This window comes from Rossellomorea sp. QJM3NY_18 (assembly GCF_056173145.1).
Genome location: NZ_CM149659.1, coordinates 3,870,466 through 3,917,500, shown reverse-complemented (window position 1 = coordinate 3,917,500; position 47,035 = coordinate 3,870,466). Strand labels below are relative to the sequence as shown.

The 47,035-nt window shown below is 45.8% G+C and carries 33 protein-coding genes, 3 rRNA genes and 1 riboswitch (2 of these 37 running past the window's edge); of the genes, 27 read left to right on the top strand and 9 right to left on the bottom strand.

All coding sequences use genetic code 11. The features are described from left to right. The 11 genes from AC0VXY_RS20180 to AC0VXY_RS20130 form a co-directional block, all read left to right on the top strand. Positions 1–93 (top strand): 16S ribosomal RNA (locus AC0VXY_RS20180); it begins 1,459 nt to the left of the window's first position. Between the two features lie 194 nt (positions 94–287). Then, positions 288–3,223 (top strand): 23S ribosomal RNA (locus tag AC0VXY_RS20175). A 231-nt stretch (positions 3,224–3,454) separates the two neighbouring features. After that, positions 3,455–3,571, top strand: a 5S ribosomal RNA gene (rrf, locus tag AC0VXY_RS20170). Together the 16S, 23S and 5S rRNA genes form the textbook arrangement of a ribosomal RNA operon. Positions 3,572–3,967: 396 nt before the next feature. Further along, positions 3,968–4,804 (top strand): tyrosine-type recombinase/integrase, encoded by an 837-nt coding sequence (locus AC0VXY_RS20165; protein ID WP_475526332.1) that lies wholly within the window; start codon positions 3,968–3,970, stop codon positions 4,802–4,804. Between the two features lie 123 nt (positions 4,805–4,927). Continuing rightward, entirely contained in the window at positions 4,928–5,254 is a 327-nt protein-coding gene (locus AC0VXY_RS20160; RefSeq protein WP_475526331.1) for a hypothetical protein, read from the top strand. 117 nt (positions 5,255–5,371) lie between these two features. Beyond that, the gene (locus tag AC0VXY_RS20155; protein WP_475526330.1) at positions 5,372–7,180 is read left to right on the top strand and encodes a hypothetical protein; all 1,809 of its coding nucleotides are present in this window, start codon (positions 5,372–5,374) and stop codon (positions 7,178–7,180) included. Between the two features lie 371 nt (positions 7,181–7,551). After that, positions 7,552–9,312 carry a cell wall-binding repeat-containing protein gene (locus AC0VXY_RS20150; protein ID WP_475526329.1) on the top strand — a complete coding sequence of 587 codons (1,761 nt, stop codon included), beginning with the start codon at positions 7,552–7,554 and terminating at the stop codon, positions 9,310–9,312. Between the two features lie 315 nt (positions 9,313–9,627). Next, on the top strand, positions 9,628–10,578 hold the full coding sequence (locus tag AC0VXY_RS20145; RefSeq protein WP_475526328.1) for a hydroxyacid dehydrogenase: 951 nt from the start codon (positions 9,628–9,630) through the stop codon (positions 10,576–10,578). Between the two features lie 120 nt (positions 10,579–10,698). After that, on the top strand, positions 10,699–11,034 hold the full coding sequence (locus AC0VXY_RS20140) for a UxaA family hydrolase (RefSeq protein ID WP_261749499.1): 336 nt from the start codon (positions 10,699–10,701) through the stop codon (positions 11,032–11,034). 2 nt (positions 11,035–11,036) lie between these two features. After that, the gene (locus AC0VXY_RS20135; RefSeq protein ID WP_261749500.1) at positions 11,037–12,194 is read left to right on the top strand and encodes a UxaA family hydrolase; all 1,158 of its coding nucleotides are present in this window, start codon (positions 11,037–11,039) and stop codon (positions 12,192–12,194) included. 78 nt (positions 12,195–12,272) lie between these two features. Further along, entirely contained in the window at positions 12,273–13,349 is a 1,077-nt protein-coding gene (locus AC0VXY_RS20130; protein WP_475526327.1) for an Ldh family oxidoreductase, read from the top strand. A gap of 48 nt (positions 13,350–13,397) precedes the next feature. Here the strand turns inward: AC0VXY_RS20130 and AC0VXY_RS20125 are convergent, their stop codons facing one another. After that, positions 13,398–14,096, bottom strand: a complete 699-nt coding sequence (locus tag AC0VXY_RS20125) for a FadR/GntR family transcriptional regulator (protein ID WP_475526326.1) — start codon at positions 14,094–14,096, stop codon at positions 13,398–13,400. A gap of 172 nt (positions 14,097–14,268) precedes the next feature. After that, positions 14,269–15,333 carry a YeiH family protein gene (locus tag AC0VXY_RS20120; RefSeq protein WP_475526325.1) on the bottom strand — a complete coding sequence of 355 codons (1,065 nt, stop codon included), beginning with the start codon at positions 15,331–15,333 and terminating at the stop codon, positions 14,269–14,271. Between the two features lie 404 nt (positions 15,334–15,737). On the opposite strand from AC0VXY_RS20120, the gene AC0VXY_RS20115 reads away from it, so the two are divergent. The 10 genes from AC0VXY_RS20115 to AC0VXY_RS20070 all read left to right on the top strand — a co-directional run bounded on the left by AC0VXY_RS20115 (position 15,738) and on the right by AC0VXY_RS20070 (position 30,171). Next, a complete protein-coding gene (locus tag AC0VXY_RS20115) occupies positions 15,738–16,736 on the top strand; it encodes a TRAP transporter substrate-binding protein (protein WP_475526324.1) in 999 nt (332 codons plus the stop codon). A gap of 14 nt (positions 16,737–16,750) precedes the next feature. Beyond that, positions 16,751–17,329, top strand: a complete 579-nt coding sequence (locus AC0VXY_RS20110; RefSeq protein ID WP_475526323.1) for a TRAP transporter small permease — start codon at positions 16,751–16,753, stop codon at positions 17,327–17,329. A gap of 18 nt (positions 17,330–17,347) precedes the next feature. Continuing rightward, positions 17,348–18,628: a TRAP transporter large permease gene (locus tag AC0VXY_RS20105; protein WP_475526322.1), complete on the top strand. Its 1,281-nt coding sequence runs from the start codon at positions 17,348–17,350 to the stop codon at positions 18,626–18,628. Between the two features lie 186 nt (positions 18,629–18,814). Further along, entirely contained in the window at positions 18,815–21,877 is a 3,063-nt protein-coding gene (locus tag AC0VXY_RS20100; protein ID WP_475526321.1) for a cell wall-binding repeat-containing protein, read from the top strand. Positions 21,878–22,142: 265 nt separating this feature from the next. Then, positions 22,143–22,688, top strand: coding sequence for a competence protein ComK (locus tag AC0VXY_RS20095; RefSeq protein WP_475526320.1), 546 nt, complete (start codon positions 22,143–22,145; stop codon positions 22,686–22,688). A 493-nt stretch (positions 22,689–23,181) separates the two neighbouring features. Then, positions 23,182–24,084 carry an N-acetylmuramic acid 6-phosphate etherase gene (gene murQ, locus AC0VXY_RS20090; RefSeq protein WP_475526319.1) on the top strand — a complete coding sequence of 301 codons (903 nt, stop codon included), beginning with the start codon at positions 23,182–23,184 and terminating at the stop codon, positions 24,082–24,084. Between the two features lie 94 nt (positions 24,085–24,178). Then, positions 24,179–25,537, top strand: a complete 1,359-nt coding sequence (locus AC0VXY_RS20085) for a PTS transporter subunit EIIC (RefSeq protein ID WP_475526318.1) — start codon at positions 24,179–24,181, stop codon at positions 25,535–25,537. Beyond that, a complete protein-coding gene (locus AC0VXY_RS20080; protein ID WP_475526317.1) occupies positions 25,534–26,604 on the top strand; it encodes a MupG family TIM beta-alpha barrel fold protein in 1,071 nt (356 codons plus the stop codon). Before AC0VXY_RS20085 ends, AC0VXY_RS20080 begins: the two co-directional genes overlap by 4 nt. 489 nt (positions 26,605–27,093) lie before the next feature. Further along, positions 27,094–27,179: riboswitch (cyclic di-GMP riboswitch) on the top strand. A 226-nt stretch (positions 27,180–27,405) separates the two neighbouring features. Continuing rightward, on the top strand, positions 27,406–28,872 hold the full coding sequence (locus tag AC0VXY_RS20075) for a cell wall-binding repeat-containing protein (RefSeq protein ID WP_475526316.1): 1,467 nt from the start codon (positions 27,406–27,408) through the stop codon (positions 28,870–28,872). A 177-nt stretch (positions 28,873–29,049) separates the two neighbouring features. Beyond that, the gene (locus AC0VXY_RS20070; protein WP_475526315.1) at positions 29,050–30,171 is read left to right on the top strand and encodes a histidine kinase N-terminal domain-containing protein; all 1,122 of its coding nucleotides are present in this window, start codon (positions 29,050–29,052) and stop codon (positions 30,169–30,171) included. A 96-nt stretch (positions 30,172–30,267) separates the two neighbouring features. Here the strand turns inward: AC0VXY_RS20070 and AC0VXY_RS20065 are convergent, their stop codons facing one another. The 5 genes from AC0VXY_RS20065 to AC0VXY_RS20045 form a co-directional block, all read right to left on the bottom strand. Further along, the gene (locus AC0VXY_RS20065; protein WP_475526314.1) at positions 30,268–32,643 is read right to left on the bottom strand and encodes a putative bifunctional diguanylate cyclase/phosphodiesterase; all 2,376 of its coding nucleotides are present in this window, start codon (positions 32,641–32,643) and stop codon (positions 30,268–30,270) included. Positions 32,644–32,831: 188 nt separating this feature from the next. Continuing rightward, positions 32,832–33,422 (bottom strand): SCO family protein, encoded by a 591-nt coding sequence (locus tag AC0VXY_RS20060; protein ID WP_435989172.1) that lies wholly within the window; start codon positions 33,420–33,422, stop codon positions 32,832–32,834. 62 nt (positions 33,423–33,484) lie between these two features. Then, on the bottom strand, positions 33,485–34,480 hold the full coding sequence (locus AC0VXY_RS20055) for an aliphatic sulfonate ABC transporter substrate-binding protein (protein ID WP_475526313.1): 996 nt from the start codon (positions 34,478–34,480) through the stop codon (positions 33,485–33,487). 39 nt (positions 34,481–34,519) lie between these two features. Continuing rightward, the gene (locus AC0VXY_RS20050; protein WP_061810393.1) at positions 34,520–35,275 is read right to left on the bottom strand and encodes an ABC transporter permease; all 756 of its coding nucleotides are present in this window, start codon (positions 35,273–35,275) and stop codon (positions 34,520–34,522) included. Next, a complete protein-coding gene (locus tag AC0VXY_RS20045) occupies positions 35,259–36,047 on the bottom strand; it encodes an ABC transporter ATP-binding protein (protein ID WP_475526312.1) in 789 nt (262 codons plus the stop codon). Before AC0VXY_RS20045 ends, AC0VXY_RS20050 begins: the two co-directional genes overlap by 17 nt. Before the next feature lie 343 nt (positions 36,048–36,390). On the opposite strand from AC0VXY_RS20045, the gene AC0VXY_RS20040 reads away from it, so the two are divergent. The 4 genes from AC0VXY_RS20040 (at position 36,391) to AC0VXY_RS20025 (ending at position 39,621) form a co-directional block, all read left to right on the top strand. Continuing rightward, positions 36,391–37,392: a hypothetical protein gene (locus AC0VXY_RS20040; RefSeq protein WP_475526311.1), complete on the top strand. Its 1,002-nt coding sequence runs from the start codon at positions 36,391–36,393 to the stop codon at positions 37,390–37,392. Positions 37,393–37,630: 238 nt separating this feature from the next. Beyond that, positions 37,631–39,010 carry a Glu/Leu/Phe/Val family dehydrogenase gene (locus AC0VXY_RS20035; RefSeq protein WP_475526310.1) on the top strand — a complete coding sequence of 460 codons (1,380 nt, stop codon included), beginning with the start codon at positions 37,631–37,633 and terminating at the stop codon, positions 39,008–39,010. A 133-nt stretch (positions 39,011–39,143) separates the two neighbouring features. Then, positions 39,144–39,362, top strand: coding sequence for a DUF1659 domain-containing protein (locus tag AC0VXY_RS20030; protein WP_060672475.1), 219 nt, complete (start codon positions 39,144–39,146; stop codon positions 39,360–39,362). A gap of 40 nt (positions 39,363–39,402) precedes the next feature. Continuing rightward, positions 39,403–39,621 (top strand): DUF2922 domain-containing protein, encoded by a 219-nt coding sequence (locus AC0VXY_RS20025; RefSeq protein WP_098438972.1) that lies wholly within the window; start codon positions 39,403–39,405, stop codon positions 39,619–39,621. A 61-nt stretch (positions 39,622–39,682) separates the two neighbouring features. On the opposite strand, the gene AC0VXY_RS20020 is transcribed toward AC0VXY_RS20025, so the two are convergent. Both AC0VXY_RS20020 and bglX read right to left on the bottom strand, forming a co-directional pair. Further along, positions 39,683–43,015 carry a GH36-type glycosyl hydrolase domain-containing protein gene (locus AC0VXY_RS20020; RefSeq protein WP_475526309.1) on the bottom strand — a complete coding sequence of 1,111 codons (3,333 nt, stop codon included), beginning with the start codon at positions 43,013–43,015 and terminating at the stop codon, positions 39,683–39,685. A gap of 19 nt (positions 43,016–43,034) precedes the next feature. Beyond that, complete coding sequence (gene bglX, locus AC0VXY_RS20015) at positions 43,035–45,194, bottom strand: beta-glucosidase BglX (RefSeq protein ID WP_475527909.1); 2,160 nt, start codon at positions 45,192–45,194, stop codon at positions 43,035–43,037. Positions 45,195–45,580: 386 nt separating this feature from the next. On the opposite strand from bglX, the gene AC0VXY_RS20010 reads away from it, so the two are divergent. Together AC0VXY_RS20010 and AC0VXY_RS20005 are read left to right on the top strand one after the other, a co-directional pair. Further along, positions 45,581–46,816, top strand: a complete 1,236-nt coding sequence (locus tag AC0VXY_RS20010) for a sugar ABC transporter substrate-binding protein (protein WP_435989179.1) — start codon at positions 45,581–45,583, stop codon at positions 46,814–46,816. A gap of 111 nt (positions 46,817–46,927) precedes the next feature. Continuing rightward, on the top strand, positions 46,928–47,035 hold the 5' end (the start) of the coding sequence (locus tag AC0VXY_RS20005; protein ID WP_435989180.1) for a carbohydrate ABC transporter permease. It continues 795 nt past the right edge of the window; the window shows 108 of its 903 coding nt (coding positions 1–108); the start codon lies at positions 46,928–46,930; its stop codon lies beyond the right edge, outside the window.

Below are 47,035 nucleotides of genomic sequence, written 5' to 3'. Positions count from 1 at the left end.
TTTTGGAGCCAGCCGCCTAAGGTGGGACAGATGATTGGGGTGAAGTCGTAACAAGGTAGCCGTATCGGAAGGTGCGGCTGGATCACCTCCTTTCTAAGGAAGATTTACAAAACAAGTTGACACGTCGAAGTTTTGTTCAGTTTTGATGGTTCAACCATCAAAACTTTTTGTCTCTTACGAGATAAAAAAGGATTTGTTCTTTGAAAACTAGATAAAGATAAATTGATAGTCAAGAAATTACCGAGTATCGCCATTTTAGGTTTTAAACCTGATGTAACAACCAATTCGGTTAAGTTATGAAGGGCGCACGGTGGATGCCTTGGCACTAGGAGCCGACGAAGGACGGGACTAACACCGATATGCTTTGGGGAGCTGTAAGTGAGCTTTGATCCAGAGATTTCCGAATGGGGGAACCCATTGTTCGTAATGGAACAATATCCTTACTTGAATACATAGAGTATGGAAGGCAGACCCAGGGAACTGAAACATCTAAGTACCTGGAGGAAGAGAAAGCAATTGCGATTCCCTGAGTAGCGGCGAGCGAAACGGGATATAGCCCAAACCAAGAGGCTTGCCTCTTGGGGTTGTAGGACACTCTATACGGAGTTACAAAGGAATGAAGTAGACGAAGAAGTCTGGAAAGGCTCGTCAAAGAAGGTAACAACCCTGTAGTTGAAACTTCATTCCCTCTTGAGTGGATCCTGAGTACGGCGGGACACGTGAAATCCCGTCGGAAGCTGGGAGGACCATCTCCCAAGGCTAAATACTCCCTAGTGACCGATAGTGAACCAGTACCGTGAGGGAAAGGTGAAAAGCACCCCGGAAGGGGAGTGAAATAGAACCTGAAACCGTGTGCCTACAAGTAGTCAGAGCCCGTTAACGGGTGATGGCGTGCCTTTTGTAGAATGAACCGGCGAGTTACGATCCCATGCAAGGTTAAGTTGATAAGACGGAGCCGCAGCGAAAGCGAGTCTGAATAGGGCGAATTTAGTATGTGGTCGTAGACCCGAAACCAGGTGATCTACCCATGTCCAGGATGAAGTTCAGGTAACACTGAATGGAGGTCCGAACCCACGCACGTTGAAAAGTGCGGGGATGAGGTGTGGGTAGCGGAGAAATTCCAATCGAACTTGGAGATAGCTGGTTCTCTCCGAAATAGCTTTAGGGCTAGCCTCATGTGTAAGAGTCTTGGAGGTAGAGCACTGTTTGGACTAGGGGCCCTCATCGGGTTACCGAATTCAGACAAACTCCGAATGCCAAAGACTTATCCATGGGAGTCAGACTGCGAGTGATAAGATCCGTAGTCGAAAGGGAAACAGCCCAGACCACCAGCTAAGGTCCCAAAGTATACGTTAAGTGGAAAAGGATGTGGAGTTGCTTAGACAACCAGGATGTTGGCTTAGAAGCAGCCACCATTTAAAGAGTGCGTAATAGCTCACTGGTCGAGTGACTCTGCGCCGAAAATGTACCGGGGCTAAACGTATCACCGAAGCTGTGGATTGACACCTCTAGGTGTCAGTGGTAGGAGAGCGTTCTAAGGACTGCGAAGCTAGACCGTAAGGACTGGTGGAGTGCTTAGAAGTGAGAATGCCGGTATGAGTAGCGAAAGATGGGTGAGAATCCCATCCACCGAATGCCTAAGGTTTCCTGAGGAAGGCTCGTCCGCTCAGGGTTAGTCGGGACCTAAGTCGAGGCCGATAGGCGTAGACGATGGACAACAGGTTGATATTCCTGTACCACCTCTTTTCCGTTTGAGCAATGGGGGGACGCAGGAGGATAGGGTAAGCGCACTGCTGGATATGTGCGTCTAAGCAGTTAGGCTGATGATGAGGCAAATCCCATCATCGTGAAGGCTGAGCTGTGACAGCGAGCGAATTATAGTAGCGAAGTTCCTGATTCCACACTGCCAAGAAAAGCCTCTAGCGAGGAAAAAGGTGCCCGTACCGCAAACCGACACAGGTAGGCGAGGAGAGAATCCTAAGGTGAGCGAGAGAACTCTCGTTAAGGAACTCGGCAAAATGACCCCGTAACTTCGGGAGAAGGGGTGCTCTGGTAGGGTGCAAGCCCGAGAGAGCCGCAGTGAATAGGCCCAGGCGACTGTTTAGCAAAAACACAGGTCTCTGCGAAGCCGTAAGGCGAAGTATAGGGGCTGACGCCTGCCCGGTGCTGGAAGGTTAAGAGGAGTGCTTAGCGCAAGCGAAGGTGCGAATCGAAGCCCCAGTAAACGGCGGCCGTAACTATAACGGTCCTAAGGTAGCGAAATTCCTTGTCGGGTAAGTTCCGACCCGCACGAAAGGCGTAACGATCTGGGCACTGTCTCAACGAGAGACTCGGTGAAATTATAGTACCTGTGAAGATGCAGGTTACCCGCGACAGGACGGAAAGACCCCGTGGAGCTTTACTGTAGCCTGATATTGAATTTTGGTACAGCTTGTACAGGATAGGTAGGAGCCTTGGAAACCGGAGCGCTAGCTTCGGTGGAGGCATCGGTGGGATACTACCCTGGCTGTATTGAAATTCTAACCCGCGCCCCTTATCGGGGTGGGAGACAGTGTCAGGTGGGCAGTTTGACTGGGGCGGTCGCCTCCTAAAGAGTAACGGAGGCGCCCAAAGGTTCCCTCAGAATGGTTGGAAATCATTCGCAGAGTGTAAAGGCACAAGGGAGCTTGACTGCGAGACCTACAAGTCGAGCAGGGACGAAAGTCGGGCTTAGTGATCCGGTGGTTCCGCATGGAAGGGCCATCGCTCAACGGATAAAAGCTACCCCGGGGATAACAGGCTTATCTCCCCCAAGAGTCCACATCGACGGGGAGGTTTGGCACCTCGATGTCGGCTCATCGCATCCTGGGGCTGTAGTCGGTCCCAAGGGTTGGGCTGTTCGCCCATTAAAGCGGTACGCGAGCTGGGTTCAGAACGTCGTGAGACAGTTCGGTCCCTATCCGTCGTGGGCGCAGGAAATTTGAGAGGAGCTGTCCTTAGTACGAGAGGACCGGGATGGACGCACCGCTGGTGTACCAGTTGTCTTGCCAAAGGCATCGCTGGGTAGCTATGTGCGGAAGGGATAAGTGCTGAAAGCATCTAAGCATGAAGCCCCCCTCGAGATGAGATTTCCCATCACGTAAGTGAGTAAGATCCCTAGAAGATGACTAGGTAGATAGGTCAGAGATGGAAGCATGGCGACATGTGGAGTTGACTGATACTAATCGATCGAGGACTTAACCACATTATAAAGCGGAGGCGGCTTTAACAGAGACGACAAGCATTTCTGGGCAATCAGAAGAGGGTGCTTTTTACCCTCAGCTGATTGAACTGAAATGACCTCGAGTCTCTAGCCGCCAGAGCTGGATTACTATCTACTTGTAATAGTAGATACAACAATGGGTCGATATTCGGCTTTCTTGACATCAATTCTTTATCTAGTTTTGAAGGAACAATTCCTTCAATTGAATAGTCGTCTGGTGATAATGGCGAAGAGGTCACACCCGTTCCCATGCCGAACACGGAAGTTAAGCTCTTCAGCGCCGATGGTAGTTGGGGGATCTCCCCCTGTGAGAGTAGGACGTCGCCAGGCAAATAGGAAAAAGAGTAGCTCTTAGGAGTTACTCTTTTTGATTTGTCTTTTTTAGGAACAAAATGACTGCCTGTTGACGAAGAAGGGAACGAGGTGAGTAATGAGTACACTGCTGATGACGATGTAAAGAAAATTCGACATCTTGGCATGATTATTTGAAATGTCGCATGATAAATCACAACCCCGCATGAAAGACTCATATCCCGCACGATCATCATCAATCTGGCATGATTCCCCTCAAAACTCGCATGATCCCCTCCAAATTCTGCATGATTCTTAAATTTAACGAATAATCCCCTCCCCATTCCATCCTCTTACATTCGGAGAAGTTGACTTCTTCTTCTATAAGCTCTACGATAATAGTATATAGAGGTTTGATTCGAAAGGGTGGTACTCTTGCAGGGATCTGGCACTACGATTGATCAGTTTTTAACATGGCTTGAACATGAAGGAAAATCATCAAATACCATCTCGACTTACCATCAGGAGCTTAGGAAATATGAGAAGTGGCTTCAAGAGAATCACAGAGAACTAATGGATATTACTCATCGTGATGTTCAGGAGTATATTCTATTTTTAGAAGAGAAGGGGAAGAGTCCGATCACGACGGATAAAATTTTGGGAGTGATCCGTACTTTTTCTAAATTCCTAAAGAAACCTGATATTACGTTTGATATAAAAATCAAGCAAGGAACCAAAAAGGATGAAATAGAATCGCTCTCTAAAGAAGAGTGTGAGGCACTTTTAACAGAAGTACGAGAAAGTACAAATGAAAGAAATGTAGCGATTGTGTATATGCTGCTTCATACGGGTATACGGGTATCGGAGCTTTGTGCTCTTGATATAGCTGATATTGATTTGGAAACAAAGCAGGTAAGCATTTCGGATACTCATGGGGCTCATCGGATTATTCCTCTTTCGGAAGAGGTGGTGCAATCCCTTTCTGACTACATGGAGGCTGTCCAGCCACAGTCCGCGTTGTTCGTTTCAAAAACGAATGAGCGGTTAACCGAGAGATCGGTCCAGTATATGCTTAAAAAATATCACACCAATGCCCAAAAGCTGCGTCATACGTTTTGTCAGCATCTTATCGATCAAGGGGTCAGTCTGGAAATCGTATCTAAGCTCGCGGGTCACAGGGACATTAATGTGACGAAAAGATATGCGAAGTCACGGGTCTCTGAAACGGAATTTGAACATGCGATTAGACGGACTTTTTCAAAGGATTGTTGATGACTGATGAAGGATTTTTATAATAAAGCATTAGCTACCATTATCTCGCCTCTGTTTTTTGCCCTGTTTATGGGGTGGGCTTTGCATACGCCGATGGATGAAAGAGAATATGAGTGTTGTTATATGAATGTTAGTGAAGGGTTTGTCATGACAATCATGCCTGCCATATCCATTTATATTGTGTTTGGCCTATTAGGTGCCTATCTCGTTGATAAGGCGACGGATGCTCTCAAAATCAAGCGTTACCTGTATTTGTTCCAGTTATTGATGTACACGTTACTGGCCATTCTTCCCGGCATGTTTCTTGCACTTGCAACAGAGGGAATTGGATGGACATTGATTTTTACACTTTTTAGCGTTCCTGCTTCGCTTATTTACTATCATATCTTCCTCTTCCTTCACCACTTCGAAAAATGGAGAAATTCACGAAGAAACCTGCGGGAAGCATAAATGAGTTGGGAATTTCCGAAATCCGGAGATTCCTTTTTTATTGATCTGTAATTTGTCCCAACGATTAATGATATAATTGGTATTCTACTACTTGTTTTTAACCTATTGGGAGGACTTATGTTCACGTCTATACTATTATTATTCTCGGCACTTCTTTCCCTCGCTGGATGGGGAGTGTTTTCTCTCTATAAGATGAAAATTCATCCTGCCTTTATTCCTTTATTTCTATTTTCAGTTGTCACGACGGTACTGTTCTGTGCCGGGTTGATTCATCATATGCCATTGGCAGCGAATGTCATTTATTATTCAGGTTTAGTATTATGTTTGATTTATTTCATATTATTCTTTTTTAAGAAGATCCAGTTGCAGCGTTTGCTGCATCCTTCGCTTATATTTTTTTCCTTGGCTGTTCTGTTTGTCATGCTTTATATGAAAGGGTCACTTTTTTTAAACTATGATGATTTCAGTCATTGGGGGCTGGTGCTGAAGGAGATTGTAAGGCTTGATGGCCTGCCGGACGCCAGTACGCTGGTGACGTTTCAGAACTATCCGCCTGGAAGCGCCGTGTTCATATACTATTTCCTCCATCAATTGGGATTTCATGAAAGTGTAGCCCTGATGTCACAGGGATTCATGACGATGGCTGGCTTCACCGTTCTCTTCACATGGAGCTCAGGGAAAAAGCCATGGACAATCATCCTTCCATGGGTGATTGCCTTTACTTTCTTATTGGTGAATGCGAAAATCTTCTACAGTTTACTGGTGGATATTATTCTGGGGTCAGTGGCTTTGGCAATTCCTATCATCGCATATTATTACCGTAAAGATTGGAAGAGACTGTTGCTCGTGAATCTTCCGATTGTGATTTTATTAATTTTATTGAAAGATAGTGGAAAGATCTTTCTGCTATTTAACGGGATTGCTATGTTAGGGATCCTGATTGCCTCTCACCGGGAGGGAATTGTAAAGAGGATCGATATGGTCATGCCTTATGCTTCGCTCTTTCTACTGATGGTGATTCCTTTAGTGGTGAATGTGCTTTGGCACTCGTATACGTTGCAAGCGTATAGTGAGAGTTACGGAAATAATAAGTTTGCCATTACGGAAGAGAAGCTTCAGGATATCGAGAAGTCGGAGCACTTTATGGCAGGCTTCGAAGGAATGATGTTGGACGCGGCGTTGAATCCTTTGTCGTCGCCTCACGTCATGCTATTATTGGTGGTCAATCTGATTGCCATCCTGTTAATGGTACGAATGAAGCGCAAAACTCCTAATGAACTGGTGGCTTCGTTTGTTCTGTTTAATCTCTTTTATGTGCTGTATATGTGTTCCCTTTATTATATGTATGTCTTTCTGATGCCTGAGAATGAAGCATCAAGGCTTGCAGGCTTCAACCGCTATCAGTCGACCATCACCGTGTATGCAGGGGGCATGCTCATGACGATGGTTGCTTATGTATGGTCCAATTATGTGGAATCTTTTAAAAAGGTAACGGGCTTTCTCCTGGCAGTTTGTTTCTTCCTCCCCTACATGGGACATTTGGAAGTACTGGTGACGAGGCCTGAAGCACATGTAGAGCTTAGGGGTGCCGTGAAAGAGTACTCTTCTGTGATTAAAACCTCCGGGGTATCGAAACCGATGATTACCTATTATAGTCCCGGAAGTGCCGGGGATGGAGGGTATTTCAGCTATTTGATCCGGTATGAACACTTGTCGAAGAACTATTCTTTCATCAAGGGTGCCGAAACGGAAAGTCAACTCTCTTATTTGAAGGAAGTATTGATGAAATCGGATTTTCTGATGGTGCTCGAAGGTGACGAATATTTACAAGCTGGATTAGCCCCGTATACAGAAAATGAGATTTCCGAAGGTGTGTACCGTGTTAAGCATAAGAATGGGATGTTTGAATTGGTGCCGGAGCGTTAGTGACATGGAGTCTATCTATTGAATATGGATAGGCTCTTTTTTTAGAGGTTTTACTCATGTTGGAGTAATCCGGAATGAAACCAGTTATTTATACCTAATGAAAAAAGGGCATTCTATAAAAATGTTGAAAACAGCGGGAGCGAGTCACGTACTTAATTTTTATTCATAATAGTGTAATTTCCGGATCAGGTGTTCTTTCAGCTTTTCATCAAGACAATCTTTGGATCAGGGTGTAGTAGTAGGTGGCGAGAAACTTCTGGATCATCTTCATTACGATCTTCACTCCCCTTATACTTGATTTATTTATTTTCACCTATCAAGGGTCTCGAATATATAGGGATTGTTGTTTATTTTTATTACAAAATTTGCAGATGGAACGGTGGGATATGACATTTCTCCTCCAAAAGGATTGGTTTGCAGGTTTTGTCGATGGAAAGCAGGAGGAATATCCTACTGTTTCCGCCAATACCTATAATTGGATTGCCAAAATAGAGAGGAGAACCATTTTAAAAAAAAATCTGAAACGTTCTTTGAAAGTGTTAACCGGAGCAATGACGATGGCGTTAATGGTGGCACCGACGACTCTTGCTGAAGTGAAAGATGAGAAGGCGTATGTAGATTATCTGGCTTTGGGAGATTCGTTAGCGGCGGGGGTATTGTATGACAATTCCCTCGGTAAGGGATATCCCGATTTCCTTACAGATGAATTCAAGGAAGATGGGTTTCAGGTGGATTTTAACAAGAGCTTTGCGGTTCCGGGTTATACGTCTAAACAAGTCTTGGCGGACATACAGGATCCCACTAAAGGGTTGCAAAAAGAAATCATGGAAGCCGATACCATTACACTGGACGCCGGTGCCAATGACTTATTGCAGTTGATTGAACAGAAGGATGGCAGGATTTCCATAGATCCTGTGAAAGTGCAGGCCGCCCTGAAGGAAGTCGGGGTGAATATCGCCACCTCTTTAGGAATCATCCGTCAATTAAATCCTGACGTACCCGTGTATGTGATGGGATACTATAACGCATTCCCTTACTTGCCACAAGAAACCCAGGCACAATTAAAGCCTGCTTTAGATGGATTGAATCAAGCGATCCAGGCAGCGAGTGTGCAGGGTGGCGGAGTATTTATACCGGTTGAAGAAGCGATGGCCGATAACTTCCAGGTGAAACTGCCGAACCCGCAAAATGTCCACCCGAGTGAAGCGGGATATGAAGCCATGGCCGGGGAATTCTGGAAGGTCATGGAGCCCTTCAATGATACAGTGGGGAAATCCACGGCTCGTTTATTCGGTCAGGATCGTTACGGAACCGCGGCTGAAATCTCAGAAGAAAGCTGGGAGTCTGCCGGAACCGTCATCATTGCAAGAGGGAATGAGTACCCTGATGCCTTGGTCGGAACACCTCTTGCCTATCAATTGGAAGCACCGATTCTGTTGACGAATGGAGCGGGGTTATCCGATGAGACCGTAGAAGAAATTGGTCGTCTCGAAGCAGAGCAGGCCGTGATTCTTGGCGGAGAGGGAGCCGTGCCGGAGAAGATCGAGGCGGAGCTTGAAGATCTCGGACTCAACGTGGATCGAATCGGGGGAGATGACCGGTTCGAAACGGCCGCGTTCGTCGCGAATGAATTGGGATATTCAGATACGGCAGTGGTGGCTTATGGATATGACTTCCCTGATGCCCTGGCCGTTGCTCCATATGCAGCCCAGCACGGGTATCCTATTTTATTAACGGAGACCATGTCGGTTCCAGAAGCGACAGGATTCGCCCTTCAGGATGTCGAGAACACCTATGTGATCGGGGGAGGTGGCGTCATCAGTGAAGATTTAACCTTTAACAACGGAGAACGTTTGGCCGGTGACACGCGGTATGATACAGCCGCCTCCATCTATAAGGAGTTCCAGGGTCCTACCGACTATGCAGTAGTGGCCACAGGCCAGGATTTTGCTGATGCACTTACGGGGTCAGTCTTTGCCGCAATCAATGAAGTTCCTTTACTGCTGGTTAAAAAGGATGACTTGCCTCAGCAGACAAAAGGTTTGGTGATGGAAAACGGCTTGACGCACTTCATGGTATTAGGTGGAGAAGGTGCAGTTGAGAGTGGTGTGGTTGAAAAATTAGTGAAGTAGATTTAAACGTTAGAGTTCTGGACTATTTTTAAATGGTCCGGGGCTTTTTTATATTAAACGATCGTTTAACAGGCTGATCCATTGCTGTGAAAGGGTTGAATCCAACTAATCAAACGTTTGTTTAAGGAGAGAGATGACAGGGATGGCCACTCTTCAAGAAGGGGTTTTCATAGATATGTAGAACCTAATAGAAGAACTCTAAAACATAAAGAATATTCAAAAAATATTGACCGGACTACCAGGAAGTGATTAAATGAAAGTAGTTATTGGTTGGGTGACTGAACCATAAAGAAATGACTTAGAGGAGGAATTTAAATGAAAGCATTGATCACGGAGTTAATTTGGAGTGAAGGCGTTGAAGAGCTGAAGGATCAAGGATTTGAGGTTCACTATGATGAAAACCTGTGGACCGACAGAGAGAGGCTGCTTCAGGTCCTCCCTGAATACGATGCGGTGATTGTCAGGAACCAGACAATTGTAGACCAAGAATTGATGGAAGCGGGTACCCGCCTTAAGGCCATCGGGAGGCTCGGGGTCGGGTTGGATAATATTGATGTGAAACGGGCGAAAGAGAAGGGAATTCCGGTGGTGTTTGCCCGCCATGCCAATGCAACTTCCGTGGCAGAGTATGTACTCACGGCGATTCTGAGTGCATCTAGACCCCTTCATTTGGCAAGTGCCGATGTTCGGAATGGAGGGTGGAATCGAAAGAAATACACGGGTGGTGAGCTTTATCAGAAAACACTTGGATTGATCGGGCTCGGGGAAATATCCCATCGTGTGGCAAAGCGGGCCAATGCATTTGGCATGACAATCATCGGATATGACCCGTTCATTACAGAATATGATCATGTGGTTGCAGAAACGGGTGTACACGTAAAAGAAACCCTGGAGGAATTGTTGCTGGAATCCGATTTCATTTCCCTCCATGTCCCTCTGACTCCATCAACCGAGCATCTCCTTTCGACACCTGAATTAAATAGGATGAAACCTTCTTCTTATGTCATCAATACTTCAAGAGGGGGCATCATCGATGAACGGGCACTGGCTGCAGCCTTACAGAACCAACAGATTGCAGGAGCTTATCTGGATGTATTAGAACAGGAACCGATCCTGGACTCCCATCCTCTGCTTCTTTGTGAGAACGTCACCATTACACCTCACGTAGCCGGACTGACAGAAGATTCCCAGGTCCGTACTTCCTTTCTGGTGGCCAAGGAAATCGGGAAAGTACTAAAAGGAGAGCGTTCTCTCTGCACTGTGTAATTTGTCGAAAATAAATTCTGAAAATTTAAATAATCTCATTGACTAACAGATGGATAGATGGTTTAATAAAGATAGATTAAGTGGTTGGGTCACTCAACCAATTTAAAAGGAGGCAACATAATGAGTCACAATAGTCAGGTTACGGAAAGAAATGCTCAAGATTCAAAAGCGGTGAGCACTCATAAGTTTCTTATCCATCACAATGGTGATCACGTAGGAGTCGCCACATCACCGATTGCAGCAGGGGAAAAGGTGGTTGGGATTTTCATGGACGACAATTCAGAAGTGGAAGTCACCTCAAAAGGGGATGTTCCATTGGGCCACAAGATTTCATTGGTCTCTTTAGACAAGGATGAGCCAGTGCTGAAATATGGCGTTCAAATCGGTGTAACGACGGAAAAATGGGAAGTAGGAGACTACGTCCACACTCATAACATTAAAACGGCGAGGTGGTAAGGATGGAACAAACATTATACGGTTATCGCAGAGAAAATGGAAAAGTTGGAATTCGTAATCACGTCATTATTTTACCGGTGGATGATATTTCGAATGCGGCTTGTGAAGCAGTGGCCAGACAAGTTCAAGGTACATTGGCTTTGCCTCACGCATATGGACGACTTCAGTATGGACCTGATCTTGACCTGCATTTCAGAACCATGATCGGAACGGGCTCCAATCCTAATGTGGCGGCTGTGGTGGTCATTGGGATCGAAGAGAACTGGTCGAAGAAGATTGCTGACGGGATTGCTGAGACCGGGAAGCCAGTTTCGTACTTCTCTATTGAAGGAAACGGGGATTTAGAAACGATCCGTGCTGCTTCATGGAAAGCGAAGGAGTATGCTCAGTGGGCTTCGGAGCTTCAGAAAGAGCCTGTGGAACTGAAGGATTTAACTGTCAGTATCAAATGCGGTGAGTCTGATACGACGACAGGTCTTGGATCGTGCCCTACGGTGGCCCAGGCGGTTGACCGTCTGGTTGAAGCCGGTGCCACTGTATTCTTCGGGGAAACATCGGAATTGACAGGCGGGGAGCATCTCATCCGTGACCGTATGGCGACACCTGAATTACATGAGAAGTTCATGGCGGTCTACAATGACTATGTAGGTGAAATCGATTCAAAGGGAGTCGATTTATTAGGGTCCCAGCCTACCCAAGGTAATATTGCCGGAGGACTTTCTACCATTGAAGAGAAAGCACTTGGTAACATTGCCAAGACCGGTACGAAAGAGGTCATCGGCGTGTTGGATCCTGCCGAAGCACCGGCCAATGGCAACGGGCTGTATTTCATGGATACGTCCTCTGCAGCGGCAGAATGCATCACCCTGATGGCTGCCGGCGGAGCGGTCCTCCACCTTTTCCCGACAGGCCAGGGAAATATCATCGGTAACCCGATCGAGCCGGTTGTGAAAATCACGGCGAATCCGATTACGGCGGGTACGATGAGCGAACATATCGATGTGGATGTCCAAGGACTCCTCTCCCGTCAAATTTCCTTGGAGCAGGCCGGAGATCAGTTAATGGAAATGATCTGCCGTACGGTGAACGGACGACTCACTTGTGCAGAAGCGTTAGGTCATAAAGAGTTTGTTATGACGAAATTATATCGCAGTGCCTGATTCCTTACTCCCTGCACATTTTATGTGTGGGGAGTCCATGTTTATGGAGAGGACATTACGAATGAGAAGGAGCAGAAAATGACTACGTATGCCGAATCTGATTTACGACAATTTTGTAAAACGCTGTTAGAGGAAATGGGGATGATGGAGGACCATGCCGCAATCGTCTCAGAATCCCTTTTAAGAGCCAATTTAGAAGGGGTGGACAGTCATGGGATCAGCAGGCTGCCCATCTATGCAAAGCGCTTCAGCGATCAAAGGATCAATCTGACCCCATCCATTGTGATGGAGGAAAAAAGCCCGTCTGTCCTTATGGTGAACGGCGATAATGGGCTCGGTCATGTCATCAGCTATAAGGCGATCAAAAAAGGGATCGAGATGGCCAAACAGAGCGGTGTGACAGCCGTCGCGATTCGTAATAGCAATCACTTCGGGACAGCCTCTTACTTCTGCCAGCTGGCTTGTGAAGAGAACCTTGCCTGTATCGGTTTCACCAATTCGCCCCCTGGTATAGCCCCGTGGGGAGGGAAGGAAGCATTCTTCGGCACAAACCCTATGGCGTTCGGTTTTCCCACCGGGGATGATCAGCCTGTCATTATCGATTTATCCACAAGCATTGTCGCGAGGGGCAAAATCATTCTGGCGGAGAAACAGGGACAGACGATCCCGGATGGATGGGCATTCGATGAAAAAGGGGAGCCGACGAATGATCCGAAGGCGGCCCTGAATGGTTCTGTCCTGCCTTTAGGAGGAGCAAAGGGGTCGGCCCTGGCACTGGCGGTCGAAATCCTGACAGGCCTCATGACGGGGGCTGCGTTCGGACCTCACGTGAAGAGTATTTATGAGGATGAGGAACAGGGAAATGCGAATGTAGGGCACTTTTTCATCCTGATGGATATTGAGAAATTCATGAATGTGAATGTATTCTTTGAGTCTATCAAAAGCTTATTGGTCGAAATGAAGGACGTTCCGAAAGCACCGGGGAACGATGAAATCCGTTATCCCGGAGAAAGAAGGAAAAGGGAGCGGGATAAACGTCAGCAGGAGGGAGTCCAGTTATCCAAGAGTGTATTGGAGGAGCTGGAGTCATTGGGGAACCGGTTCGGAGTGGAATTCCCTTTGCCGCTCTCTTCTCAACAAGCCATCAACCGATAACCAAGAAAGCCAGCTTCCAGGGTGCGGAAGCTGGCTTTTTTGGTGACGTTAAATGGAATCGATATTTTCTTTAATGGAATGCTCTACGCTCTCTATATGCTCTTTCATATATTTCTGAGCCAGATTGATATTGTTCTGTTTCATGGCTTCCAGTATCCTCGCATGCTCCTGGACCGACTGGATGGCCCTGCCGGGGATCTGGATCGATTTGGTGCGTGATTCCGATAGTAGATCAATAAGGAAATTCATGATGCGGATGAGAACAATATTATTTGAATTGTTCGCTAATGTTAAATGGAATTTATGGTCAAGCTCCGCAAGCCTTTCATAATTCACTTCTCCGGCGCCGAGGGTCCCATTGGCTTCTTCCAGGATCTGTTCCAATTCACGGAATTGCTCCTCGTTGGAGTTCTCGATGGACCATTTCACCGTCCACTCCTCCAGTATCTTACGAACGCTGAAGAAATCATCGATCTGGTCGGAGGACACAAAGAAAGCTTCCGTCATTTTTTGAATCTGATGTTCAGGTGTTGCTACGAATACGCCAGTCCCGTGCTTCGCCGTGATATAGCCGTATGCTTCCAGGATCTTATATGCTTCCCTCACCGTATTCCGACTGACGGAAAGCTCGATTCCCATTTCCCGTTCCCCGGGGATTTTGTCTCCGACTTTGAATTCTCCATCTTGTATTTTCTTCTTTATGCTATCTGCCACTTGTTCAGATATGCCTTTTCGATTTAATTGCATATAATCGCCCCTATCCATTTGTGAAATGGTAGCTTCATCAGGTTGATCCAACCTTCTAAGATTTAAATATGATTGATTCCCGCCTGAATAGATACATGTCATGACAGGTATCTTTCTGTATATTCAGTGTACCATGTCGAGTGGCTCAACCTCTAGTGAAACATTCGGAGCCCTATAACTTAGTAAGGAGAAGGCCCAATAGTATCAAAGCAAAGGATCCAGCTACACCTGTGACCAGCACTTTGGAACTTAGTTTCTTGAATTCAGAGAAATTGACACTGAGGCCAAGACCGGCCATGGCCATGGATAATAGTAGAATACTTAATGCAATGAGCATTTTAGTCAATGCATCAGGAAGAAATCCCACGGTATTGATTAAGCACATGAATAGAAATCCGAAAATGAACCAGGGAACCGGTAAGTCTTTGAATGTCCGCTTTGGGGCAGGGCCATTACCGCTTTTTTTGGAAAATATGGAGCCCAGCACAATGGCAACAGGTATAAGAAGCGCGACTCTCCCCAGTTTAACAAGAATGGCTGTATCACTGCTGATGTCTCCTCCTGGGGCAGCCGCCGCGATCACGTGGGCCAGCTCATGCAGGGTGGAACCTGTCAACACACCGTATTCATACGGGGTGAAGCCGAGGACGGGATATAAAAACGTATAGAATATCGTCACGATCGTTCCCATGATGGCAATGAAGGCCACCGAAATAGCAGTCAGTTCTTTTTTGGCCCCTATAAGGGGTGCAACGGCGACTATGGCTGCAGCTCCGCAAACAGCCGTTCCGACCGCAATCAACGTTGAGAGATGGCGGTCAATGGATAGAAGTTTTCCAAGATACAACATGAAGACCAGTGTGAACACAATGACTGCAACATCAATGATCACAATCGAGAAGCCGGCGGAAAGGATCTGTTCAAAGTTTAATCGCAATCCCATGAGGATGATCCCGGCCCTCAGTAATATTTTGCTGCTGAAGGTGATCCCCGGGGCAGCATCAGCCGGAACGTTCATCAATCCTTTCCAGCTCATCCCGAGCAGTATGGAAATAATCATCACACCCATGACGGAGAAGATGGGGAAATCCGCTACAATTCCCGCGAGTAAAGCAAGTACTAAAGTTAAGATGACTCCTTTCATCCAACCCTTTTTCAGTCGAAGTGATTTACGCATCTTTCTGGATTCCAAGGAAATAGACGTTTCCTCCGTCTTTGCAGCTCCATTCGGACTCATTTTAAAACCCCCTTTAAATTCATAAAACTCACGAATGGTACAGTGACCCAACCAATATAATTCAATTAAACCACTTTTAACTTGTTCATTCAATGATTATTTTTTCTGTAAATTGTAAAAAAGTATTGATTTTTTAGAAAATTGAAAATAAAATAAGTGTTAGTGGTTGGGTGACCGTACCTGAAGTGAATAATGCTGATGTGTTCCCAAAGTCCCATTGTTTTGATTTAAGAAGAACTTGGCATGGATGGTTAAGAATACATAGCGTGGGTCACCCGTTGGAATAGAATGAGTCATGATGATGGCTATGGCATGACTTTCATTAGAGTGTTGCATCTAGAGTGTAATCATTTAAACTACAGAAATTTGTAAGGGCTTACATTTCGTTAGTAGGAGGGTGTTACATGAAAAAGTACGTGTTATTACTAACCATCATCATGATGATCCTGGTGAGTGGATGTTCGAACAAGGCAAAGGGAAATGAACGTTCGGCAGAATATGTGCTGAGGCTTGGTCATTTGCAGACAGAAACACATCCTTATCACAAAGGTGCGTTGAAATTCAAAGAACTGGTTGAAGAAAGATCAAATGGCAGGATTCAAATCGATATCTTCCCGAGCAGTCAGCTGGGGAACGGACGTGATCAAATCGAAGGCGCCCAGATTGGATCGATTCATTTCCACATAGGTTCTGTGGCTCCTGTCACCAACTTTGCACCGAAGTTCAATCTTCTTAATCTTCCATACCTCTTCGAAAGCAGGGAACATGCTTTCAAAGTGCTGGATGGCGAGATCGGAAAGGATATTGCCTCTGACCTGGAGAATAGGGGACTCATTAATCTCGGGTACATGGAAAACGGCTTGAGACATATGACGAATAACAAGAAGCCGATCAAGACCAGTGCCGATGCTGCGAATCTGAAGCTCCGCGTCCAAGAATCACCACCCTATATTTCTTTCATCAAAGCACTTGATTCCACTCCCGTCCCGATCCCGTTCGGGGAATTGTATACTGCTCTAGAGCAACATGTGGTGGACGGACAGGAAAATCCGCTGGCACAGATTTACCTCAATAAATTCAACGAAGTCCAAAAATACTTATCCTTGACTGCCCACAACTACGATGCAGCTGTATTCATCATGAGTAAAACAACCCATGACACCCTCCCGGAAGGTCTACAAGAAGTGGTCGATGAAGCTGCAAAAGAAGCCATCCAATATGAACGACAGGTAGCACTTGAAGACGAAGAGAAACTTCTCGAGGATTTAAAGAATACCGATATCCAAATCGAGGAGAATCCTGATCGAGAGTCATTCAGAAAAGCAGTTGAACCTGTTTATAAGGAGTTTGAAGCATCCATCGGAAAAGAGTTAATTGAGAAGATTGAAAGTCTACGGGAATAAAAGGGGGTTACACGATGAAACAGTTTGTCTTTCATTTGAGTAATAGAATGGATCGGTTCAGTCGATGGGTTATGATAGGATTCTTTATGATTGCATTTATCGCCACCGTTTATCAGGTGTTTTCCCGATTTGTTCTTCAAAGCACATTCTTAAATGAAGCTTTGCCTATGGTTGACTTTTCCGTCTTTAACTTGACGTGGGCGGAAGAACTCATTCGTTATTTATTTGTATGGATTGTATTCCTGGGAATCGGTATCGTGTACAAAGCAAGAGGTCATGCTCAAGTAGAAATCCTGCATCATTATTTATCTGAAAAATCAAAAAAGTATCTTCATTATTCTATGGAAGTCATAAACTCGATCCTGTTTCTTTTTCTCATTTTTTTTGGCGGAAGAATTCTGCAATATACGAAACTGCAGATCTCCCCGGCGATGGGGATCAACATGACCTTCATTTACGTTACCGTTCTGGTCAGCGCCGTAATCTGTCTGATCCACTCTATAAACAATATATATGATGTGAAAGAAGGGAACGTTGTCGTGAAAGACGCCATGAAGGTAGAAGAAGTCCAGCAGCAAACAAATATAAGTTAATGAAAAGGGGGAGATAGTATGACCGTTGCCTTAGTCGCTCTTGGTGTGTTGTTTCTATTAATGCTGATCGGAGTCCCGATCGCCATTTCTCTCATCTGGGCTTCCGTAGCCGGATTCCTTGCGAGTATTTATTATGTTCCACTGGAAGTCATTCCTCAAAGGTTGATCACATCGACGGATTCATTTCCACTGTTGGCCATTCCCTTCTTTATGCTGACGGGTGAATTCATGATGTCCGGAAGCATGGGACGGAGGATTGCGGCCTTTGCCTTTGCGACGGTCGGCTGGATTCGTGCAGGCTTGGCCCAGGTATCCACGTTGACGAGTATGTTTTTTGCGGGAATCTCAGGTTCAGGGGCTGCTGATACGGCTGCAGTCGGAAAGATGATGATCCCCATGATGGAGCAGAAAGGGTATGACAAAGGCTTTGCGGCTGCTACGGTGGCAAGTGCAGGTACGATTGCGGTTGTCATTCCCCCTTCCATTCCCATGATCGTATATGGAGTGACCGCGGGGGTATCGATCGGGGATCTGTTCACCGCAGGGATTGTCCCGGGAATCCTCATCGGTCTTTCCATCATGATGTTGAATTATTGGATCACAAGAAAGAATAACTATTCCGAAGAAGCAGGGAAGTTTGAGTTCACTACATTCAGGCGTACATTGGTTGAAGGGGCACTGGCCCTGGTCCTGCCGCTGATCATCATTTTTGGGATCCGTGGAGGGATCTTTACTCCGACCGAAGCCGGGGCTGCAGCTGCAGCATATGCATTCATTATTAATAAATTCGTATATAAAGATATGGATTGGAAGGACATACCCGAATCATTCCTGAGAGCGGGCAAGATGACAGCGATGGTCGTTTTCATCATCGCTGCCGCGAACTTATTCGGGTGGCTATTGACGGCAGAACAGATTCCCCAGCAACTGACCCTGCTTGTGACCAGCATCTCAGATAATAAGTTACTCATCTTACTTATGTTCAATATCATTTTCTTCATCGCAGGTTGCTTCCTGAACGCTTCTGCCGCGATTACGATTTTGACACCTTTGCTTCTGCCAATAGCCATGGGAGTAGGGATCGACCCCGTATTCTTCGGAGTCGTCATGGTTGTGAATCTTTCCATCGGGTTGATCACACCTCCAGTCGGACTGGACCTCTTTATCGTAAAAGGAATCGCAGATGTTTCCTACGATAAACTAATCCGGGCCGTCACACCATTCATTGTCGTCATGGTATTCGATCTTTTACTCATCACCTACTTCCCGGCACTGTCCATGTTCCTGACCAGGATATAGGGACGGACCTCTATAATGGAAAGAGCCAGTCACTGTTCAATGAACCGTGGCTGGCTCTTTATTTTTTTGATAAGGTTTACGACCTATCAATAACTATATTTTCCTTTATATATAAAAAATTTCCAATTTACACTTTCTGTGGTTTAATAGATTTTGTAGTTTATTTTTTAATAAGTGGAGGTTCTAATGAAAAGGAAGATTTGTAGTTTAGTAGCTTTGGTTTTCTTTTTTTCGCTTATCCTCAGCCAGTTTTCCGTGATGGAAGTGGGGGCGGAAGAGTCCGGTGTACCGAATGAGGAAGGGACGTTGACGATCGGGAACCCTGTCGATGGGGAATTCGATGCATCCGAGGCCGTTCATTGGTATAAGGTCGATCCTTCTGAAAGAGAGATCGCCGACTACACTCATTTACGGGTAAAGCTTCAGTCTGAAAGTGAAGTGAACGTTACGATTTATTCAAGTTTGGAAAATGCCATCGACAATCGTGCTTTTGACCGTTATATGAGTTACTCCTATGAAAACGAACCAGCGATCATCGACTTCCCGATCTCATGGATGGGTCCTTATTACATTAAGATTGAATCGTATGGTATGGAAGAAGAGTATGCAGAGTTCGAAGAAGAAATGGAAGATATGGTGACTCCGTACACAATCAGTTATGATGGCGTGACGCTGCCTCCATCTGACGAAGCCATCGCTGAGGAGTGTCCTGCGGAGTTGAGTACGAAAGAAAGAGAAAATGGAAAGAGTATTTTAAGAGATTTACGTACCGTTCGTGAAACGGTTTTAGCGAAAACGGAGAATGGCCAAGATCTATCGGCTCTTTATTATAAAGCCGCTCCTTTCATCAGTTCGAAAATGATCTTCAGCAAAACGCTGCGTGATAATGTTTACCGTGATCTTGTTCAATTAAAGGACTTGTTTGCCGATGTAGCAACGAATGGAAGCGACAGTTCCTATAAAGTCTCGAAGGAAGACGAGAAAGCGATAAATAATCTTTACAACCATGCACTTGACTCGACTCCAGAGTTCCTCCAGGAGAAAATCGAAAGCACAGGTGAAAACGTCGGGATTTCGAACCTGACGAATAAGACCGTTTCTTCGATTCTGGCGAAAGCGGGACTTTCCCCTACTAAGACAGCAGATGAAGAAACGCGCTTGATTGTGAAACTGAAAGATAAAAAGGCTGCAGCAACGATCCAGGGGAAAACGAAATCAATGGATGTGGAATCGGTTTCTCCATTAAAGTCGAAGGATGCGTTCTTCTCAAATATGTATGTAGTAGAAGGAACGGCATCTGCCACTTCATTAAAAGCTGCTTCAAAAGAGATTTCAGAGCTTGATGAAGTAGAGTTCGTTGAACCGGTCCAGCAGTATAAGGCTTTATCAACAGATGTTCAATATCCTTACCAGTGGTCCCTTGATAATAAAGGGGAAAACGGTGGGACACCAGATGCCGATATTCAATACGAAGAGCTTCAAGAGCTTCTTAAGGATAAAAAGCTTAAGGATACGGTCATTGCAGTAGTCGATACTGGAGTGGATCATACCCTTGCCGATTTAAGCAATGTTGTCCTGGAAAATGACGGCTATAATTTTGTAGGACGCAATTCGGATGCGATGGATGACCACGGTCATGGCACACATGTATCGGGCATTATCGCAGCAGAGGCGAATGATCACTATTCCATGGCAGGAATCAACTCTCATGCGAAGATTCTTCCTGTCAAAGTACTTGATGCTTCAGGAAGCGGTGATACAGAGCAAATCGCTTATGGAATCAAATATGCCGTCGATCACGGAGCACAGGTCATTAATTTAAGTCTTGGCGGTTCCTACAGCCGTGTCATCGAGTATGCGCTGAAATATGCCCATGACCATGGGGTGACCGTCGTAGCAGCAACCGGTAATGACGGGATGGAAGGGATTTCTTACCCCGGCTCATCAAAATATGTCGTGTCTGTCGGGGCGACGAATAATATGGACCTTGTCTCGGACTACTCAAACTTTGGAAATGGAATCGACCTTGTGGCACCGGGGACGAATATCCCCAGCCTTGTTCCCGATGGAAATGTGACGTATATGAGTGGAACGTCCATGGCGACGCCTCATGTGGCGGCAGTAGCCGGTTTGCTGCTATCCCATGATGACGGGTTGACCCCTGCTCAATTAGAAAGGGTATTAACAAGGACAGCCTTTGATATTTCATTCAGTGAAGAAGATAACCCTGGTGATGGCTACTATTACGAAGATGAATATCCATACCCTGCAGAAATGGTCCTTCCGGGATATAATACTGTATCCGGCTGGGGAAGACTGGATGCTTTAGGTGCCGTGACAGGGATCGCTCAAGCGAATATTGGCACGGAACGGATCTGCGGAAGCGATCGTTATGAAACGGCCGTGAAGATTTCAGGTGAAGGCTGGGACCAATCCGATGTAGCGGTCATTGCGACGGGACGTAATTATCCGGATGCATTAAGCGCCACACCGCTTGCTTATCACCACGATGCACCATTACTCTTAACCAATACATCAACCCTTCCTAAGTCGGTGAAGGACGAACTGAAGCGCCTGAAAGTGAAGAAGGTGATACTGGTTGGAGGGAAATCGGTCATTACGGAAAATGTCGAGAAAGAAGTGAAAGATTTAGGTATCAAGACGGTTTCTCGCATCAGTGGAGCCGACCGTTACGAAACGTCCGTGAAAATCGCTGAACAATTAGGCTTCACGGATCGGGCAGTCGTGGCAACCGGCCAAAGCTTCGCGGACGCCCTTTCCATTGCCCCGATCGCGGCTACATTGGAAATGCCGATATTATTAACCACGAAGAACGGAACACCTGATTCTGTTCAGAGTTATATTGAAGAAAGCATGTTTGAGCAGTTCTATGTCATCGGAGGTGAATCGGCCATTCCGGAAATGGTAGCTGAAGAGTTCAAGAACTATGAACGACTAAGTGGAAGTGACCGTTATGAAACGAATAGCAGCATTATCAGCTATTTCGCCGGGCAATTGAACATGACAACACCTTTCATCGCAACCGGCAAGAACTATCCGGACGCCCTTGCCGGTTCAGCCCTGGCAGCAGTAGAAGGAAATCCCGTTGTACTGACTCATCCAAAAGAGCCACAGTTTACAACGATGGATACCCTTGCTATGTTCGCTCCCGTTACGGATCAGTATTTTATCCTCGGTGGAGAAGGAGCCATCTCTGATTTGGTGGTTGAATCACTTTTAGCGCAATAAAATTAGTAATCCTCCATTTGATATCTTCATGTATCAATTGGAGGGTTTTTTTGCCTGCGTGAGCATTCTTTCGACACTATCTCCCAGGAAATATTCCATTTCCACAAATTATGAGATTTTTCTCAAAAAAACCCAAATAGAAATGGAAATATTTCGGTAATAGTATATAATAGTAATAAAGTCTCATATCTAAGAAGATTCTGATAATAGAGGCTTATGAGAAAAAGGGAAAAGGAAGGTGTTCGATTTGAAAGGTTTAAAAGAGATGGTTACTCGAAGGACTGTGGCAATTTGTCCAGCGTATGATGGGGTTCATCAGTCGGTCGTCCATGACTTTGATAGGAGAAAGACTTACAGTGAAAAATCCTCCATGGAAATTCTGGATGAATCCTGTATGACTTACAGGTCCACGTACGATGGAAGGATCAAAGCCGTCCGGCATGCATTCGACTACCTTAGAAAAACACCTCTTATGATCTGCCCGCAGCAATACATCTATGCGATACCCACCATGGCCCCAACCGATTATGATTGTATGTGGCTCTTCTGCCAGCATATCGAGTCAACCTCCACCAGAGAAGGAAAAACCTATGTGCACTTCACGAATGGAGAGCAGCTTGAAATCAACTGTTCGGAAAGTGTGATCATCAAACAAAGGGAGAGGGCAGCCGTCACCATGACTCATTTCTCCACCATCCCGTCCATCTCATCCTTGAACCGCAACGAAACCGGACTCCACCTCCCCGGATTCCACTCACACCTCCAGAACCTGGACGAACTCGGCGCCGATCTCAGAGGGACGGACCTCTAAAAGGTAACAAACAATCGAATATTAAAAAAACAGGAGTAGGAAACGTGTTCCAACTCCTATTTGTCGTTGTTTCAAAAAAATGAGTGTGTTAAATAATTGAATCTAGTAATGAGCCGTTAACCAGAATGGATTGGATAAACTCTGAAACTTGTAGGTGTTTTTACTATTTTATATGCTCATGAAGTTGATTGGAGCGGAAGGTGCTCGACTCCGACGGGGAATAGCGGGAAAGTTGAGACCCCGCAGGGCATAGCCCGAGGAGGCTCAACTCACGCCCCGCGGAAAGCGAGCACCTGCAGCGGAAGTCAACCAGCACTTTCCCTTTCAATTAATAACTATTAAAATAGAAAGCTTCCCCACTATTCCCATCAAAAACAACGGTCTATTTTAAAATTTAATTTCATATAATATAAAATTTAATTGAAATATTATTTTAAAAGCGAGTATAATAGAATTAATGTAAACGCATACAGATTTCTGGGAGGAATGACTTGTGAAAGAAGATAATGTTTTTGAATTATCAACAGAGAAGGTGAATCAGAATACGCTCGGGATTGATACAGCGAGTACCGGCGATATTCTTCACATGATGAATGAGGAAGATCAGAAGGTGGCCGAGGCTGTCAAAGTGGTCATCCCACAAATAGAAGGAGTGGTCGATAAGGTCGTGACGTCCATTTCTCAAGGCGGAAGACTGATTTATATGGGAGCCGGTACAAGCGGAAGGCTCGGTGTCCTGGATGCGGTGGAATGCCCGCCGACGTTCAGCGTGGATAGTGACGTCGTCGTCGGTTTGATTGCCGGCGGTGAGAAGGCGTTCGTGAAAGCGGTGGAAGGCGCTGAGGATGATGAGGGATTGGGTGTGGCAAATCTGCAGGAAATCGGTCTGACTCCTGTGGACACGGTTGTCGGAATCGCAGCTAGCGGTCGTACCCCTTATGTCATCGGAGGCTTGAGATATGCAAGGGAAATAGGGGCAACCACGGTGGCTCTTTCCTGTAATACGGGTTCCAAGATTTCTGCAGAAGCTGAGCATTCGATCGAAGTCGACGCAGGTCCCGAAGCACTGACAGGGTCCACCCGGTTAAAAGCGGGTACGGCTCAGAAAATGGTGCTGAATATGATTTCCACAGCAAGCATGATCAAGCTTGGGAAAGCCTACGGAAACCTGATGGTGGATGTGAATATCAGTAACTATAAGCTTGAGCAACGGGCGATCGGCATCATCGAGAGCATCACGGGGGCTGATAAAGAAACGGCCGCAGCGACGCTTGAGAAGGCGAATAATGAAGTGAAACCTTCGATTGTGATGATTACCCTCGGCTGCGGGTACGAAGAAGCGAAGAGCCGCCTGGAAGATGCCAACGGATATGTCCGGCTGGCCATTGAAAAATAGTCTTATCGTATAGGGGTACCTGTCCCCATCCGTTCATAGAAATAGAATGGGAGGGACAATCAATCGATAAATGGAACGAAAGGGGAAGGTGAAAGTGACGAATAAAGAATTGGCAGGAGTCATTTTGGAACGGTTTGGCGGTGCTGATAATATTGCAAGCTATGAACATTGCATGACGAGATTGAGAGTGAAGGTGTATAACGAGGACCTTGTTCAGAAAGCCGAGATCAAGAAGATAGAAGGAGTATTTGGGTTCGTGGAGGATGAAACGTATCAGGTCATCCTGGGGCCGGGTAAGGTCAATAAGGTGACGGAAGAATTCGGGAAGCTCGCTGCCTCCACAAAAGGAAATCTTGACCTGAAGGCACGGGCAGCAGAGCAAAAGGCTGATCTGAAGAAAAAGAACGCGACGCCATTCAAGCTGCTTCTAAGACGCGTGGCAAATATCTTCATTCCCCTCATCCCTGCGCTCATCGCGTCAGGATTGATCACCGGGTTCACGAAGTTCTTCGTTCAGGCAGGCTTGCTGAACGGGGAATCCCAACTTGTCATGATGCTTTCGATTATCGGAAGCGGGTTATTCGGTTACCTCGGCATCCTGGTCGGGATGAATGCAGCAAAGGAATTCGGCGGATCGGCGGCACTTGGTGGCTTGGCGGGGATATTGATCATCAATCCCGCGATTGGTGATGTAACACTGTTCGGAGAAAATCTGCTACCTGGCCGGGGTGGATTGATTGGTGTGCTGATTGCAGCCATCTTCATCGCATTTGTTGAGAAGAACGTTCGAAAGGTCATTCCTCAGGCGGTCGATATCATTGTGACGCCGACGATAGCGTTACTCGTTACAGGTTTATTGACGTACACGGTATTTATGCCGGTTGGCGGTTTTATTTCTGACATTATTACAAATGGTCTCCTTTCTCTTATTGACATGGGTGGCCTTGTTGCGGGATTCGTCCTTGGCGCTACCTTCCTGCCACTCGTTGTGACAGGCTTGCATCAAGGATTGACGCCAGTCCATTTAGAACTGATCAATACAATCGGGGATGACCCGCTATTACCGATCCTTGCCATGGGCGGAGCCGGGCAGGTTGGAGCGGCATTTGCCATCTTCATGAAAACGAAAAAGAAGAAGCTGAAGCGGGCAATCGGCGGGGCGCTTCCTGCCGGGATGCTTGGAATCGGTGAGCCATTGATTTTCGGTGTCACCCTTCCATTAGGAAGACCGTTCCTGACGGCTTGTTTAGGAGCAGGCTTCGGTGGAGCATTCCAGGCGTACTTCGATGTAGCGACGTTCGCCATCGGGGTATCCGGTCTGCCTTTGATCTTCTTAGTCAACGCCGGAGAGATCCTCTACTATACTCTTGGACTATTGATTGCCTATGCGGCAGGATTTGCTTTGACGTACCTGTTTGGGTTCAAGGATGAAATGGCGAGTGAGTTTGAATGATCGGAATTTCCGTCTATCTGTCTGATGAAGATGCTGAGGCGAGGATTCTTCGTGCCTCGGCGTCAGGTGTCAAACTCGCTTTTACCTCCCTTCATATTCCGGAAGAATCAGGCATAAGCACTGAGAGGGTGAGAGGTCTCCTGTCCCTTTTTAAAAGGGAAGGATTCCAGGTGTTTGCCGATGTGTCAAAGAAGACGCCTGCCATGCTTGGGCTTCATCATTTTGAAGAGCTGAAGGAACTGGGCGTCACGTCACTGAGACTGGACGATGGATTCACGACGGATGAAATGCTCGAGTTATCCCGTCATTTTCGGATCGCCATCAATGCCAGTACCGTTGGAGAAAAAGAACTGCAGCGGTGGATCGATTGCGGGCTGGAAACAGGAAACAGGATTGCCTGGCATAATTTCTATCCGAAACCGGAAACAGGGTTGGATGAGGAGTATTTTCTGGAGCAGCAACATTTGTATGATACGCTCAGTATTCCCATCTATGCGTTTATACCGGGGGATGAAAAGAAGCGTGGCCCTCTCCATCTGGGACTTCCCACTTTGGAAGACCACCGAGGTCAAAGTCCTTATGTCAGTGCCGTACAATTGAAACGGTGGGGCGTGTCGGGTGTATTCGTTGGCGACCCGGGCTGTTCTGTGGAACTGCTGGGGAAACTTGTACGCTTTGATCAGGAGGATGTCATCGAGCTCTCGTACAGAGGAAGTGATGGAATCCAAGGGGAGTACCAGCTCAGACCGGATCCGGGCCGGGATGTGTTTCGGTTGTTGGACACAAGGACGGAAAGCGAGATTCCTCCACAACTTACCGAGGAGCGGCCACGGGGTACGATTACACAGGATAATGATCTGTATGGGCGGTATAAGGGTGAAATGCAGATTGTTCGATGTGACTTAGAGAGTAACCCTAAAGTGAATGTTGTGGGTAGAATTTGTACAGAGTACCTGGATGTTATAGAGTTATTTGAGTCAGGTCAAAGGATAGAGATTAAAAGGAACTTCATTTATTGGAGGCCACTGAAAAAGTCCAGCATTTTAGAGATGAAAAATGATGTTTAAAAAACGAGGCTCCAGATTCGCTTCTAAGCGACGATAGACTGGTAGGGAGACATATTTGACCCCCTAAAAAACAGCATTTTTATAAAGTGACTACTTTTTCAGTGGCTTCATTTATTGAAGTTCTTTTTTATTTGAAATAGCGAGAGTACAATCAATCAATTATGGTCATATGCGGCTTCTTCTGTTCGTTATAATAAAAACAATCACCGTCATTGAGAAATTTGTCGATAAGTATTTTCTTTTAAATGATAGATTATTCTGATATTGGTTTTATAATGTAAATATAAGTATATTGATTTATGAAATTTAATTAGTATAAGGGGGGAGTTCCTTGTGCCGAGTTATTACATGAAAGAGATTTGGACACCATTAAAAATATTTGGGATAAAGATTTTTAGATCAGAAGAAAACAGCATCTTTATAAAAGTTTTCCGAAAACCAAGGAAACGTATTTTCTAAACCCGATATTATAAATACTTTTAAAAAAGCGTACGATAAAGGCAAACCCATTGAAAAATGGTGGCGCAGAGCTATAGGGGTTTCCGTCGTTGAGACGATGCCAGCCAGCTACCGTATACGCCGTTTTCCATTCTATCACCACACTGGAATTCTCATATTCCATTTGCATATCTTACCTTCTCCTTCACCATCTCTAGCACTATTTCAAAGCTTGAACCTCACAGCTTTCATTATTTAACCAAAATCATTGATTTGCTTCACTCGTTGGAACCCTCTCACAAAAATTTTCATTTCTGCGTGGCAAAAAGGCCCTACATAATAAATTGAATAGGAGTTGAGGTAATGACGAAAATCTGCACCTGCTTATGTGTGTTTCTACTTATCTTCAGTTTCAGTATCACTCCAATACTTGCTGCTGGTACCTTTGATCGATCATCCATCAAAAAAGAAATTTTCTCTGTTTCAAAAAAACAATCATTCAAGGTACTCGGTGATTCAATCTCTCATGAACTGAAGGAAAAGATGAGAGGTTCTAAGAAAGTAGATGATATGAAATTGATGGGGGATATATATGAGCAGGAACCCAATGATTCCCCTCATCAGGCTGACGCTATACAACTTGACGATATCCTATTTGGAAGCTTTTGGTGGGAAGAAGATTTGGATTTTTATAGCTTAAGTATGGATGAAACTCAAGATACGTATATTTACGGAACCACATTGACGCCACTCAATGACCTTGGATATTTGCTATTCAGTCCGAATGGCGAGCCGATTTATCCGGATGAATTGCTCCAAGAGGGAAGTGAAAAACTACTGATCTATTATTCTTTACCGCCAGGTTCGTATTATCTGGTAGCCACAGATCTAAACATGTTTGGTGAAGACGGAGTATATGGACTCACCGCTTTTACTGGAGAAGAAGCCACAGATAATGTGTATCGGATATACGGGAACGACCGGTACGATACTGCCATTGAAATCTCAAAGGCAGGATGGCCGGACGGTTCAGATACGGTTGTATTAACAAGAGACACCACATTTCCTGACGCCTTGGCAGGTGCCCCCTTTGCTTATCAAGAAGATGCACCGATACTATTAAATCCAAAAGGCAGCTTAAATAATAAGGTGAAAGCACGAATAAAAGAATTAGGGGCAAAGAAAGTGGTCATTTTAGGAGGGGAGGGTGCAATATCCGAGGAAGTTGCCAAGGACCTGAGGAAAAACGGCTTGGATGTACAGCGGATCGGAGGGAAGACAAGATATGAAACGGCAGCTAACATTGCCAAGCAACTGGGTGATTATAAACAAGCAGTCATCGCCTATGGCGGTAACTTCCCGGATGCATTATCCATCGCCCCATATGCTGCATCCAATGGGATTCCGATCCTTTTGAGCCCTAAACAAGAATTAGCGAGTGAAACGAAGGGAGCCCTGAAGTCTGTTACGGATACGATTATTGTGGGTGGGAAAGCAGTCATCTCAGAGCAGGTGGAAAAACAACTTGCTAAAAAGAATCCTTTTCGAATTTCAGGTAAAGACCGTTATGAAACATCGGTCAACATCGCCACTCAGCTTCAAATTCCGAGGGATATCATTACAGTTGCAACAGGAGAAAATTTTGCAGATGCCCTAACAGGATCCGTCCTTGCAGCAAAATACTATGAACCTATTATTCTGGTTCAGAAAAATAAAGTGCCAGCCTCGGTAAGAACATATATTTCAGATAATAGAACCTGGTATTACACTGTACTTGGCGGAGAAGGGGCTATTTCTGAACAAGTGGTGCAAGAGCTAAGCGGTTTGTAATTGAGAAGGACGAATGGTCATCCCCAGGGGCGGGCCTTCGTCTTTTTTTATTTTCAGCAACTGAAACGACCCAACCTGAAGAAAATACCAAATGATTATCATCCTGCCGCTGATTTTCTGTTATGATATTATCAACGAATATTTCGACAATAACCGGAATGAAGGGAATGCCAATCAATGACTAGTGCTTCAACCATGCTGATACAATACCTGGAAGATCATTCAGACGAATTTCTACATAATTGGCGCAAAAGTATCGTCATTTCAGATAATGATATATATAAAGAAGAAGTATTGAACAATGGTGTGAAGATGTTTCAATTAGTGAAGCGTGCGATTGTGAAGCCCCTCACGGAAGAAGAAATCACCACACTTGCCAACAAGACGGCTCTTGAACGGGTCAATGCCAACGTGAATATCAGCGAATTCGTATATAACGTGAATATAGGCAAGAGCATCATCATTAAATGGGTGAGTAATTCTGGAATCGAACTGCGGACATTGCAGCCCTTGATTGAAGATATTAATTCGCTATTTGACCGATTTTCCTATCTAGCTGTCAGAAAATATACGGAAATAAAAGAGCAGCAGCTTCAAGAGAAGGAACTGTATATCGACCAGACCCACAAGGAACGATTGACGATCCTAGGTCAGATGAGTTCAAGCTTCGTTCACGAATTTCGGAACCCCCTGACGTCCATCATCGGTTTCACTAAGCTCCTGCAGAATGGCTACCCTGATCTTCCATACCTGGATATCATGCAGCATGAGCTTGAGCAACTAAATTACCGCATCTCTCAATTCCTTCACGTATCGAGAAAAGACCTGATCGATAGTACAAGGGAAGAAATCATCCTGACCGATCACTTGGAAGAAACCATCGAGTTCCTGTATCCGAGCCTCCTGGATGGGGATGTGTCAATCGATTTCAAATGTGAGGAAGATATCAAAGTGCTCGGAAATCGTGATGAGTTAAGGCAGGTATTTCTCAACCTCATCATGAACTCCATCGACGCCCTTCAAGAAGTGAACGGGCACAGGCAGATCAATGTCGCCTGTGATGTGAAGGAAGGCAGGACGAATCTCATCATCTCCAACAATGGGCCCCAGATCAAAGAAGAAACCATCGAAGCAATCTTTGAACCTTTTTACACGACGAAAGATCTCGGGACCGGGATCGGTCTTTATATTTGTAAGAAGTTGATTGAAAAGCATGGTGGTGAAATATACTGTCATTCTGATGATAATTGGACCACGTTTACGATTGGGATCCCTGTTGAAACTAATTTGATAGTGTAAGAGTTTAAAGATTCCTGGTGCAAATTCTGCGCTGGGAATCTTTTATATATATTTTTTTGAAAACCCTGGATATCCTCATCCTCTCCAGGGTTTATGTCACCCGACAGCTGAAGAGGTTCCCCGTGCATGGATATAATCCATCAGCTCCCCAGCCGGCAAAGGCCTGCTGAAATAGTAACCTTGTGCATACTCACATTCCAATTTCTTCAACCATGCCAGCTGTGATTCGGTTTCGATACCTTCTGCCACGATGGTCAGATTCAAATGCTTGGCCATGGCATGAATGGCGGAAACGATCGCTTTATTGGATTCATGATCATCCAGTCCCATGATGAAGCTCCGATCGATCTTCAACGTTTGAATCGAGAATTTCTGCAGGTAGCTTAACGAGCTGTATTCAATGCCGAAATCATCAATGGCAATGGATACGCCGATTTCCCGTAGGGCAGTCAGTTTCGTCAGGGCTTCTTCCACATGATGCATCGTCGTGCTTTCCGTGACTTCGAGTTCGATGAGGGAAGGGGGCACGTCATATGTGTTCAGCACATCCCTCACCATGTCGACAAATGTAGCATCATGGAATTGACGGGAAGAGACATTGATTGAGATCTTGAATTCATGACCCTCCTGAATCCAGACTTTCAGCTGCTTGCATGCTTCAATTAGAATGCGGTGTCCCAGTGGAATGATCAGTCCCGTTTCTTCAGCTAAAGGAATGAAGTCCACGGGTGAAATCAGCCCTTTGACCGGGTGATTCCATCTGACCAACGCTTCCACCCCGACGATCTTGTTTGTCATCAAGGAGAGTTGGGGCTGGTAATACAGTTCAAACTCTTCGTTGATCAGCGCTTTTCTCAGGTTCTCCTCAAGCTCGATCGGGTTGATGCCTTTCTCCTCAAGTTGATCGGAAAATAAAAGCTGATACGCGCCTTCGCTCTTTTTCATCGTATACATGGCGATGTCGGCCTTTTTCAACAAGGTGGAAAGATCATGACCGTCATTCGGGTAGAGGGAAATCCCGATGGAAGTGGACGTGATGATGTCATGGCCCCCGATATCAAATGGGGTCTCCAGACTTTCATGAATCGCAGCCGCCACCTTATGGACGTCATTCCGGCATCTGATGGAAGGAAGAAGGACGATGAACTCGTCACCGCTCATCCGTGCAATGAAGTCTTTCGTTCCCAGCACTTTTACACATCTTTTCCCTACACGGGAGATGAGCTCATCCCCGTATCCATGGCCCAATGTATCATTGACGATTTTAAATCGGTTCAAGTCGAGTAGCAGGATGGCCATCTGCTCATGACCCTCCTGTACTTTCTTCTCGAACTCTTCATTAAAATAGCGCCGGTTCGGTAATCCTGTCAGTTCATCATGATAAGCGAGGTATTGAATTTGCTCCTTATCCCGGATCGCTTCCGTAATATCCGTCGCCAGGACATGAGCCCCCGTCACTTCCCCATCGAGGTAGATCGGTACCACAATGACCTGAAGGGACATAATGTGCCCTTTCCGATGGGGGAATTTCATTTCGAACTTCGAGGGCTCACCGATCAAGGATTTCTGGAATGCGGTCTGGATCTCGTCCAGATCCTTCTCCATGACATACGATTGGAAGCCTTGACCAATCATCATATCCATAGGGTAGCCCGTCATATCCGCAGCTCTATTATTGGCCTCTATAATGACACCATCTCGATTATACGTGAAAATGGCAGAAAGATTATTCTGATATAAGGACCTGTATTCCTGTTCTTTCTCGTAAATATCCTTCATCTGTTTTTTATGTAAATCATGGGCCAATTGGTCCGGAATGAACCAGAGTGCCAGCAGGATACCCATCTCAATGATAAAAGGAAGCATCTGATTGTTTTCCACCCGGGAAAGCTGCGGTCCATATTTCTCTGGTGAAAGAAGGGAGTAAGCCGTCAGATAGGTAATACCTGAGAAACCAAGCCCCATAATAAAGCTCCAGAATGCGTGCGTTTTCCCTCGATAGGAACTGTTTTCCTGATTGTTGAGCTGCAGGAGCATCCGGAAAAAAGGGAACGTCACACCAAGGGTCATCAAGATCGTTAAACCTATGTACATCGGTTTTAATTCAACATAAGGATAAATCAACCCGATATACGTGGCGAAATTCCCCGCCATCATGATCAGGGAAAAGATGAACCCTCCCTTGATAAAGTGAACCTTATCCGTATTCACGTCCTGAAATAGACGGAGAGACAGATAAATACTGAAAAAACAAATGACCAAAAAGATTGGAGCGAAATAGATGAACCGTTGGATGAAAATCTCGTATGAAACCATCAACATCACGGAAGCGTGGAGCATGCAATAAAAAATTGTATAAATAAAGGAAGGGAGCCATAAATCCTTTTTGCTCACCAGTTGTTTCTGGCCGTTTCGCTTGAACGCTTCCTTCAGTGCCAAATAGCTGCAGCCGGCCGATAATAAAACACTCATGGTTATATTTATGAAAATTAGTAGGGAATCAGCCATTTGTACCTCCGTCCAAATACCTATTTCTAACAGTATATCATGTATTTCGACGGAATTTTCTTATTTTTTATGTTTTTCTTCTGTTAATCGACAAGGGATTGAACGATCGGATTTACCCTAATCAAAAAACCTCCCCGAACCACCCGGAAAGGTCACTTCAATCGCTCCATATCTTCAATCATTTCCTCATAAGGCGGATTCGACACACCTTCATACTGTTTCAACAAAATCCCGTTCTCACTCACCAGATAAAAAGAGGTCCCGTGCACGAACTGATTTGAACCCTCTACCTCCGCGGCAGGAGTTTTAAACGACACATTGGCGAAAGATTCAATCTCATCCCGGGTGTATCCCGTCAGGAAGCTCCAGTTCCCGGCATTGAATTCATACCGGCTGCTGTATTCCTTCAGCACATCCGGAGTGTCATGCGCCGGATCGACGCTGATCGAAACCAATTGGACCTCATCCTCCCACCCGGCCTCCCCAATCTTTTTCTGAAGCTTAGCCATATTCGCCGTCATCGGCAGACAGACCGTATCACAATTCGTGAAAATAAAATCGGCCACCACGATCTTCCCTTTATTGAGAGCGGCAAGCGACGTCTTCTCCCCATTCTGATCAACGGCGGATAAGTCCCCGACCTCCACCTTCATCGGAAACGACTCCTCCGCATCCTGCCGCTGACATCCACCCAACAACAGAAAACCCAATGCCACGATTGAAACCATAGACTTCACACCCACTGCGCTACCCCCTTCTATAATAGAGGTCCGTCCCTCCACGTGGAGGGACGGACCTTGCTTCGTTAGTCGATGAATTGTTTGTCGATGAGATCGGTGAATTCTGGTTTTTCTTTCAGGAATTTGAGTTCGTAAGAGGAGTCGGCGAATGCCTGGACGGCGTCTGAATCTACTTTGTAGGTGAATCCGATTCGTTCCCATGCCTGGTCGACGACTTCTTTACTCAGTTCCTGGCCTGTGACTTCTTTTACGTCTTTGATCGTGATTTCTTTTGCTTCTTCAGGATTTTCTTCTATAAATGAAGTCGCTTCTTTATGGGCATCGACGATCTTTTGAATCGTGTCAGGATGTTCTTTTACCGATTTCCCTGACGCCACGAGTACGGAAGCAGGTAGTGTTTCCCCGAAAGAAATTTCATCATAATTGATGATGATGTTGGCGCCTGTTTCTTGTTGGATCACGGCTGCCCAAGGTTCAGGAGCGACGGCAATGTCGACTTTTCCGGATTTCAGCATGTTCGCATATTGTGCAGGGTTTCCTGTTACGTGCTTCATCGTGCCCCCGATGCGCTGGGACTCGATCCCGTGCTCGCCGAGGAAGGTTTCCACCTGGACATCATGAGTACAACCGACTGCCGGCGTGATGAAAGATTTGCCTGCAAAATCCTCTACGGACTTCACGCCGCTTTCTTTACTTGCAAGGACCACGGTTCCTCCCGTCGATCCGCCGCCGATGATTTTCACGTCGGCGCCGGTCATATAGTTATTCATGGCTGGGCCAGGTCCCACAAGACCCGCATCGATATCACCCGTTTTCAAGGCGGTCATGAACGAAGAACCATCCGGGAATGTTTTGTATTCCACCTTCGTGCCGTCTCCCAGCTGTTTTTCATAAAATCCTTTGTCTTTTGCAACCATGGCCGGGACGTGGTTAATATTAGGGAAATAACCGATGACGACTTTCTTGCTTACATCGCCACCCGAGCTCTTTTCAGTCCCGCAGCCGGCGAGAATCCCAAGGAATGTGAAGAAAATCGTGACAAGTAAAAACATCTTTTTCATTATTTATCCTCCTAAGTGCGGGTGAACCCGCAAATTTGTTTACGATTCCAATCCCCAGCGTTTGATGACGGATTTCTCGATGCGCTGGAAAAGCAATTGATCGACGATGGCCCCGATGACACCGATGATGATCATGACGGCGATCACAAGGCTCATGTCACCGAAATCCGAGGCGTAGCGGAGCGTGTATCCAAGCCCCGGACCGGTACTGAGGAGTTCGCCTGCCATCAGTGCCCGCCATGCGAATGCCCAGGCAAGGCGCGATCCGGTGACCACATAGGGGATCGACGCCGGAAAGATGACCCGGATGAATAAGTCCAATCCTCTCGAGCCCATCGTTTGTGCGGCTTTTAAAAAGAGGGGGGAGACGTTTTTGATCCCCATCCGGATGTTCAGGGCCATGACGAATGTTCCCCCGAGGATGACCACGAATATGACAGCTTTTTCATTGAGTCCGAACCACATGATGGCCAGTGGCAGCCAGACAATGCTCGGTACACTTTGAAAAGCGAGTAGCAAAGATCCGAGCGTATCGTCGGCAGTTTTTGATTTTGCCAGAAGTACGCCGATGCTTGTGCCGATGACTAACGAAATCCCAAGACCGATGAAGAGCCGTTTAAAGCTCGCGATCAGATCGATAATCAGGGTCTGATCGGCAATCCCTGTGTAGAGTGAATGGAAAACGGATGTAGGTGATGGAAGGATGATTTCCGTCCAGAATCCCAATCGTGACCCCGATTCCCAAAGGCCGATGATGAGGGCAAAAAAGATGATGCGTTTAAGAGCTGTGTTCATAGGCCAATTCCTCACTTATCACTTTGTCGATTTCCTTCTTTAAATAGCTCATGATATGTTCTTCGATTTTCACCATTTCTTCCTTATGGGCATCCCGTGGACGAGGGATATCCACTTTGATATCCGCTAAAATCGTTCCGGGCCGGGTCCCCATGACGATGATCCGGTCTGATAGCTTGATAGACTCCGAGATACTGTGAGTGACGAACAGGACGGTCTTCTTCGTTTCCATCCAGATCGTTTCAAGCTGGTGGTGGAGGCGTGAGCGGGTCTGTTCATCCAAGGCGCCGAATGGTTCATCCATGAGCAGGATCTCTGGATTCATGGAGAGGGCACGGGCGATTGCCACCCGCTGCTGCATTCCTCCAGAAAGCTCATGGGGATAATGATCCTGATAGTTTCCGAGCTGGACCATATGTAAGTATTTGGCGGCCTGGGCTCTTGCTTCTTTCTTGGACATTTCTTTTTTCAAAGGGAATGTGACGTTGTCCCGGACATTCAGCCACGGGAACAGCGCAGCCTGCTGGAAGACCATGCCCCGGTCTTTTCCGGGTTTCTTGATTGGATTTCCGTCTACAAGGACTTCTCCGGATGTAGAGTCGGTCAATCCTGCCACAATCGAAAGGAGGGTGGATTTCCCGCAACCCGATGGTCCCAGGATGGAGACGAATTCACCCTTATCAATTTCGAGATTAATCTCTTTTAGCACGTCTGTGGGCTTACCCGTCTTATCAAGATATTGCTTATTTAAATGGTTGATCTTGATGAACATCTCATCACCCCTTATCTTATAATTCTTATTAGTTTAGTCGGAATATAAATAATACAATTATAGTATATTGGGGGAGGTTGTCAAGGTTTCCTTTATTTTGGTAACAGAAAAAAAGGAGCACTTGTCAACCTAATCAGAATATTTGTAAATAAAATGAAAAAATATCCAAATAAATGAAATATTCATAAGGTCAGCATCGTCTAATGTATATAAAGGAAAAGCGGGGGGATGGGATGTCTGACAATAGGAAAGTTTATGATTGGTTTCATCATTACAGTGATTCGAACTACAGGTTTCTCGTACCAGGCGTTAAAAAATTGCCATTTATGACAGGAGGAAAAAAATGAAAAATGTAAACAAAGAAAACCTTTCAAGAACTTCAGAAAACAGGATTTGGAAAGGTGATAAACGGGGTAGTCTCATTGCAGCAGCACTTGGTATTTTCGTATTTTCATTGCTTACCATTTACATCATTTCAGGAACAGAGAAAGGACCGGAACATGAACGATACGTGCAGGCGGAAGAGGAAACCCAAGCAGTTTATGAAGAAGGGGAGGGGAACCTGCATAAAACGGAAGAAGAACAAATGTTGAATTCTATAGAAGAGTACAAGTTGAAGTCAGTTCAGTATCTTAAAAAAATGGCAGTGGAACCAAGGGGGGAGGTCGAGGAAGTTGACCAAAAGACAGAGAAGGTAACGAACCAAGAAAACCGTTTAGAAAACAAAAAAAGGTCTGTCATAGTGGAGGACGAAATCAACATGGCGAAAGCAGAAGCTGAAGAGAATAAGCGTAAGGAAGAAGAGAGAGTAGCCCAAAAACGCAGGGAAGAAGAGAAATTAGCTCAAAACCAGAGGGAAGAACAAGCTTCGAAACCAAAAGAAGTAAGCAACAGCGGTACAGTATCTGAAGAAAAGGAAGATAGCTTAGATGAGAACGATCCGGAAGATGAGCTGTACCCGCTGGAATTTACGATGACAGATCCTAATGGCCATACGTTTAAACTAAGTCGTGATTTCAGTATCTATAAAATCGGAAAAGGATATGACGACATTGCGAGAAAATATGGAGCGCGTTTTTACTATACTCCAAACTCGGATGTGTCCAATGTCATCATCGGCAGGAAAATAATCGCCACCGTTTCTCTCGTATCAGCAGCCAACGTGGAGTATAAAGACCTTTTTATCGACCTGATGACCTTTCAGTCTAAGAAGTACACAAGGGAACAATTCGCTGCCTTGGTTGACACTGTCATTCGGAGTGGAGAACCTTATATAGTTGAGGAAGGGGACTCGGGGGAATTATTAAAAGTGGAAAATGGAACAATCATTTATCACAGTTGGTAGAGTAAGGTATCACAGTTGGTAGAGTAAGGTTAAAAGAGGCATCCCGTTTTTCGGGGATGTCTCTTTCTTGCTCAGAGACAACGTCACCTGACAACTATCTCCCATCCTCAATATGTGGCGTTTGCCATGCTGGAATTTCCATGCCGAATAAGAAATTACTCGTTTTTAACCACCCTAAAGAGGGTAACCCTATACTAAATACCAAAATTTTCTTTAAAACCAATAGGAGGGACCAAATTTGATCAGCCAAACGAGAGATATTGTCCAAAAATCATTAAACGCGTTACTAGAGGATCAGTCATTTTTACCGGAAGTGAAAGGTGAGAACAGAAAGAAAGCGTTTACGTCGTTGACGTCGATCCTGTCGACGCCGAATCACGTACATAAATCGTATTTGAGGATTCCACTGGATGATGAGAAAGTCGTCCGGATCCCTGCGTTCCGCGTTCAGCATAACAATGCCCTCGGGCCATATAAGGGCGGGATCCGTTTCCATGAGTCGGTGAATGAGGAAGAGGTTGTGAACCTGGCGTCGTTGATGACGTTGAAGAATGCCCTTCATGACGTACCGTTCGGCGGCGGGAAAGGCGGAATCATCCTGAATCCCCGCGAGTATTCCGAGAAGGAGCTTCATTTGATCGCGAGAAAATATGTGCAGTACTTCAGTGACATCCTCGGACCTGATAAGGATATCCCGGCTCCTGATATGGGATCCGGCGAACGGGAAATGGACTGGATGATGGCCGAGTACAAGAGCATTCGTCCAGGGATGCCATATAGAGGAAGCTTTACCGGGAAAAGCGTCGTGAATGGCGGCTCCCTTGGCCGACGGGAGGCGACGGGGAAAGGCGTGTTCTTTACCTTCCGATACCTCGTCCATAATTTCGTGAAGGAACAGAAGAGCCTGCTGACGAAGACGGATAATATATTTGCGAAAACGGCCCTTGATTATGAAGACCGTCCCTTGACGATCGCCGTCCAGGGATTCGGGAACGTTGGATCGGTTGCAGCTCTTGAAGCCCACCAGTCCACCCACCTGCAAAACAAAGTGGTGGCGGTGAGCGACCGGAATGTGACCCTGTACAATGCAGATGGTCTTGATATCCCGGCACTGGTCGAGTTCACGATGAAGAATAAGGGTGACCTGCCGACTGAAGATGGACAATTGAAGGAAATAGGAGTAAAGGCGGAAATTCAAGAGCGTGATGAGGTCCTGTATTTGGACGTTGACGTTCTGATGCTCGCTGCCCTTGAAGATCAGGTACATAAGGATAATGTAGGGAAAGTGAAAGCAAGAATCATCGTGGAAGGGGCGAACGCGCCAATTACGACTGAAGCGGATTCGTACTTGAGTGATAAGGGTGTCATCGTCATCCCCGACATCCTGGCCAATGCAGGAGGGGTGATCGTCTCCTACTTCGAATGGCTGCAAGGCAGGGAAACCCAGTTCTACACAGAGGAAGAAGTCTTCAACCTCCTCTACGACAAAATGAAAACCACCCTTGATACCGTCCTGCCCCTCTTCTTCGGAGACCCTTTCCCACTCCGCCAGAACTGCTACATCCACTCCGTCATGAAACTCTCGACGGTCCTATATCGACAAGGGAAACTGTATTAACATTTGAGGGACGGACATCTATTCCTAAGAGCTGGTGCTAGGAGTCGAGGTCCGTCCCTCTAAATATTTTTTTATGTAAGGTGTCTTTCTGTCTCTCCTTCGCCTATATAAAGGGTGAAAGGAGGTGAGGCACATGGCAACAGCGGATCTGAAGTCGACGAGAATTCGTCTCGCTTACAATGATGGTCAGGATGAGAAAGGGAAGCCTAAGTTCGCGTACAAATCGTACAGCTACATCAATGCCCTGGCATCAGCCGATGAGATGAACAGTGCAGCATTATCCATCGCGAGTCTTTCATCCAAAGCACTTTTCAACGTTGAGAAGCTCCAGAGTTTTGACATTAATGAGTAAGAGAAAGTGAGTGATACCACATGGGAAGGAGGTATAAACGATGGCAAAAGTATTGGAACTGGAATTTAAAACCGAGACGGGGAAGTCAGCAAAGTTATCCATTAATGACCCGATCGAGCCGATTGATACAGTGGCTGTGAAAGCCGCGATGGACAACCTGATTACGACTAATGTATTTGCAAGTGCGACGGGTGCATTTGTGAGCGTGGAAGGTGCCCGGGTGGTGGAACGTAATGTGACGGATTATGATGTGATGTAATTTAGTGGAGGAATTTTAAAGGCAGCGGAAACCATTACGGTTCCCGCTGCCTTTTTTGATCTTATACATATACTTCAATCGTATTTGATTCTTCATGAAGCCATTTTTCAAGTTCCTGTCGTTTCAGTTTGATCCCGCCTCGGCGGTAACGGTTGGACATCTGTTCAAAAGAGGCTTCCTTCCCGTTCACGACGACACGGTTTGATTCAGGCTGACCAAGATGATAGACAAAGGTGACAGGGCGATTCATGATCTCGAAGTCCATTCTCAATCCGTTGAGGTTGAGTGGTAATACCGGATCGATGACCCAATCTTCCCCTTCCTGACGAATACCCAAACAATTTGAAATCAGCTGGTTCATATAGATTCCAGGACCACTTGAGTAGATTCTCCATCCGCCTTTGACCGGTACACTTCCGTCACGCAGTTCGTTGAACCGTTCCTGTGCTTCATAGCGGGTATTGAATTTACCGTCCGAGCTGCTGAAGTACGCATTGCTTTGTCTTCTTTCGGCATTTGGCACGACGTCTTTCAGGCCGATTGGATTGATGATTTGCAGTCCTTGCCACACTTCATCGGTTTTACCGAGCTTCGCCATGGCTTCCACATAGCGAATGTGGGCATGTACGTATTGTAGCCCGATTTCACGGCCGAAATTTGAAGCCTGTTCGGCACGTTTAAAGTGTGTACTTACTCCACCTTCATACTTGGCTGGACGGTTCATCAGCCGTACACCATCGGGACAGTAGAGATGCTCTTTGACCAAATGGTAATGTGCGTTCGCCTGTTCCGGTGTGAATAACTCTGAAATGATGCTTCGGTTCATTGGCAGAAGGCGGTAATGAATACCGGTCTTTGTATCTGTCGGATGCACCATGAACTCCGGGTTCCCCGCCTCTTCAATATAAACAAACCCGGGGATGACCTCATCCTTCAGAATATAGGTGTTGAAATCCTTCTGTATTCCCTGAGCCAATGCACCGATCTCCTGCGCCTCCTGATCAAATGTACCATCAAGAACGGCTGCCAGCTTCTCAAGCACTTGATAGGTGAGGGCGACGGTCCAGCTACTGGCCATATATTTCTTCAATTGAGCGTTAGCGGGCTGCAGGGTATCGTCCCAATCTCCATCACCGTAGGAAGACAAGAACGTGTCATGGAGGAAATTCTCCTTAATATAGGAGATTTCTTTTTGAATATGGTGAAGCAGTGTTTCTTTTTCCTCAGTAAAACCAAATCCGTTCCGTTCTGTATATGGGATTCTTTCATTCAGAATGCTGTAATCGTTCGTAGCTGCAATGTAGTCGCCGACGACTTTCAGCGGCCAGACGATGATATCCCCGTGGCTGTCGTCCTGTTGGAATTTGTAGTACCGGTCAAACATGAACCATTGCGGCCAGTTTCCGTCATCCTCATACTGATGGGAGTAGACGGTTTTAATGATGTCTTTGACCGATTGATAATTTTGAGTCGCCATGAAGTATTCCGTCGGCCCCTGGCACACATCACGGGTACCCCAGGCTGCTCCGCCGTATTGCTCGAGCCCGTGGGGAACGGAATAATGAACGAGCATATTATGTGTGTACCACCAGGCGAGGGAGTTCACTTTTTCCAATTCTGCAGGTACATCGTCGCCTAAGGATAGCCTGAATCCGTTCATGACCTTATGGTAATAGGCACGATACTTTTCGATTTCTTCCGTTGTATCCCGTGTCTTAAACGGTTGCTCTTCCCCATCGATCAATCCCTGGATCGTCATATTCCATTCGGACGTTTCACTTATATCGATGACAAGCAAGGAGGCAGAATTTTTTTCAACGTTTTGAGCCATTCTTTCTTCGTTCCCCACTTTAATGGAAGCGCCGTCCACGTTCATCCGGTAGCGTAACTGCGGGAAAACCTCACTGCTCTCTGACTGGCGGTCTGCCGAGATCATCAACCCATTTGCCTCTTCTTCCACATGAAACCCGACTTCATATTCATGGTTGTTCATCGTTACCTGATTGGTGACTAGGTAGCGGTGGTGCTGCTTGTTTTTGGATTCGACATGAAGCCTGACTTCAGGTGAGTCCACAACGGTATAGTTGGTGACGATAATCGTATCATCAGCCGTTTTATAGTACCAGCGCGCATAGTTGAATCCAAGTTCAAACATGGATGGCATGGCAAGTAATCGATACGATCCAGCGATTTCGATGTAAATTCGCTGACCCGATGTTTTCATCACGTTCGAATGATTTCGTTGATTCGTCATCATTTTGTTGAAGGATGTGTTGCCAACAACGAGCTGAGAATTGAATAATCCATACATGAATGAAGTGGTGGTGATGGTATCTTCTTTCAGTTGATGGTTCTGTCCTGACATCAGGATATGCCCATGGGGTCTTTCCGTCATCAATTCTTTTTCTTTCAATACGACATGTTCATGGGTTTCAGTGAAGAAGGAGAGGAGTGAATCTCCTTCGCGCTCTTCATTACGTCTGGTAGGGAAATAGGCGCCGACTTCTTCCTCGGTCATGGATAGAGAAGATAGTGGATCACCGAATTCCGGGTTCAAACGTACTTGATTTGTTAATGGAGCGAATTCAGATTGAGCCTGTGCCGCTTCTTGCCATGCGGCTTCTATCTCTTCCTGAAACTCCAGTGATGAAATGGCGGCTTCATGGTTTTCTTTGAAGGCACCGTAGAAAACAACATGCGTTGACCCGTTCAGTCGTATTTTTTCTGATTGTAGCGCTGTAAAAGCAAACTCATATTGATAGACTTCATTTGTGAGGGTGGCACTTTTTAACGCTTCAGGTTCGTTCGTATCTTTATATGTCAGTCCATAAAATTGAAATCCGTCCGTGGAGTAGCCGATTGTCCTTCCAAGGGCTCCCTGTTGAATATAGGGGAATCCACTTGATTGGGGCTGGTTTTGCCGGGAGCAAAGGACGTAGCCTTTCTCTTTATCCTGGAACACTTTATGGTCGATGTACTGTGACATATAGGCTTCGTTGGAACGAACGGCCCCAATGTCTGCAAGACCGAGGTCCTGCCCGTAAATGACGTCCACTTCAGCATCCGTCCCATCAAGTTTCACATCCCAGAACCATACGCTTTTTTCTGTTAAGGTGAACGTGACTTCATAGGAAATCGTTTCAAATGATCCCGTCCATTTGACCTGTGATTCAGCGAATTGTACGTTGCTTGATGACTTCACTCCGATAAGAGGGATGAAGTTGATTCCTGAAGGCTCATGAATGCGCAGATAGAGATTATTGAGTGAGCCGTCGATCGGGTTTGTCACTAACTGATTGATCATATTCTGTTTATGTGTGACGGTGAAAAGGTCACCGGTTTTTAAAAAATCAAATTGAAGATCCCCTGCTGTTAATTGAACATGTGAATGCATCGTTTTTCCCTCGATTCTTCTATTTTGTTAGTGTGAATGTTTTCTCCGTGACCTCTTTGCTGTTTCTTCCGATAAAAGCGGTAAACGTACCTGGATCGCTCGTATATTGAAGGTCAGAATGATGATACCTTAATTGCTCTTCCGAAATCGTAAACATGACGTTTGTCGTTTCTCCCGGCTTCAGGCTGATTTTTTTGAAACCTTTCAATTCCTTTACAGGTCGGATCACTTCTCCGCTGTGATCGCGGATATAGAGCTGTACGACTTCATCACCTGCAACTGGACCGTCATTTTTCACCTGAATGGAAATATCGAGGGACTCTTTTTCGCTTATCGTTTCCCGTGATAACGTCATGCCGGAATAGGTGAAAGTGGTGTAGCTTAAGCCGAACCCGAATGGCAGCAGCGGGTCGTTCGGGATGTCGAGGTATTGCGATACATACCGTTCCTGTGCATCAGGTGCCCCTTGAGGTCTGCCTGTATTGAAATGATTATAATAAACAGGCACCTGTCCCACATGATAAGGGAAAGACATGGTTAAACGTCCTGAAGGATTCACGTCTCCATATAACAAATCGGCAATGGCATTCCCGCCTTCCGTACCTGGATACCAGGCCTCAAACACTGCGTCTGTTTCATCCAGTACTCCGTGTAAGTCAAGGGGGCGTCCGTTAAACAGAACGGCAACCATCGGCTTATCCAATGATTTCAGATGCCCTATAAGTTGTAATTGAGCAGAAGGGAGCTGTATGTTCGCTCGGCACCCGGCTTCACCGCTCATTTCCGAACCTTCCCCTAAGGTCAATACGATCACATCCGCGTCTTCGGCTGCTTTCACAGCTTCCTCCACCTGGGCGTCTGTGATGCTTTCGATGTCACAGCCTTTGGCGACGGACAGGTCGGTGATTTTCTTTAGAAGTCCCTCTTTTACTGTGACGGCTTCGTCCTTTGAACCAAGCCACGACCATGGTCCCAATATGTCCCCGTTCTCTGCAAACGGACCTATGAGGGTCACTTTTTGTTCCTTTTGAAGAGGAAGGATCTGTTCATTTTTCAATAGGACGCAGGATTTAGCCGCAAGCTCCCGAGCGGCGTTTCGATGTTCTGCGCTCATGACGACTTCCGCTTCACGCTCCACGTTTGCTCCGCGATACGGATTTTCAAACAGTCCCAGCTTTTCTTTTAACTGTAAAATTCGTAAGACAGCTTCATCAATGATCGACTCATCCACCTTTTTTTCTTCTACAAGCTCTTTTAAGTGATTCACATAGGCGGTTGTCATCATTTCGATATCCACCCCTGCCGTGATCGCCTTATAAGCCGCTTCCTTTTCGTTCTCCGCCACTCCATGGGGGATCATTTCCTTCACTGCTCCCCAATCGGAAATAAGCACGCCGTCAAATCCCATCTCTTTCCGGAGAAGATCCCGCATCAAGCGTTTGTTTCCGGTTGCAGGGATACCGAAGACACTGTTAAAGGCGGTCATCACCATTTCGCAGCCTTCATCAAGTGCAGCCTGGTAGGCAGGGAGATAATTCTCACGAAGCTCTCTTTCAGACATATCGACGGTATTATAGTCACGCCCGCCTTCAGAAGCGCCGTAAGCAGCAAAGTGCTTCACACACGCCGCCACCCTTTCCACTTCAGCAGTCAAGTCCTGACCTTGGAAACCACGGACGAAGGCTCGTGCGAATTCACCGTTCAGAAAAGGATCTTCTCCCGTTGATTCCATCACTCTTCCCCAGCGAGGATCGCGGACAAGATCGACCATCGGGGCAAACGTGACATGAACACCTGAAACGGAAGCTTCCTTTGCTGCAATCTCCGCGCTCTTTTCGGTTAACTCCAGATCCCAGGAACATCCGATGGCGAGTGGGACAGGGAAAATCGTCTTAAATCCATGGACGATATCGGACATGAATAATAAGGGGATCCCCAGGCGGTTTTCTTCCAAGTGCGTGCGCTGGATGTTGATAATTTCTTTCGCTCCCGATGCTCCGAGGACGGAACCGCTGTTTTGAACGACTTCCCCGGTTACACCCATTTCAGCCATAGGACCGGTGATTTGTCCCTGTTCTTTCGCTCCTTTGAAAAAAGGTGTGGCCAACTGCATAAGCTGGGCGATTTTTTCATCCAATGTCATTTGATTCAATAGTGAAAGCAGCTTGTTTTCCCTCATGGATAGACCCTCCGTATGACGATTCATTCGTTTATTTTTTTAACTTTAGTGAAACGTTTCGATGAACAATTGAGTTGAATTATAAGCGGGTTTCAGCGGATAGTCAACCCGTCCATTCTTATCCATTAACTACCTTTTACTGCTACACACCAGTGTTTTACTGGTGTTATAGGCACCTTTGTCAGGCAGTAGATATGTTGAATCAAGTAATTTTTAAAAAAGTGTTGAAAGCGTATTCACGTTTGATTATAATATAGTTATCGAAACGTTTCAATAACTTGAATGATTTTTCATGACAGATAAACTCTCCTATTAAATGAGGGATCATTCTGATGCGCTTTACCATTTTTAAAGGTGTCAAAACAAATGGAAATGGAGATGGGGAAATGAAAAAGACAATGTGGTCCTTACTACTAATCGGTATTCTGGCTTTATCCACGATTCTTACAGCCTGCGGAGGCAATGGTGAGTCGAAGGATGGAAAGAAAGAAATCACCGTGTGGGCGATGGGTGAAGAAGGTAAGAAGCTGAAGGAAATGACTTCGAAGTTTGAAGAAGAAAACAAAGATATCTCTGTCAAGATCCAAGCGATCCCTTGGGGGAATGCTCATGATAAGCTCCTTACGGCAGTCGCTTCAGGAAATGGCCCGGACGTCCTTCAATTAGGGACGACATGGGTACCGGAATTCGCAGATGCAGGTGCACTACTGGACTTGACTCCATACTTGGAAGACTACCCGGAATTCAAACCTGAAAATTACTTTGAGGGGTCCGTCACTTCTATGAAGTATGACGACAAAGTCATCGGTGTCCCTTGGTATATCGATACACGCGTACTATACTACCGCACAGATCTATTGAAAGAAGTCGGATACGACAAGGCTCCTGCTACTTGGGATGAATTAAAGGATGCGGCCAGTAAGCTGAATAATCGGGGCGACGATGTGTATGGATTGGATATCGACCGCAATGATCAGATTACACCATTCATCTTTGCCTGGCAGAATGGGTACGAATTTGAAGGTAAGGATAAGATGAACTTCGATTCTCCTGAATTCAAGGAAGCAATGGAGTATTACACCGACTACTTTAAAGAAGGCATCAGTCCTACGACAGAAGGAATCGATATCGTACAGGCATTCAAAGATGGCGTTAAACCAATGTTCTTCAGCGGCCCATGGATGATCAACATCATCAACGATCAGGCACCTGACTTGAAGGATAAATGGGCTGTAGCCGTTATGCCTAAGAAAGAAACGAACACATCAAGCATGGGTGGATCCAATCTATCTGTTTTCCATAATTCTGAGAATGTGGACGAATCACTGAAATTCATCTCTTATATGAATAAAGTGGACACGCAAATGGAATGGCTGGATGTATCCAATACCCTTCCTTCACGCGTCGATGCATGGGAAGAGCCTAAGTTAAAAGAAGATCCGATGCTGTCTGTCTTCGGTAAACAACTGGAAGATACAAAAGCATCACCGCAAATCAAGGAATTTGAAGTGATTGCACAGGAGTTCCTATCTACCATCGAGAAAATCACGGTCGGTGGAGCCGATTTAGACAAAGAGCTTGAGAAATTCAACAAAAAAGCAAATGAAATCGTAGAGAAGTAAGAGAGACTAAATAAAACTGACGCTGGCATAAGAATAAAATGGAGTTACAGGTGTACTGCCTGAACTCCATTTTTAACATCATTTTGCGTACGTTTAGATAGGTGGGATATCATGAGCAATGGATGGAAAAACAGTATGAGCAAAAATAAACATCCCTATATGTTTATTGCTCCTGCAGTGATCATTTTAACTGTTTTCAGTATTGTTCCTATTATTGTA

What these genes read in the sequence shown, in the direction of transcription:
- AC0VXY_RS20160 (WP_475526331.1), top strand. Translation starts at nt 4,928, where the DNA reads ATGAATGTTAGTGAAGGGTTTGTCATGACAATCATGCCTGCCATATCC.
- AC0VXY_RS20155 (WP_475526330.1), top strand. Translation starts at nt 5,372, where the DNA reads ATGTTCACGTCTATACTATTATTATTCTCGGCACTTCTTTCCCTCGCT.
- AC0VXY_RS20150 (WP_475526329.1), top strand. Translation starts at nt 7,552, where the DNA reads ATGGAACGGTGGGATATGACATTTCTCCTCCAAAAGGATTGGTTTGCA.
- AC0VXY_RS20145 (WP_475526328.1), top strand. Translation starts at nt 9,628, where the DNA reads ATGAAAGCATTGATCACGGAGTTAATTTGGAGTGAAGGCGTTGAAGAG.
- AC0VXY_RS20140 (WP_261749499.1), top strand. Translation starts at nt 10,699, where the DNA reads ATGAGTCACAATAGTCAGGTTACGGAAAGAAATGCTCAAGATTCAAAA.
- AC0VXY_RS20135 (WP_261749500.1), top strand. Translation starts at nt 11,037, where the DNA reads ATGGAACAAACATTATACGGTTATCGCAGAGAAAATGGAAAAGTTGGA.
- AC0VXY_RS20130 (WP_475526327.1), top strand. Translation starts at nt 12,273, where the DNA reads ATGACTACGTATGCCGAATCTGATTTACGACAATTTTGTAAAACGCTG.
- AC0VXY_RS20125 (WP_475526326.1), bottom strand. Translation starts at nt 14,096, where the DNA reads ATGCAATTAAATCGAAAAGGCATATCTGAACAAGTGGCAGATAGCATA.
- AC0VXY_RS20120 (WP_475526325.1), bottom strand. Translation starts at nt 15,333, where the DNA reads ATGAGTCCGAATGGAGCTGCAAAGACGGAGGAAACGTCTATTTCCTTG.
- AC0VXY_RS20115 (WP_475526324.1), top strand. Translation starts at nt 15,738, where the DNA reads ATGAAAAAGTACGTGTTATTACTAACCATCATCATGATGATCCTGGTG.
- AC0VXY_RS20110 (WP_475526323.1), top strand. Translation starts at nt 16,751, where the DNA reads ATGAAACAGTTTGTCTTTCATTTGAGTAATAGAATGGATCGGTTCAGT.
- AC0VXY_RS20105 (WP_475526322.1), top strand. Translation starts at nt 17,348, where the DNA reads ATGACCGTTGCCTTAGTCGCTCTTGGTGTGTTGTTTCTATTAATGCTG.
- AC0VXY_RS20100 (WP_475526321.1), top strand. Translation starts at nt 18,815, where the DNA reads ATGAAAAGGAAGATTTGTAGTTTAGTAGCTTTGGTTTTCTTTTTTTCG.
- AC0VXY_RS20095 (WP_475526320.1), top strand. Translation starts at nt 22,143, where the DNA reads ATGGTTACTCGAAGGACTGTGGCAATTTGTCCAGCGTATGATGGGGTT.
- AC0VXY_RS20080 (WP_475526317.1), top strand. Translation starts at nt 25,534, where the DNA reads ATGATCGGAATTTCCGTCTATCTGTCTGATGAAGATGCTGAGGCGAGG.
- AC0VXY_RS20075 (WP_475526316.1), top strand. Translation starts at nt 27,406, where the DNA reads ATGACGAAAATCTGCACCTGCTTATGTGTGTTTCTACTTATCTTCAGT.
- AC0VXY_RS20070 (WP_475526315.1), top strand. Translation starts at nt 29,050, where the DNA reads ATGACTAGTGCTTCAACCATGCTGATACAATACCTGGAAGATCATTCA.
- AC0VXY_RS20065 (WP_475526314.1), bottom strand. Translation starts at nt 32,643, where the DNA reads ATGAGTGTTTTATTATCGGCCGGCTGCAGCTATTTGGCACTGAAGGAA.
- AC0VXY_RS20055 (WP_475526313.1), bottom strand. Translation starts at nt 34,480, where the DNA reads ATGAAAAAGATGTTTTTACTTGTCACGATTTTCTTCACATTCCTTGGG.
- AC0VXY_RS20050 (WP_061810393.1), bottom strand. Translation starts at nt 35,275, where the DNA reads ATGAACACAGCTCTTAAACGCATCATCTTTTTTGCCCTCATCATCGGC.
- AC0VXY_RS20045 (WP_475526312.1), bottom strand. Translation starts at nt 36,047, where the DNA reads ATGTTCATCAAGATCAACCATTTAAATAAGCAATATCTTGATAAGACG.
- AC0VXY_RS20040 (WP_475526311.1), top strand. Translation starts at nt 36,391, where the DNA reads ATGAAAAATGTAAACAAAGAAAACCTTTCAAGAACTTCAGAAAACAGG.
- AC0VXY_RS20030 (WP_060672475.1), top strand. Translation starts at nt 39,144, where the DNA reads ATGGCAACAGCGGATCTGAAGTCGACGAGAATTCGTCTCGCTTACAAT.
- AC0VXY_RS20025 (WP_098438972.1), top strand. Translation starts at nt 39,403, where the DNA reads ATGGCAAAAGTATTGGAACTGGAATTTAAAACCGAGACGGGGAAGTCA.
- AC0VXY_RS20020 (WP_475526309.1), bottom strand. Translation starts at nt 43,015, where the DNA reads ATGCATTCACATGTTCAATTAACAGCAGGGGATCTTCAATTTGATTTT.
- bglX (WP_475527909.1), bottom strand. Translation starts at nt 45,194, where the DNA reads ATGAGGGAAAACAAGCTGCTTTCACTATTGAATCAAATGACATTGGAT.
- AC0VXY_RS20010 (WP_435989179.1), top strand. Translation starts at nt 45,581, where the DNA reads ATGAAAAAGACAATGTGGTCCTTACTACTAATCGGTATTCTGGCTTTA.